Below are 57,671 nucleotides of genomic sequence, written 5' to 3' on the forward strand. Positions count from 1 at the left end.
GGATTAATCCATACATCATGCGTATCTCCGTGTCGGACATTTATTTTTTTAAAGCTTTTACCGCCATCGCTAGTTTTCCAAGCATCTACATTTAATACAATTAATCCATTTTCGTTTTTAGGATCGGTTTGTAAATTCATGTAATACCATGGTCTTTGCCAAAGATTTTTATCTTCATTAATCAATTCCCAGTGCTCGCCTGCATCGTCAGATCGATACAGTCCGCCTTTTGTGTTTTCGATCAAAGCATACAAGCGATTCGAATTTATTGGAGACACAGCGATTCCCATTTTTCCGAGGATTCCAATTGGCATTCCTGGTTTTTCGTTAAGCGATTTCCAAGTATCACCGCCATCAATAGATTTGTACATTCCAGATCCTTTTCCTCCTGATGACATAGAATGACCGTTACGATACCCTTCCCAAAGCGTTGCGTAAACAATTCTAGGATTGGTAGGATCGATACGAACACACATGGCGCCCGTTTTTTCATCTTTAGAAAGAACTAATTGCCATGTTTTTCCACCATCTTTTGATCGGTAAACACCGCGTTCCGGATTAGATTTAAAAGGATTTCCCATTGCTGCAACAAAAACGATGTTAGCATCAGAAGGGTGTACTTCAATATTAGCGATTGCATCCGCTTTATCGAGGCCAGATTTTGACCAAGTTTTTCCGCCGTTTACAGATTTATACATTCCGTCACCAAAAGAGATATTGGATCTCATATCTGCTTCGCCCATTCCTACATATACCACATTTGCATCAGATGGGGCAACTGTAATTGCACCTACAGCAGATGATTTAAAAATACTATCAGAAATAGGAAACCACTCATTTCCTCCATCAATTGTTTTCCAAACGCCACCTCCTGTTGCACCAAAATAATACGTCAAAGGGTGGTTGGCATGTCCTGCTACCGCAAGTGATCTTCCCGATCGAAAAGGTCCGATATTTCTCCATTTAAGCGCATTAAATACGCTATCTGAGACAAAATTTGAAGTTGTTTTGTTTTTTACATTCTTTTTTTGAGCATAGCCTAAGCTAGTGGAAAGTGTTATAAAAAAGACAAGAACGATACTAAAGTTAATTCTTTTAAAATAAGTTTGGTTCATAGGTTTTAATAGATTGGTTAGTGGTTATTAAATTTTAAACTTCAATAAGGATTTGCCATTTTTAGTTTTAAACACTGCATATTGGAAAAACACATACCTAGTTATTTATCAAATATAAGAATTAATTTAGTAGTAATTGTAGTTGTTAAACGGCGTTGCATGGAAGCACAGATTTGTAACCAAGTTAAAATGGTTATCAACAAATTTTCCTATTTCTATCTTTGAACTAGGTGAGGTCTTACTTTCATTGTGAATTTAAAACAAAAAAGACCTTACATTGCTGTAAAGTCTTTTTTAAAAAGGTTCTACCGATAGCTATTGAGGCTTGTTCGGGTGATTTATTCGATGATTAACTTTTTATATGTTTTCAAGTAATCTCATTGAAATTTCAGGATTCTGTATTAGGTTTTCAATATCAATTTTGCTTTGCATCTTCTTGCTTTAAATTAAAGTTGTAACCAACGTACAAGTGATTTAATAGATGCGGGTATTTTTAATTTTAATCTTTTAAAACTATTTATAGTCTTGCGGTAATTTTCGAATTTTTGTTGCTTTTTCAAAGGCAAATCCCATTTTTAAAAGGCTGTCTTCATGATACGGTCTGGCTATAAATGTAAGACCCCATGGCTCTCCCGTTGTTTTGTAGCCCATAGGAATAGTAAGGCAAGGGTAGTTGGCCGCAGCGGCATGACCGGCGTTATTATTGTTTATGGATAAGATAGCGTCGAGTTGGTATTTTACCATCGGTTTTTCAAAAAAATTGACTCCTTCTTTTTTGATTTTGGCCTTTATTTGCAGTAATTCTGCTTCAGTAGTGTTTTCGGCTAGCATTTGTTCAAAACGTCCTTGTCCGTAGGGAATTTTTAGTATCGAATCATTTTTATTGTACGCTATAATGTCAGCAATAGAGCGGATAGTAAGTTCATTTGATGCATATTTATTCAAATAATTAGGAAGATCAACTTTCATGTCGGCACTAAGTATGGTGCCAAAACCGTCGAAGTTCATTGGTTCTGGATCATATTCAACGACTATACCACCTAACTTAATTATGGTATTGATACTCTGCTTATAAATTGAATCTCCTAAAAAGTTTTTAATGGCACCAAATCGCAATCCTTGCAGCGTTCCCGACTTTAGATCATCGAGGTACTTTATGTTTTTTGGATTGTTCTTGGTTGCAGGATCATTATTGTCTTCTCCACTCATAGCCGAAAGAAGGATTCCACTATCAGTAACATTTTTTGTCATTGGCCCAGGCGTGTCTAATGTACTTGAGATTGGAATAATACCCGTTCGGCTCAATAAACCAGTAGTTGGTTTTAGACCAATAATTGAATTTTGCCACGAAGGAGAAAGAATAGAACCTGAAGTTTCAGTTCCCACTGCTGCTGCCGCATAATTGGCGGCTACCGCAGCACCACTTCCTGAGCTCGAACCACCAGTGTCAAATATTTTCCGTCCATAGGGATTAAGCGTTTGCCCTCCCACTGCACTATAGCCATTAGGACCAGTCAGGAAAAGGAAATTAGCCCATTCGCTTAAGTTTGTTTTACCTAAAACAATAGCACCTTTATCTTTTATTTGGGTAATTATAAATGCATCTGCAGCGGTATTGTTTCGTAACAAATGTGTTCCTGCGGTGGTAGGCATGCCCTTTACGTTTGTATTGTCTTTTACAAGTATTGGTATGCCGTAAATTGGATGGTCGTGATTGGATTTGTTTTTGTCTCTCTTTCGTGCTTCATTAACTGCTTCAGGGTTAATAGCTACAATTGCATTTAGCATCTTATCTTTATCATTTTCATATTTGACAATTCTGTATAAATACCACTGTGTCAGTGTTTCATAGCTAAGGCTGCCAGATTTAATATGGGATTGAATGGTGGGAATGTTTTGTTCTAAGATTAAAGGTTTTAGTCTTTGATAATCGTCCTCCGAAAAAGCACCTATCTGTTGTGTTATGTTTTCCCAAATAGTGTTTTTATCCAGAATTTTTGACTGGATCAATTTGTATTGCATTCTTGTTGATGCGTTGGTAGCATTTTTTGCTAGTTCTTCGGTTTCGTCATAAGGGGCCCATGCCGGAATAACTGTTTTTTGAGTTGGCTTACAAGCCAGTATAAAAAAGAGAGAGAGGAAAAGAATTTTCTTCATTAAATCTAAATTTAGGGTTATGTATTGGTTTTTTTTAGGTCAGTTCTAGTTCGTTTTTACACTATTTACTTAATCGAAGCAACTATAAACAAAAGGTGTTGGATGTATATTCGAAAGAAAAGATATTAAAATCCGCAAGTTCAAACAGCATTAAGTGTCTTTATTTATTCCCGAACCTATTTGTAAATAATAAGTCATGTGATCGAAATTCAAAGATATACAATTAATGTACTATTAGCGTAAAATTATAGCAAAGGCAGGATAGGATTCTTTAAAAAAAGGAGGTGGGTTTTTGGCAAGAGGCACTATTAGAATTGTAGTTTTTTTTTGATTCATGTTACCGTTTTTTAGAGTTAAACAATTGGCATGACAAGTCAGAATATAAAATGGGTACCTCGAGATTTTAGATGGGTACCGAATAGGGTGCCTTTTTTTTATAAACGAACCTAGTAACTTGGCAAAATCTAGAATTAGCTTTTATCTACTGAATCACCCTGAAGTCCCGATTTCACTACCGCTTTAAAACAAAAAAGACCTTACATTGCTGTAAAGTCTTTTTAAAAAGCTCCCCTAGATATTGTGTGATAGAACCAATTTAAGCATGGTTTAATAAAAGTTATTTGTTTTAAGCAAAGAGATTCAAAATAATTATGACTTTGTGTTTTAATAATGAAATATTCATAGTTTTACTAAAACTTATTCGAGTATGATTATTGAAGAATTATTGGAAAAATATATAAAGCAGTTTAAGATCCTTAACCGAGCGTCGCATAAAATAATGGGGAAAGCACCTCATAAACCAATTTTATTGTTGTCGGTATTACAGTTAATTAAAAAAGGAGATATTCAGACGAATAGGATATATATTACTGGTGAGCTGGTTATAGCTTTTAAGAGTAACTGGAACCGATTAGTAGAAACAAACCATACTCCAAATTTTTCTTTACCATTTTTTCATTTGAATAGTGAACCATTCTGGCGGTTAGTTTTTATAAATGGACTTACTAATGGCCACGATAAAATAAAAAGTATCGGTAGTTTTAAAAATCTAAAGAATAATGTTGCTTTTGCTGAAATAGACAGAGATTTATTTAATCTATTGTTAAATCCAGTATCAAGGACTATGATTGAGAATTTTTTATTAAATAATTATTTTCCTTCATCAAAAGATAATTATCAAGCAGTAGAGATTTTGGGTAAGTATGATATTGAGAGAATAATAGAAGAGCAAATTGTTAACGATACAAAAGAAGAATATCAGAGCTTAATGAATGAAAATCTACAGAAATTATCCGAGGATGAGATTGAAGAAGATAGATTTATTAGAGGAAGTATTTTTAAAAGAGAGGTTCCTAAAATTTATAAGTATCAATGTTGTATCTCAGGAATGCGAATAGAATCATCTAAAAATGCGCAAATGATTGACGCTTGTCATGTGGTTCCATTTTATATTTCTAATGATGATACTTTACCAAATGGTATTTCATTATCGCCAAATTTACATAGAGCTTACGATAGAGGATTAATAACAATTAACGAGGATTATATTGTTAGAATTTCACCAACAATTAAGGAAAATGATTCTCCATTTTCAATTTCACAATTTGGTGGAATTAGAATTTTTTTACCAGATGATAATAAAAATTACCCCTCGCCTGAAAACCTTATGTGGCATAAAAAAGAGGTCTTTGTGTTTTAGATATTATTATTTTTAGCCTTTTGGGTATCCGTATTTGTTCTTACTTTTCCTCTGTCTTTGAATAGCAATCAAAATCATCCAAAAACTGTAGACTCAATTCTTCTAGAGGAAAATCTGTTTTTTTAAATTTCCATTTCAGGAATGCTTCCAAATGATTTCCAACGTAAACGAATTTGTTATAGGTGTTGTCTTTGATTTCTAATCCTACGAGTTTTTTGATTTTGGCTAGATACTGTTTGTAGTAAGAAAGGACAAATTCACTTTTCTTTATTTCCTTTCCTAAATATTTGTCATGGATATCCTCAACAGAAAAAGGATTTTCCTGTAATCTTAAAATCATGTAGATGCTATTGACTTTTGATTTTATTGTGTCAAGTTGGGAATTGTATAGAATTGCAGATTTATGGGATTTTAGAATTACTTGGTTTTTGGTATCCCAATGCTCGGACTCAATATTAATGCCTGTGCTAATCTGTTTTCTGTTCCCATTTAGGGTTATTCGGCAAAATAATGGAGATTGATTCTTCTTGTTTTTTCTATTCTTTCCTTCAATAAATAGAATTTTGAAATTGTCTGTTGTCATAACTTTTTGTTTTAGTCAGACATGCAATTAGTTACAATAAAAAAAGTGTTACCTATTGAAAAAAAAGTGTTACCTAATATGTTACCTTTTTTTAGTAAAATAACCTGTCAAAGTTGTCAGAATCTAGAATTAGCTTTTATCTCCTGAATCCTCGTGAAGCCCCGCTTTCACTACCGCTTTAAAACAAAAAAGACCTTACATTGCTGTAAAGTCTTTTTAAAAAGCTCCCTCTCTTGGGCTCGAACCAAGGAGTGTGACTAGCAGTAAAATCAAGACTTCACGTTCTTTTACTTTTTTATGTTTCCGAATTGGATGCCTTTTTTATTAATTTAATGATTGCTATATTTTTTTATTTTAATCGAAAATTACATCTTCAGGAACCATTTCCGCAACGTTTAAAGTTGGTAGAATATATTTGTTGAAGATAGTTCCTTCTGTTTTTGAATGTAAAATTCCTCTCGATGTACCTACAGTTATCATTGCCATGTGAGCGACAAAACCTTTAGGGAGGATTATTTTGTCATTTACTTTTAGACTTTCCCAAGTAGTATTTTCTATCTGAAAAAAACAGCTTACCTGTGTTGTCATAAATGGCTTTTTCTTTATTTCAAAAGTAAATTTTATACTAATTGAAAACGCTTTGTCCTCTAAATTCAAACCAAATGACATGCTTGTATTTAGATTTATCTTGCCGTTTTCGACATGATTTTCTTCAAACAATGCAAACTGATCTGTTTTTATTTTAAGTAAATTAAAATTGATATTAACATTATTTTCTGCCATTATCCTGCTTTTGGGTAATTGATTGTTTGAGTAAGTTTATTGTAAACAACGTCCATTTGAGCACCTTCTTTTTGTTTAAAATTATCTGGAAAACGGAAATTTTCAAGAACGTTTTTAACTAATTCATTAGTTAGTGTTTTTTCAACTGGTTTAATTTGAGTTGAATTAGTTTTAATTTCTGTTACGGGTTTATAATCAATAATTTCCATTAATGAAATTTCTAAAGCAGTTTCAAGTTTACCAACAGTCTCAAAGGTTAAATTTTGTTTGCCCTTGATAATTTTGTTCACCTGTTGTGCCGAAACATTCATTTTTTTGGCTAGGTCTTTTTGAGATAATCCTTTTTGGTTTAATGCTTCTAGAACATTAATCGCAACTTTTGAAGATTGATCTATCCATTTTTTGTTGGCTTTATAGTAGGCCAACTTTGAAAGAAAATTAGAAGGCTTGTCGCTTACTAATTTTTCAAACTTGTCTAATCTTTCGTTTAGTTCCATATGTTAAATTTCATACACTTCAAAATCATCTTGATTTAGAATTCCTTCTTCTTTCAGATAATATTTAATGTCGTCTAATTTTTGTTTTTCTTTGAGTAAATGAGTTCTTTCGTCCATTGTCCCAACTAATTTTATTGCTCCGCCAGTAACAATAAATGTGTTTGGTCCAATTTTAATTGCATACATGCGCAACCATTTTTTTTGAATTCGTGTTTTGGCTTTGACTTGCTGAAGTTCTCTTTGCGTGTAGTCTAGGTTGCGTAAAGGTTGGAATACTATCGACAGGTTGTCACCGCCGATATTTGTTCCTGAAATTGCCAAACTTTCGAGTTGGTCAAATAAATATTCGGCTTCTTTCCGGGTGTAATTGATTGCTTGTTGTATGCTGATTGTTTTTCCATAATAACCACTATTTAAATCGTCTTGATGTAAAGTGAAAAAATCGTATAAATATTGAGGATTCAATAACCATTGTTCAATACACTTGGTTACTTCATCTTCAAGCTCACCTTTTAAGTGAATAGAAAATAATCCTTCGCGCTTATTTTCTTGGACAAATATAGGAACTATTTTCATTAAATCAACTTATAGGTTTATTTTTTAGCAAAATTATATGATTTTACAATACTATGGAAACTTAGTTATTAACATAAAGTCCTGCTATTTTCTCAATTACACCTTATATTGATAGTAAATTACTTATAAATAATGAGTTATGTGTCTTTCTCAACATAGTCTTTGCTCTTATTTCTAATATAGATAATTATCTATATCTGCTTATCCCACCTTCGCAAACCCATTCACAAAAGTTTCTACAAATCCAATAATCTTACTCAAAATCCTGTCACCTGTTTTCTTACGTTCCAATACTTTAGGTTTTTCACCTTCTATTAAGTCCAAGAGTTCATCTCTTAAAGGTTCACGTTCGGCAAAGAGGTAATTTTCTATTAGCTGTTCCGTTTTTTCTTCTGATAAGTTTTCTTCCTGTACCAGTAGTTTGAAGGCTTTTATCTGTTCTTCATTCCAGTATTTTTCAAATTGGTCTGGTAGGTCTTCTGTGTCTTCTATTGCAGGAAGATTTTCTAGTATGAAACGTTCTATCAGTTCGCGTTTGCTTCTCAGGTTTGCTTCTCCTGTCAGTAAATCAATGATTTCTTTTTGCTTCTTAGATTTCTCTTTTGGGTCGGCATTTTTCAAGCTTGCCAATAGTTTTAGAATATAAGTAACGTTGATTTCGTCACGGTGTATTAATTCCAATTCAAAATCTACGTCTTCCAGTATGGAAACTTTTTCTTTGCTATGGTCATTTTTGACTTTATCGTATAAATCGAGATACTTGCTTTTGTAATCTTCAAAAAGTTGCTCATCCATATCCAAATCTTCACCATTGAAATCTGAAAAAGTAGTCAGTACATTTTTGATACGCATTAGTTCCCGGAACGCTTTGATGAATTCTAATTCCTCCTTTTCACTTTGTAAATCATTTACGCTGTTTACTGTTGGAACAATTTTTAATAGTTCAGTGACTGCTTCACCAAATTGTTGCACGTAATCCTCGTAAGGTTGCATTATAATCACGTCTATTGCATCTTTATTAGAAAAGAGTGCGATAGCATCATCAGTTGCTTTTTTGAGGTTACGGAACACTATAATGTTTCCCTGTGATTTCTGTTCATTCAGGATTCTATTTGTTCTGGAATAGGCTTGAATCAATCCGTGATGTTTTAAGTTCTTATCCACATACATCGTATTCAGGTTTGGACTATCAAAACCAGTTAAAAACATATTGACCACTAAGAGAATATCAATCTTTTTGTTTTTTACGTTTTTAGAAATATCATTGTAGTAATTGTAAAATAAAACGCTGTCTTTAGTAGAGAATTTAGTGCCAAACATAGTATTATAATCCACAATAAACGCATCTAGCTTTTCTCTGGAATGCGAGTTTAAACCGTACTTTTCAGTTGGTTCTGCTGCTATATCTAATTCTTCAGGGATGAAACCATTAGCGTCTTTATCATCTTCATTGGTAGCATAACTGTAAATAGTTGCAATTTTTAAATTGTGTTTTCCTTCTTCTTTTTTGGTTTGAAGGATTTCATAATATTTAATCAGGGTTTCCACGCTACTCACACAAAACATGGCGGTAAACTCCCTGCTGTGGGTTTTACGATTGTGATTGTCAATGATGTAATCAGCAATTTTGTTCAAACGCAAAGGAGATTCCATTAATTCTTTAGTGTCAATGTCTTCTACTTCAATGTCTATGTTAGTCTTGCTGTCGTCTTTTTGTTTGTAACGACCCACATATTCCACGGAGAACTTTAAAACGTTCTCGTCTTTAATGGCATCTGTAATCACATATTTATGCAAACATTCGCCAAATAACTCTTTGGTGGTGCGCTTCCCTAATTCATTCTTTACCGCATTATCAGCAAAAATGGGTGTACCGGTAAAGCCAAATAATTGAATATTATTAAAAAAAGATTTTATACGAGTATGTGTTTCCCCGAACTGGGAACGATGGCATTCATCAAAAATGAATACAATGCGTTCGTCTTTCAGTTTATCCATTTTGCTCAAATACTGCTTTTTACTAATGGCGGTATTTAGTTTTTGGATGGTGGTCACAATGAGTTTAGTATCATCCGAGAACTGATTTACCAATGCTTTTGTATTGTCTGTTCCGTCGATGCTTCCTTTGCTGAAACTATTAAACTCTTTGGTAGTTTGGTAATCCAAATCTTTTCTGTCTACCACAAAAACTACTTTTTTGACTTGTGGTAAATTCATTAAAATCTGACTGGCTTTAAATGAAGTCAAGGTTTTTCCTGAACCAGTAGTATGCCAGATATAGGCATTTTTATTGGTATTCTTTACCGTTTCAACCAAAGCTTCTACAGCATAGTATTGGTAGGGACGAAGCACCATTAGTATTTTGTAGGCTTCACTCAACACAATGTATTTGCATATCATTTTAGAGATATGGCACGGATCTAAAAAGTCAGTGGTAAAACCATTCAATATATTAGTCAGGCGATTGTTGGCTACATCCGTCCAGTAGAAGGTTTGCTTGAACGACTGGTTTCTATTGTTAGCGTAGTATTTTGTGTTTACACCATTGCTGATTACAAAAATCTGAACGTACTGGAATAAGGCTGAATTGGCTCCAAAAGAATGGCGTTGGTAGCGATTGATTTGGTTGAATGCTTCTTTAAGTTCCAGTCCACGGCGTTTGAGTTCTATTTGTACCAATGGCAATCCATTGATAAGTAACGTTACATCGTATCTGTTTTTGTAAACACCATCGATGGATATTTGGTGTGTAACCTGAAATTGGTTTTGACACCAATGCTCTGTATTGATAAATTCAAAGTATAAATCTTCGCCATTATCTTTCAGGATGTGTTGTCTTTCCCGTAGTGTTTTTGCTTTTTCAAAAACAGATCCTTTGTTTAAAATATTAAGCACGCGGTCAAACTCTTTGGCAGTAAACTCTTTCTTGTTATGCTTCTCTAGTTGTGCTTTTAGATTGGTAAGCAGGTCTTTTTCGTCAACAATGGTCACTAAACCATAGCCCATATTTTGTAATTGGGCTACTAATTGTTCTTCCAGAATTTGTTCGGGTTGTTTTGCCATACTTAATTTGCTACCACAATTTTTTATCGATGCTTGTAGTAATAGCATACTGTTTGTTTTCATGACTTATTCTTCCACGAATAATAGCTGGATTTATCTTATTTTCTTTAGAAAATTTCAAAACTTTAGCGTCTGAGAAATCAGATTGGTTATTAATTATTGACCACACTGATTGGGGTATTAAATGGTCTTTGGCATATTCATCTGCTTCTTTTTCAATGTATTCCAAGTGCGAATTTTTTGAGGATAAATCAAAAAATTCTTGCTCTTTATTTCCTTTTAAATGCAAATCAATATGCCCGATTTCGTGCATAATTGTAAAAGCAAAATTGTCGATTCTGTTGTGTCTTAATGTTAATGCGATGGTAGGATTATCACCTGACCAAAAGGTATAACCATCAATAGGTGTTTGTTCTAATTTTGGAACCAAGATGAATTTAATCCCATATTGATTCAGTTTAGTTGCGACTTGGGTTACCGCATCTTTATTTTGGAAAAAAATAGTCTGAAGCTCCTGAATTAAATCTGGTAGTTTTTCAGGATTAAATGCATTAACCTCTTGTTTAGCAGCTTTATACTTTGCTACAACATTCCATGCCAAAACATTTTTTTCGCTGATTTTTAATTTGTCTGATTTTCTGAAAAGAGAAAATTTCTGTTTTGCCGATAAGCCTACTAAATCATCTACATTATTGATGTTATACACTTCTTTTATCTTGGCAATATCAGTAGTTAATTCATCAGCTAAGTAGCCTAATTTTCTAAAATAATTTACAGGGACATATTCTTTTATGATTTTCCAGATATCAATATTTACTACTTTCTGAATGTTTTTTTCTTTTATTCTAGCCAAATCCAACTCGTATTGTGATTGAAAACGCAACCAATACTCTGCTGAAATGCCTAATGTTCGTTCCAGTAGTATGGCTAAATCAGCCGTAACGGGTCTTTTCCCTTTGATGATTTCATTTAGCATTGTTTTGTGCATGCCAATCTCAACAGCAAAATCTTTTTGGATGATTTTTCGAGCATCCAATTCGTCTTTCAATACTTCGCCTGGATGTGTGGCTTCAAATGGAATAGGTTGGAGTATAGTTTTCATAATAGTTTTTACTTGTAGTGGTTGCTTAATTCGATTATGGAACAGATGGTAATAGTGTTGGGTTCTTCACCTTCTACGGATGTTCTAAATTCAATACGGTACTGGTCATTGACTCTGATTGATTCCAGACCCTTTTTTGTACCACTTAATTTTTCATAATTCAAGCTTATAAAAGGAAACAAGTCTTCTACACGATTGGCAGTTTTTAATTTGTCTATGGCTCGCTTATATTGCTTTATCACTGTGGGTTGAAATCTATATTTCTTGTTTTTAGATTTTCCTTCAGTGTAGAGTTCGGCTAAATACTCTTTGTCAAATTCGATTACCATATTTTGGTTTTTCGTGGTACAAATGTACAACAATTAGTTATTATTATTCACTAAATAAGTGAATTATTTTGTAATCACACAAACATTCCCTGTAATAATCCTTTTTTCCAAACCTCCGTATTCGTTATCTGTGCCTGACACTCATTGATTTTCTCATCAATGGTAGATAGAAAAGTAGCGATTTTGGTTTGTTCTTCTAAGCAAGGAATTAGAATATCTATTGGCGCGAATTTAGAAATCCAATGTCTTTCATGTCCTCCAATTTCATAATTCATAATTTGCATTGCTTCGTAAATGAATTTAATGTCAATACCCTCGCAAGCAACTAATATTTTCATTGCTGAAGATTTTGCTTTAAACGGAAAATCAACAAATTGTGTTGCGGTTGTAAAATCATCAAATATTATTACTGGCAAATTGTTTTCAAAGATTCCATTTGTCTCATTCGTATATCCTAAAATGAATGTCTTACCTGCGGTTAACACAGGTGTGGAAAATGAATTGTCGTATTCTGTACTTGAAACCAAATATTTAGTGGGTTGTAAATAATCTAAACATTCTCCCAACTTCTTCTCCTCCCAATCCGCAAACGCATTCCCATTATCGTCTTTAAATCGTAGTTCTTGCGAAAAGATCTTTTGCATCACGCCTTTTTTGTATTGCTCTAAAAGGCTTTTCTTTTGCTTTAAAGCTTGTAGTTTTTCATCTACTGTCGTAAGGAATGTTGCGATTTTTTGTTGTTCAGTTATGTTGGGAAATTGAAATTCAATGTTTGTTAATTTTTCTTGGTTTAAATTATCCTGAGCTGCACCTTGAGATAAATTCTGGATTTGTATTTTAAATTTATCAAACAGATTTTTAACAAACAAAACGGTAGTTTCATTTTCTTTAGGAATTAAACCTATTATGCTATCAGGAAAACAGGCTTTGATTTTAAGAATGGAGGTTTCAGCAATATTAGCAGCAATAGTAATACAAAGCGTCTCTTCTGGCCATAATTTACTTTGCTTTAGACCTGCTTCGGAATAAGTTTGGGTATAGTCGCTAAGATATAAGCCAGCATTCCTAATGTCTCCAGTTTGAAGAAAAGGATAAATTCCTCCGTATAGAAATCCTGCATTTCTAGGTCTGTGTTTTGATTTACCTCTTCCGATTTTTGCTACTTCCCCTAATTTCTTCGATTTCCATTCACCTTTAAACTCAGGAAAACGCAGAGTGGGTATGTTCTTTAGCTTTTCCATAATTAAAAAGGAGTTGCAATATTCAATTGTGCACAGAAATCAGCAAGGATTTTATCGGTATCGGCAATTTTTGTGTCCAATGCTTTTATATCATTCGCAATAGCGTCAATGTCAATGCTGTCTTCCGCTTCAAATGTATCTACATAACGTGGAATGTTCAGGTTGTAATCGTTTATGGCAATTTCTGCCAATGTAGCACGCTTGCTGTATTTATCTTCCTCGTTACGATTGCGGTAGGTTTCAATGATTTTGTCAATATGTTCCTCGCGCAATACGTTTTGGGTTTTTACCTTGTCAAAATGTTGGCTGGCATCTATAAACAAAACATCTTCTGGGTTTTCACGGCATTTTTTATACACCATAATACACGTAGGAATGCTTGTGCCATAAAAAATATTAGCAGGCAACCCAATCACGGCATCCAGATAATTGCGGTCTTCAATCAAGTATTTACGAATGTGTTGTTCTGCTCCACCACGAAACAAAGCTCCATGTGGCAAGACTAATGCCATAGTTCCGTTTTCAGCCAAATGATGAATCATGTGTTGTACAAAAGCAAAGTCAGCTTTACTGCTTGGTGCTAACTTACCGTACTGGCTAAAGCGGTCATCACTCGTAAACAAAGGATTTGCGCTCCAATTAGCAGAGAAAGGAGGGTTAGCCACAATAGCTTCAAATTGTTTGTCTAAATGTTGCGGGTGTTCCAGAGTGTCTTCCTGCTTAATGTCGAATTTACGGTAATGTACATCGTGCAAAATCATGTTCATTCGCGCCAAGTTATAGGTGGTACGGTTCATTTCCTGCCCGTAAAAGTTAGACACTTCACTTACTTCTTTAGCAACTCGTAATAACAATGAACCAGAACCACAGGTAGGATCATAAACAGATTTTAGTTTGCTTTTTCCCGTGGTTACAATCTTAGCTAATATTTTACTGACTTCTTGTGGCGTATAGAATTCACCTGCTTTTTTACCTGCTCCACTGGCAAACTGTCCAATGAGGTATTCATAGGCATCACCTAACACATCGAGTTCTGTGTTTTCGAGTTTAAAGTCAATTTGGTCTAAATGAAAAAGTACTTTTGAGATAATGTCATTTCTCGCTTCAGGAGTTTTTCCGAGTTTGGTACTGTTCAAATCCATATCCTCAAAGAGATTGTCAAAATCATCTTCACTCTCCGTACCCATCGTACTTTGTTGGATATTAATCAGAATTTTTTGGAGGTCTTCTATAATAAAACTGCTTACGCCTTCCACATCGCTATTTCCACGTTTGGCAATTTCGCTAAAGAGTTCATTGGGTTTCAGGAAGTAGCCTAATTTGTCTAATGATTCTTCTCTAATGGCTTCTATGTACTCCTTTCCTTCGGGAGTGGTATCGTCAATAGTTCTGAATTTTAATCCGTCTTGTTCCAGAATAGAATTGGCGTAAAGCTCCATTTTCTCAGCGAGATACTTAAAGAAAATAAATCCTAATATGTAATCCCTGAATTCATCTGCATTCATTTTCCCACGAAGGGTATTGGCAATATTCCAAAGTTGTTGTTCTAACTGTTTTTTCTGGTCTTCTGACATTCTATAAGGCTCTATTATTTTATCCGCTAAAGTATTGAAAAATTAATTAGGACTATTGAGGAAACCCGTATAAGAATGGGATTTTTATTGATTTCTAAGCCATACATTCCATTATCTTACTGATAGCGTCACGAATAATACTATTGATATTGAAAATTTGGTTGTAAGGATAAATTATTGAGAGGGTAGGGAAAGAATAACGGTTTTGCGACCAAGGAGTCTAGTATCGCCAAATTCATTATACAGATTTGGTTTAAAATGAAAAAAGACAGCTGTTACACTGTCTTTGAATTCAATATTTATGAGTAATTCCAGATAAAACCACCACTTTGTTCTCGTTCATTACGACAACAACGTGAAATACAGGTTTTGGATATTCCAGTTTCTCTTGATGCATCTGCAACAGAATTGTAATGGGCTAAGATTTCACCATCTAAAGTAAATTGAGTGACTTCTTTTTTCCTATTATCCGTAGCAGGTTTAAAGGTATTGTTTTGGGAATAAGACCAAAAGTGCCCTTTCCAAACGGTAGCTGTTAAACAAGCGTTGGACACCCTCCGTTTGTCATGCCCTAGTGTTAATTGAATTTCTTTTAAACCATCGAAAGAAGCTATTAAATTACCTTCTAAATCAAACTGGTAGACAAGCTTATTGAATCCCCCACCAGAATCTGAATTATAACCATTCTCTTTGCTATCATACTGTAAAATGTATTTTTTTTCTTTTTCAGCTAGCTCATTAGAAGAGTTTGCGCTGTCGATTTGAGTCCATGTGAACGCATCTGCTCCATACGTGGCGATTCCTTCTTGAAAACAACTGTCAACTTTTTTTCGAGATTTTTGTAGGTGGTCTGCTTTCCTCTCTTCAATACTTTTAGTGGTCGCACCTATGTATACCTCGTCCGTAATTGTGTTTACCACTTTGTAGATTATATTATGCTGCATTTTGAACTGAATTAGAGGTTAAAATAAAAGTATACTTCCCGCCTGAAGATTCTGTTGAAAAAGTCGCTCCTTTTTTTGCGGCATATATTTTTAACCATTTGGCAATTTGATGCGGAGTTGTTTCTTTCATCTCAGGATAAAAATGTTTGAAACCACTTTCAAATTCTCTCTTATCTATTGAAGTGTCATTTTGAACATGTGCGTCGGCGTAAGCTACAAATTTGTCATTTAATCCATCTAAGAATCTATTTTGAGATAAATTAATGTGGGGCACTTTATACAACCCATGTTGAAGGTATGACTGGCAACAACCCATCATAAAATGATAAAATTTATTCCATTCATTTTCGTTCCATTGCGAACCAAAAAATCGATTTCCAAATTCTCTTTCTGGGGTAAAGTCTTGATTATAATGGTTGTTTATTTCAAACTCAAATCTGCGTCTTTCATCAGAAGAACCGCCGGGCCCAGAAACATAGTAATTTGAAGTAATTAATAATTTTGGAGAATTGTTGAAGTCGATGTAAAATGCTTTTTCCCGTTTGCGTTCAACTTCAAGCCCAGAAGTAATCATTGGAAAGAATCCTTCAAAACTGTAGTGCTTTTTCAAATCATCAAAAACCAGAACGTCTGTTGTTAACTCAATTCGTTGATTCTTAAACCAACTACCTTCTTTTATTTCCTTTGCATCAAAAATCTCTACTTCTCTACATTGTTTCAATGCCATTGACAAAAGTGTTTTACCCGTACCTCCATGCGCTTGGTTGTTTTGCCCCATTCCCACATCGTAGAGAATAATTGCCATAGGTTCTCCTACTTCCTTGTTTCTATGTAATAAGTATCCTAAAATAGTTCTTAATGCTAATAACCTTTCTGAGTTTTGTCCTGTGATATGTTCACAGAATATCTCAAACTGACCTTTTCCTGAAGGATTCGTGAATGATTTCTGTATGATTCTCTTTTCCCAAATTGGATTTTGGAGGGTTGAATAATCATAGGAGGTAATTGCATTTTTATCTACTTCGCAATAGCAATTATTAAAATAAAATCTTGAACTCATTCTCGGGTCTCGATCATTTATGTTTTCAATCGAGGTAAGCATATCTAATTTTTTAGTTGTAATATAACCTCCAACCCCCTTAACAAACACTTCTAAAACTTCTGGTTTATTGTTTTTTATCAGGTAGTTCTTAACGTCATTTGCCATTTGTCCTTCTGTAACTTGACTTAACCTATTGTTCGTCATTTTAGCGAATACATAATTGTTTTCTCCAATTTCAACCTTAACATAACCATTAGATTCGAGGAAGTTTAATAATCCCACATGTAAAATTTTTGGAGCTCCGTTTTCTGTCCAAAACACTTTTTCGTCTTGTCCTTGTTGTTCTTCTTCTTTTTCTTCTTCTTCTTTCATTTAATTAATTTTTTAAACCTACTGTTATTTCGGTAGGCTGATGCAAAGATTGAAAGAATAAAGGCTGAAAAATATCAACGTAGTATAAGAGCAGTATAGTTTTAAGCAGATAACTATAAGTACTATGTAATATATGAAAAACAATATTTTTAAATACTTTTAAATGCGTAGTATACAAGTAGTATAAAATTTGCTAAAAAGGGTTTTTAGGCTTTGAAAACAATGTTTTTTAGATTTATTTCCGAAAGGATTTTACGATTAAAGAATCTAATTTAGTAATTGTTGCTGGAGTGATTTTGTAAGTCCTTAAGTTTTTGAAATCAACTTTTTCAATTGACCTTTTTTTAACTTTGATGAAGCAATTTACAGCAACTCGCCATTTTTCATCTCCGTTATCTTCAAAACCATAATCAGGAGTATTGATTATTTTTATAAAATATTTGAGTTCACTTGTGCTACCGGTCCAACGAATTAATTTTTTAATGGTTTCGTTTTTAAAAACAAGTTCGAAATCATTGAGTGTTGTTTCTTTTTCAATTAAATCATTCTCCATTAAAACTTTGTAGAGAAGCTGTATTTTAGTAAAACTATTATTATCTCTACCGGTAATGTATTTGAATGAATTGTTCTTAGTGGTCTTGTTTAGGTGCGTTGAATATTCAATAGATAATTCTTCAATTGCCAATTTTAATTCTGTATAGTAATCCTTGAATTCAGAATCCTTACTGAAGTTGTTAGATATTAGTTTAAGTACTGATATCAGCGATTCACAGTAATAATTTTTTTCTATCTTAGATAGGATTTCAAACTCATTGTGGATTGTTTTTATTTTCGCTTTGAACTTTTGCAATTTAAAACTTTCAAAAGTTACTAAAACTTCATTATCAACCACTTCTTCATCTATTACAACAGGAGCATTGTAAGTGAACTGATCAAATTTATCGTTAGCAGTACAAATCTCAAATTCATTTATTTTACTAAATAAGTCACGAAATCCTTTTTCTAACCAATCAGTTTTTTTAAATTCCTTAAGATCCTCGATTAGTTTATTAAGTTGCATAGTGCTTGTAGCATTAAAGTTTTAGTCCTACAATATTAATTGTTTTTTAATGAGATAAAAAATGGAGAGACAGAATCTCTCCGTTTTCAATTTGTACAAAAAGCTTTTTCAGTGGTTTTTTGATAAAGGAGAAACCGTCTCAAAAGATTGGGTATTCAAAATTCAGCATAACTCCTTGTTTTATAATAGCTACTCTGTAAATTCTTCAATAAGGATTTCAAAAGAGTGGTAATGGTAAGCATTGCCGTTTATTATAAAAATTGTTTTTAATTCTGTTGTCACTTTAACCTGACTAACCCAAACTAATTGCCCTTTCCTTAGCAGTCCTACATTGGATAATACCTCGACCTTGAAAGGGCAAAAAAGTAATTTAAGCACATTGTAGTAAGTAATTACATAAAGCTCTTTAGGCGAGCTGTATTGTAGCACATCTGCTAATTCATGGTCTTCCATAATTTCTTCTTTCTCTACCTCCCGTAAAGTGTTCCTTACCTAACAAAAGAGCTATGATTAATAATGTAGGAACCAATTGGGAATGTTGTCTTGGATAGATTTACCTAGGTCATTGATTAGTTCGTATGCGTTGACATTACGTTCTAGGTTATTATCGATGTAAGAGGATTTGTTTGCTTCCGTAAATAAGTTGTACAGATTCCAGAAACTTATCGAACCATCGGGACTTCTTGAGAAGTTTGGACACTGGTAATAGTCTTTCACAATGTTGTTTATCTGACTGTCATTCAATGAAATTGGGAAGATTGACTTCTGTGTGTGCTTGTCTAAGTGCGTAAACATTCTGAATTTTCCAATTAAGTGTGCAAATTGCGTTTCAGACAACTTGTGTTCAATCATTCGCTCCATCATTCTTAGATGATTATCTCTCTTGTAATTAGAGAAAAGTTCAATCATTTTGTCTTCTAGTTCATAAATGGAAGATATCCTTATTTCATTGGAAAAGCCATCAGTACTGATGCACAGGTTGGTACACACCTTATTTTTGAAACCAATAAAGACTTTAAATTTCTCCATTGATTTTTTGGAATAAAGGTTCTCCTGATTATAGGCTCGCACTCCGCCAATGCTCAATGTAAGCTCATTTCCGTTAACAATTTGCTTTGTCGAGGGTAAATCTATAATGAAGGCGCATCGTTCGTAATAAATGGTTTTTTCGTGTTCTTCAAGGTCTTTGGCAGGTTTCCCAATTGCTGAAGGAATTCTTCCTTTTACAACGTGGCTAACTCTAATATCAGGTGTTTTCTGAAGTACCCCAGGCAGTAATTTTTGAATTATTTGTTGGCATTTATCTACAAACTGGAAATGACTGATTGTTGACTCGTTATCCTTTGAGAATACAGGAATGATGCAATCTTTTTCCAAATGGTCTAAGCTCACTATTTCAGTATTGGCTTCAATAAAACTACTTGATGGTTTGTTTATTATCTCGTTCTCATCTACTAGATGCTCGTTGATGCTACTATTAAGTACTAATTCCATGGTTCTCTTCAATTAATGGTTTTACAATTTCTTTTTCGTCGACTAGGTGACTAGCGATGTTTTCTATCTGGTTTTTTCTATTCATAATGGCATTGTGAATCTGCTTTTGAAGCGAAGGATATTTTGAATACACATGCTTCAATCCCTCAAGATTCTCACAAGCATTGATTTCAGACATCGCTATTTCAACTGAAATCCCCAGATTACACCATTCAATAAGTTTCTTTCCGGTGGATGAATTAATTACGAATTCAGGTTTCCCAGAAAATAAACCAGTTCTATCTTTAGAAGCGGTAACAAGATGATTGTCATTTATAAGCTCAAAATTGACTGTCAGCTCATATTCGAAGCCGTCTCTTGTTATTTCCTTCGTACCTAGCTTCATTACTTTAGTCTTACCGTTGCCGTCTTTATCAAGACTGTAATCCGTTTTGCGTCGTACAGTAGTAATTACGTGGCAGTTTGAATTAAGAATTTTATCGATAAAGGCTTGATGACGCGGAGTTATTTTAGCCCAATCTTGGAATCTTCCTCCAAGTTGTTCATGTAGTTCCAAGCATCCACCTTTGCCAGACCATTCGTGTGTAATGCTGTCAATTATAACTACTTCGATTTCTTCTTTTTCACAAACCTCAATGGCTTGAATATAACGCTCTGGAGCGTATGGCTCATTCAACGACAATACGTTAAAATCTCCTAAATGAGAGTAGAGACTGGCACTGTTGTTTTCTGTATCGATTATGGCTATTTTAGTCCAATCGTTAGTGATTCCGTAAGCTAATAGTAAGGCTGAATAAGATTTACCAAAGCCACTTGCTCCGCTTAAACCCAGTCTTAATTTCACTTGGTTTCTTTGTGCTTTTTGTAATTTCATACTGATGTTATTTGATGTTGTTATTGGTCGTTATTCGACATAATAAATTATTGTTATAAAAAAAAAGGAACTCCTTTTGAGAGTTCCTTAATTAATTTATTGCGATAGTGTTTTTAGTACACCAGTTCATTCTTTAGCACATTGTTTTCAATGATGCTTTCTTCTTCTGAAAGGTATTCGTATCGGTGCGACATTTTGATGATTTCGCCCGTTTCCCGAATGGTAAATTCATAAGGGTCTACTGTTACCTTTTTTATAGTTCCGGGCATTTGAGTTCCTAGTAGTGCCTTACAGGTTGGTTCGTTAAACGTACACGGTACTTTAGTTGTTCGCGCTGTAAAGTAAGTCTTTCCAGTTTCTTTACTTTTAACAGATTCAATTCCTCCTTGTACTTCAAGAGCAAAGAAGCTTTCTCCATTCTCTCTTTGATATTTTTTGTAATCTACAATTGTAACCATAGTTTTTATAATTTTAAGATTAAACATTGACGGGCATATCCCAAATTATAAAATGAGTAGGGGGTGAAGTGTGGTTTAGTAAGTGTGTGACTTAAAAAAAAATTAAATTTTTAAAAATTGCTATTATAAATACTATCTTTTTTTAACTTTTCCTTTTCAAGTTCCATGCGTTCAATATTTCGTCTCGTTGCCTCTTTTTTTTGTCTCACGTTCTCTCTTTTATCTGCGAGTTTACCGTCTTTGATTCTTTTTTGTTGATCTGAAAGTTCTTGGTAATGAATCGTTGTTTGAATGAACTCATTAGAATGGTCACAAAGTACATTACAAGGGACACTAACTTGACCTGAATGAACTAACTTGTAAAGATTATTAGATTCAGTCAATTCAATTACTATTCCGTCTTTTATCCAAGTTGCTCCATGATCCTTTACACTATTAAACTGTTCTTCTTTATCTTCATATTCACAAATTGGGCTTCCATATCTTCCTTGTAGAATTTTGTAATAGACTTCATAATAATACTTAGGATTGTACAAATTGGAATTTTTATTGAATTCCAATACATATTGAAGGTGCATTATTTTTAATTGATTGTTTTCTACTACATGAGTAATTTTAAACTTACAGCCTTTTTCTAAATTTAGGTAAAGGTTGTCTTTGTAGATTTTCATTATCCCCTCTTTAATGTTTTTTTTTGTAACGCTATCAAATTCAGCTTCTGTCATATTTAAATGATAATTCATAAAAAGTATTTGATTCTTCTTTGGGGTAGATTTGCTCTTTAAAGTTATTTCAGTAATTTCATCATAATAATCTACAAAGGAGGCTAGGGTTTTTTTTTCATTTTCATTTTGTTTGCAGCATGTTAGAGTTATTATCAGGAAAAATAAGATTGTGTTTTTCATTTTGATGTGGTTTAAAATTTTAAAAGGGCATTACGCCTAAACAGATTAGCTTGTTGTTTTCTTTGACTTCGATTGAAAGCGGAGGGTGTTTGTGGGCAGTGTCATAAAAGTTGTAATTATGGACTTCTTTATCTGTGCCCCATGTTTGCGGTTCTATTTTCAATGTAAGTTCTCCTTCTGAACTTTCATGAGCATGATTAAGCATTCCTTTAAAAAATTGATAAAAATCCTTTTTATTAGGCGCTTCTGTCTCTACCTCCGCTGACATTAGAAAAGGTAAAAATGATTCTGGATCGTTATTGATGCATGATAAAATCAATTGAGCCTTAATTTTTTCCATTGAGATCGTCTTATTTTCTGGTTTTTGATTAAAACCTTAATTCATTCTGAAGATGTAATTGTTTTCCGGTACTAAATATAAATATAGCTGTCACAATACCCACTTTTAGTGATTTGTTAGCAAAGTAATTGGTTTTCAAATCATTCCATTACGGGCTTCCTCATTCTTTAAAATAAACCGCAATTCTTTTAGATTAGTGTATTACATCACTCATGGATTTTATATCAATCCACAAATCTAATTTAATTTTCGACTTATAAGTCGATAGGTGAAGAGATTTTTGATTTAACCGTTTGTTTTCTTTGCTCAATGCAGAAGCATCTAGAACAGATAGAACTTGAATTAGTCAAAAGGATATACAAAGAGTTCCTTGTAAAATTCAATGGCAATAAATCTGAGTTTGCCAGAGCTGCACTATGTTCAGAAACTACCGTAAGAAGAGTATTTAGAAATGAACAAAGAATGACTGTTGATTTACTATTGAGATTCTGTTTTGCTTTGGGTATAGATGTAAATGAAATTTTTGAAGGAATAAATATTTTAAATGAAAAATGAGCCTAAAACGCATTAAATACGTTAGACTCATTTTATACTATTTCAATTTATCTTTTAGATTAGCCATTGCCTCACTAACTTCCTTCTGCACTACCTTCCCGTAACTTTCCTGTGTAATAACCATGTTAGAATGACCAAGTAGTTCTGATACAATTTCCATTGGAACATCATTGTACAGTAAAACTGTAGAAGCAAATGTTTTTCTTGCAATGTGGTGCGTCAATCTTTTTTCAATTCCAGTTATAGCTGAAATTTCCTTGAGATACGAATTGAATTTTTGATTGCTTATTGATGGGAATATGCGGTTACTATCAGTTGAGTATTTCTCAATAATTTCTTGAGCCTTTGGTAGAATTGGAATTGAGATTTGACGCTGTGTTTTCTCTCTCTTCATCTGAATCCAGTTAATGTTATCAAACCCTATTTGGATGTTCTGCTTCTCAAGATTTGCCATTTCATTATAGGCTAGTCCTGTGTAGCAACAAAAAATAAATAAGTCTTGAATGGTGCTTAATCTCTTTTGTTGTAATACTGCTTCTTCAAGGGTTTTGAGTTCCTTTGTAGTAAGGAAGATAACGGTTTTACGGACTGTTTTGGACTTGTGAAGTATAAACGGATCTCTATCTAAATAACCTTCTGAAATGGCTTGTTTTATTGGGGTTCTAAGCCTTTGAATGGTTTTGTTGATAGTAATTTGTTCTTGTTTCTTCTCTGTCTTTAAATAGTAATCAAAATCATCTAAAAACTGTAGACTCAATTCTTCTAAAGGAAAATCTGTTTTTTTAAATTTCCATTTCAGGAATGCTTCCAGATGATTTCCAACGTAAACGAATTTGTTATAGGTGTTGTCTTTGATTTCTAATCCTACGAGTTTTTTGATTTTGGCTAGATACTGTTTATAGTAGGAAAGGACAAATTCCTTCTTTTTGATTTCAACACCTATGTATTTATTATAGATGTTATCAAGAGTACAATTTTCATCTTGAAGTTGGAATATCAAGGCAATGTTATTTATCTTGATTTGAATTTGCTCAATTTGAGCATTAATGATTTTGGAGTTAGAATCGCGTGAGTTGACTTTTTGAAGTTTATTTTCCCAGTTAAGTGGATTTACAAAAAGTCCAGTAGTGAATTGTTTGCGTTCCTTATTGAGGGTGATTCTACAATTAAGAGGGCATAATCCCTTTTGATTGATTTTGGTCGGACTGATTACAAATAGAATTGTAGTTTTTTCTTGGTGCATGTTTCCAATTGATTTTGAGTTAAACAATTGGCATAACAATTCGGAATTTTAAAATGGGAACCTCGAGATTTTAGATGGGAACCTCTATGGGAACCTTTTTTCCTAAAAAAACTTGGCAAACTTGTCAAATAACAAAATCTCCATTTTTAATAAACCACCATGAAGTCTCGCTTTCACTACCGCTTTAAAACAAAAAAGACCTTACATTGCTGTAAAGTCTTTTTAAAAAGCTCCCTCTCTTGGGCTCGAACCAAGGACCCTCTGATTAACAGTCAGATGCTCTAACCAACTGAGCTAAGAAGGAAACTGTATATTTTTATTCTGGTAAAAAATGAACGTTTTTGTGTGCTTATTAATGAAGTTTATTTCACTTGTAAAGCGGTGCAAATATAGGGCTTAATTTGATTTCTGCAAGCAAAAATAAAATTTTTTTTAATTTTTTTTACTTCCCTACAATTGCCTTGTAAATGTCGTTTCCGTTAGCAAATAATAACAGTGTTATAAGTAATACGAAACCAACCATTTGCGCATTCTCTAGGAATTTGTCACTTGGTTTTTTACCACTGATGATTTCATATAATAAAAACATAACGTGACCTCCATCAAGTGCCGGAATAGGCAATAAGTTCATTACACCTAGCATTATGGATAACAATGCAGTGATATTCCAGAACACTTGCCAGCTCCAGGTATTAGGAAAGATGTTAAAAATAGCAGCAAACCCCCCAACTTCTTTATAGGCTTCAGTTTTAGGATTAAATATCGTTATAAGCTGATTCCCATAATCAACTAATCCATTAAAACCAATATTAATCCCAATTGGAATTGATTCTGCAAAACTATATTTCTCACGATTAACTTTATAAAGATTCAATTTTTCAATATTAGAATAAGGTAATCTTGAAGCGTAAGCTATTCCTAATTTTGATTTGTTATTAAATATTACTGTTGTCTGAATGATTTTACCATCTCGTTTTAAAGTTACGGGAACCGTTTTCCCACTAAAGTTTTTAAATTGTGATATTGCTTGATCAGCATATTTTATAGGGCTGCCATTAAAGTGGGTTATAATATCTGCAGATTTTATAGTTTTAAAATTAGGAGAACTCTTTTCAATCTCACTAACGATAAATGGAATCCTCATTTCTACTAATGTACGTTTAACGCCAGAATTACTTATTTGATTGATAATATTTATAGGAAACTCAATTATTTTAGTTTCATTATTTCTTTCAACTGTAACTTCTTTAGCTAAGAATAAATTTTTAGAGATATCATCATAACGTTCCATTTTCTTTCCATTTATAGAGAGTATTTTATCGCCTGTTTGTATTCCTGCTTTTTCAATAGCTGGATTTGTTACCCAAATTCCATCTTTCAAATCCGCATTTGCTATGAAAATATCGCCATAAGCAAATGCCATTCCGATATATATAATGAAAGCCAAAATAAAATTTACGGTAACGCCTCCCAACATAATAATCAAACGTTGCCAAGCCGGTTTAGAGCGAAATTCCCAGGGTTGCGGAGGCAAGGCCATTTGTTCCTTGTCCATGCTTTCATCAATCATTCCGGAAATTTTCACATAACCGCCAAGAGGCAACCACCCGATACCGTATTCAGTTTCGCCAATTTTCTTTTTGATAAGGGAATATTTAACATCAAAAAATAAGTAGAATTTTTCGACTCTGGTTTTAAACAGTTTAGCAGGAATGAAATGTCCTAATTCGTGAAGTATAATCAGTAATGATAAGCTCAATAAAAATTGAGAAAGCTTGATAACTATGTCCATTTATTTGTCATTGCGAGGAACGAAGCAATCTAATCCTCTTATTAATTTAATTTTACAACTCACAAAAGTAAGGTTTTCTATTTGTTTAATTCGCAATAATTGTTCCATACCGTTTTAAATGTTTGTTAATTAATGAAAATTCAGTCCCTCGTTTCGCTGCTGTCCCGTAACTTTACTTTTTTTAAAAGGAAATTCCCTTTGTCTTTATTTTAATTACATACTTAAATTACTACTATGTCATCTCAATTATTTTCTCCACTCCAAATAAAAAGCATTACGCTTAAAAATAGAATTGCAATTTCTCCTATGTGCCAATATTCTGCTCATGATGGCTTTGCTAATGATTGGCATCTTGTGCATCTGGGAAGTCGCGCCAGCGGAGGCGCAGGATTAATCATTCAGGAAGCGACTTCGGTTTCTCCAGAAGGCAGGATTTCTCCGGGCGATTTGGGACTTTGGAAAGACGAACAAATCGAAAAAATGCAGCAAATTAATCAATTTATCATCAGTCAGAATTCAATTCCCGGAATCCAATTGGCACATGCCGGAAGAAAAGCCAGCGCCGCATCACCATGGAACGGAGGTAGAAAAGTAGCTAAAATACAAGACGGTTGGGGTCCAGTAGCGCCAAGTGCTGTAGCCTATCATGACAATGAAGCAATACCAATTGCATTAGACCAAACAGGAATTCAAAAAGTAGTTTCCGACTTTAAATCAGCCACAAAAAGAGCGCTTCAAGCAGGTTTTCAAGTGATGGAAATCCATGCCGCACACGGGTATTTGTTGCATCAGTTTCTTTCGCCTTTGTCTAATTTTAGAACCGATGAATACGGTGGAAGTTTCGAAAACCGAATCCGATTGACACTCGAAGTCGTTGTAGCAGTTCAAGCTGAGTGGCCGGAAAACTTGCCTTTATTCGTTAGAATCTCAGCAACAGACTGGGCAGAAGGCGGGTGGGATTCTGAGGAATCTGTACAACTTTCGAAAATACTAAAAGAAAAAGGAGTGGACTTGATTGATGTTTCTTCGGGAGGATTAGTTTCGCACCAACAAATTCCGTTGGGACCAAATTACCAAGTCCCTTTTGCAGAAAGCATAAAAAAAGAAACCGGAATCCGGACTGGCGCCGTAGGTTTAATCACTAATGCCGCCCAAGCCGAGGAGATTGTTGCTTCAGGTAAAGCGGATTTAGTGTTATTTGCCAGAGAGTCCCTGAGAAATCCAAATTTAGGATTGACATTTGCCCATGACTTAAAGGCGGAGATCGAATGGCCAAAACAATACGAAAGAGCAAAAAAGTAAAATTTTGAAACATATAAGTAATGACTAAAATTTAATGTCGTATTTTAATAAAGCACTAAATTTCTTTGCCACAGATTTCACAGATTAGCACAGATTAATTCGTTATGTAATTTTAAAAATCTTTTTAATCCTTACAATCTGTGGCAAAAAATCTTTTTAATAATTGCGACAATATATCTTTCTTGCTACTTAAGTCATATAAGTAACAGCCACTGTATAATGTCGTGTTTTAAAATTAGACAAAATGACGCAACAGATTGATTTTAAACTACTGTTTGCAATAGTGTTCCTTTTGACTTTATGACGTTTAAACTTTCGACTTACTTGAGTTTTGTTTTTAAAAAGTATAAATCAATGTTATATAAAATAATACCATGCAAAAAATAAAAACAGCTTTGCTTTCCTACGGAATGTCCGGAAAAGTATTTCATGCTCCTTTTTTAGAATTTCATCCCGGATTTGAGCTGCTTGGTTCTTGGGAACGAAGTAAAAAATTGATTCATCAAGATTATCCTTCGGTGAAAAGTTATGCCACGATGGAAGAGCTATTAGAGGATGATCTTGATCTGGTGGTAGTCAATACCCCTGTAGAGACACATTACGAATATGCTAAAAAAGTGCTGTTGGCCGGGAAACACGCCATTGTCGAGAAAGCATTTACCACAACGGTTGCCCAAGCGCAGGAATTAGCTGCTATCGCTAAAGAAAATGGATTGAAACTGGCCGTTTTTCAAAACAGACGATGGGACAGTGATTTCAAGACCGTCCAGAAAATCATTTCAGAGAAAGTTTTGGGAGATCTTATAGAAGCCGAAATCCATTTTGATCGGTACAATCCGCTTTTGAGTCCAAAACAACACAAAGAAACCGCCAATTCCGGTGCTGGAATTCTCAAGGATTTAGGGCCACATTTAATCGATCAGGCCTTGTGCTTATTTGGATTGCCACAATCTGTTTTTGCTGACATCCGCATCACACGGGAACATTCTTTGGTTGATGATTATATCGATATTTTACTGTATTATTCTAACTTTCGTGTCCGATTAAAAGCGGGTTTTTTTGTCCGGGAAGCGATTCCCGCTTATATTATTCATGGAAAAAAAGGGTCATTCCTGAAACCGCGTGGCGATGTACAGGAAGACGAATTAAAATTAGGAATGAAACCCAATCTGGATGTTTGGGGAACGGAATCAGTTGAAAAAAGAGGGTTGTTACACACGGAAATAAAAGGCAAAACGGTTCAGGAAATCACACCCACGCTTCAAGGGAATTATTATGACTTTTTTGACGGCGTATATCATTCGATTACAAATGAATCTATAGAACCGGTTACGGCACAAGAGGGTGTTCAGGTTATGCGAATTATTGAATCGGCAATCCAAAGCAGTGCGCAGAAAAAAGTAATTGACCTATAAAATCTACCGCGAATTCGCTAATTTTTTTAAACTTTTGTGAAAATTAGTGAATTCGCGGGAATTACTTTTTATGAACAATAACGTTGTAGCTTGCATCAAATGTGTGGCTCTGACACAACCAATCGTTGCTTTTTGTAATTTTGGCACAATAAAATTCTAAAACAAATCACTTTGATAGATTTAAACTTTTTAGGAAGGTCAAAAACGAAAGCTAAATTCAAGAAAACATATAAAGATGCTAAGATTTCGTATCTGAAAAGAATTCGTTGGGCAGTTTCTATGTTCTATTTTGGTATGGGTTTGTGTTTTGCTACTTGGGCCAGCCGAATTCCGGATATTAAAACAGCATTGCACCTAAGCGAAGGGGATTTAGGGAGTATTTTATTTGCTTTGCCACTAGGACAACTGGTGGTGATGCCTTTTTCCGGTAAATTGGTCACTCGTTTTGGCAGTCATCGGATCTTGATTTTTTCCTTGCTTTTTTATGTTTTTAGCTTGACAAACTTGGGCTTGGCTGTTGCGGCTTGGCAATTGTCATTGGGATTATTCGTGTTTGGAATTTTTGGAAACTTGTCTAACATAGCCGTGAATACACAGGGTGTTTACACAGAAGTACTTTTCAAAAAAACAATTATGTCCTCTTTTCATGGGATGTGGAGTTTTGCCGGATTTACAGGTGCTTTAGTAGGATTGGGTATGCTGGCATTTGAGTTGACTCCGTATGTTCATTTTTTGATTGTTGCCGGAATAGTACTATTGATGATGGCATTTAATTATAATTTTTTGGTCAAAGCCAAAGAAACGATCCAAGTCGAGAAGAAAAAAATGTTTTCAAAACCAGATAGCGGTTTAATTTGGCTTGGTGTCATTGGCTTTTGTTGCATGGCCAGTGAAGGTGTTATGTTTGACTGGAGCGGCGTTTATTTCAAAGATGTTATCAAAGCACCCGGACCATTAGTGATTTTAGGATACACTTCTTTTATGATTATGATGGCAGGTGGGCGTTTTTTAGGGGATGGACTGATCCGTAAATTTGGAAGAAAAAGAGTCTTACAAATAAGTGGTATCATGATTTCGGCAGGACTTTTTACAGCAGTACTTTTTCCTTTTATTATTCCCGCAACCCTCGCTTTTATGTTTGTAGGACTAGGTGTTTCTACTATTGTGCCTACTGTATATAGTGTTGCCGGGAAAACACCAAACGTTTCTCCCAGCGTAGCCCTAACCACAGTTTCCAGCGTAAGCTTTCTTGGATTTTTGATGGGTCCGCCTATTATAGGGTACATCGCTGAGTTGTCCAGTCTGCGATTTTCATTCGCATTTATAGGTATTTTTGGATTTTTGATAGCACTGATGGTATCCCGAATTAAAGCTATAGACTAATTGAATTTTTGATTCTAAAAACAAGTTGTCCTCGTGTTTTTAGAATCAGATCCCCAAAAGACCTCTGTTGGAGTAAATTAAACCGAAAGACTGGTGGTCAGACATACTTTTATAATTTAAAATATTTTCAGATTTGTATTTTATGCTTTCTTCAACCTGAGCTTCCCATCCAAAGGTATCATTCGGAAAATCGTTTTGGAGTTTTTCGTAGGAACCAATAAAAGCAGTCGTTAGTTCCTTGTGATTTGATGCAGTGTGTGGCTTTTCGCCAAAATAAATAATTTTCTTCAGTACAGAAAATACTTTTTTATTAATGCTGTCTGCTACAATTGGGAGTTCTTTAGCTATTAGGATTTTTAAGCTTATTGTAGGACATGGCTTTTTGCAGTGTAATGTAGTTGTTGTTACAAAATTCTGGTATTCAAAAACTAATTCATTAGAGCACCGTGTGATAGAAAAAAGGATAAGTGAAAATAAGACAATGTATTTCATCCTGTAATAGATAATTAAATACTATGGTACCTACTTGAGGCTTGGTAAGAATGAATTAAACGGTAAATTTGTAAAACAATCGAGCATTTTAAAATTAGAAGATATGAAATTTAATACTAAAGTGATTCACGGTGGACAACACCATGACCCAAGCACAGGAGCCGTTATGCCACCGGTATATCAAACATCTACATTTGCACAAACAAGTCCCGGACAACCCATAAATCCGGATTATGAATATAGCAGAGCTGCAAATCCTACCAGAACCGCACTGGAAAATGCATTAGCAAGTATAGAAAACGGAACCCGAGCATTGGCTTTTTCTTCAGGGTTAGCGGCTACAGATTGTGTTTTGCGTTCTTTCAAAGCAGGGGATGAAATTATAGCAATGGATGATTTATATGGAGGAACCTATCGCATGTTTACCCGTATTTACAAAGATTCCGGAATAAAATTTCATTTTGTGGATATGAATGACATAGAGAAATTCAAGTCATTGATAACTGAAAACACAAAATTAGTTTGGGTAGAAACGCCAACAAATCCTTTGATGAAATTAGTAGATATTCAGGAAATTGCTAAAATCACCAAAGAAAAGAAAATACTTTTCGCAGTTGATAATACTTTTGCAACGCCTTATTTACAAAAACCATTAGACTTAGGTGCTGATATTGTCATGCATTCGGCGACGAAATATCTTGGCGGTCATTCTGATGTAATTGCGGGAGCTTTAATTGTAAAAGAGGAGGCGCTTGGGGAACAATTGCATTTTCAACAATTTGCAACTGGAGCTACATTAGGGCCAATGGATAGTTTTTTAGTGCTTAGAGGAATAAAAACGTTGCATTTGCGTGTCGAAAGACATTGTCAGAATGGAGAGAAAGTAGCGAATTTTTTAGACAATCATATAAAAGTAAAGACGGTGTATTATCCAGGATTGCCAAGCCATCCGTTTCATGCAATTGCAAAAAAGCAAATGAGCGGTTATGGAGGAATGGTCTCGTTTACCTTTGTTTCTGGTAAAAAAGAAGATGCTATTGCTTTTCTAGAAAAAATTAACGTATTTACCCTTGCAGAATCCCTTGGAGGTGTAGAGTCATTAGCAAATCATCCGGCTTTGATGACTCACGCATCAATTCCGGAAGACAAACGGGCAGCAGTTGGTATCACAGATGATTTAGTCCGGTTAAGCGTAGGAATCGAAGATATCGAAGATTTACTGGAAGATTTGAAACAAGCCTTAGCGTAAGATTTTTTCAAAATAAAAACAAACCCCCAATTCTAATTTAGAGTTGGGGGTTTGTTGTGTAAAAGTATTGCCATTATTATTATTATTACAAATAATAAATATACCCTACATTAAACCAGACCAGCCAGTCGTTTGCTTTGTTTTCTTTATAAATTTCCGGATTAGGATTTAAACCATCTACCCAGTTGGAAAAATAATACTGCATTCTTAAGTCGACCATTAAATCCGATAATGGAGATAATTTATAGCGGGTTCCCACGCTGGATACCACGGACCAGACAGATCCGCTTTCAGAAGAAAACCCATACGGACGACCATCAGTTGGGGTTAGATATTTAGGAAATGTAGTTAACGGAGTTCCTAAAGGGCCTAGTGAGGACGAAGCTTTTGCATTGTAATAACTAAACTGACCTCCCAGGCTTATAAAAGGTCCTAAGCTTCCTGTTCGGGAACTGAAATCACGAATACTCCAGGGAAAATATTCCAGTTGCATTCCAATGTTAGTAACAGCAGTGCTTCCTGTCATTGCGCGCAATTGATCTGCTTCCAGTGAGGGTTTCTCTGGAGCGACCCATTCGCCAAAGTGTTTTAAGTGGGTTTTATTATACGATAGCTCACTTCTTAATTTGAAGTGGTTGTTAAAATACGTTTCCGGGGTATAACAATTACAGTCGGCTTTATAAGAAAAATTCAAATAATGAATAATCCCTATTCCTATACCTGTATTTCCTGAGTTTGTTGAAAGGTCATTTCGTTCCCCATAATCAGATTGAAAAGCAACAGGCCCAACAACCACTCCTATTTCATGCGAAAAACCACCGAATTGTGCATTAGAATGAGGTAAAAACCCAAAAAAAAAAGGGTAAGCAGGGTTATTTGTTTGATCATTAGGGGGATAAATTTTCTAATCCTGACAAATATATAAAAACATCATTCACTAATAAAAATAAAATTATAAATAAGTTTACAAATTCTTGTTTTACTTACGAAAGTCATAGTGATTTTAGATTAAATGGTATATCTTATACACAATTGATTGCAAATGGGTAATAAAAAAATAATTCTATTGATAAAGTGGAAAAACTAAGTCTGAATATTTTTATAAAATGTATCTTTGTATAGTTTAACGAAATCGTTTTCTTAATCAATTATTTATAATCTATGTTACTAAAAGTAAATGAATTTATGGCTCAAGTTGAAGCCAAAAATCCAAATGAACCTGAATTTATTCAAGCTGTTAGGGAATTCGCTGAAACTGTAATCCCATTTATTGCAGAACAGAAAAAATACGACGGAAAAAATTTGCTTCTCAGAATAGCTGAACCAGAACGGTCGATTATATTTCGTGTTCCGTGGGTTGACGATAGTGGTGAAATACAGGTTAACAGAGGTTTTAGAATTCAAATGAATTCAGCAATCGGACCATACAAAGGGGGAATACGCTTCCACCATACGGTAAATTTATCAGTGCTTAAGTTTTTAGCATTTGAACAAGTATTCAAAAATAGTCTGACCACTTTGCCAATGGGCGGAGGAAAAGGAGGATCGGATTTTGATCCACAAGGAAAATCAGATGGGGAAGTGATGCGTTTCTGTCAGTCTTTCATGACGGAATTGTGCAGACACATCGGGCCACAATTAGACGTTCCTGCAGGAGATATTGGTGTTGGAGCCAGGGAAATTGGGTATCTATTTGGTCAATACAAAAGAATAAAAAACGAATTTACTGGAGTGTTAACCGGTAAAGGACTGGCTTACGGAGGTTCTTTGATCAGACCGGAAGCAACAGGGTATGGAGTGGTTTATTTTGCGGAACAAATGCTTAAAACCATAGGCCAAACTATCAATGGAAAAACAGTTTCCATTTCTGGATTTGGGAATGTGGCTTGGGGAGTCGCTTTGAAAGTAAATGACCTTGGCGGAAAATTAGTTACTATTTCAGGTCCGGATGGGTATATTTATGATGAGGAAGGTATTTTCGGAGAAAAAATTGACTTTATGCTAGAGATGAGGGCAAGAGGCGATAACAGATGCGAATCGTATTTAGAAAAATATCCAAATGCCGCTTTCCACAGAGGTAAAAGTGTGTGGGAAGTAAAAACAGATATTGCCATTCCTTGCGCAACTCAAAATGAGTTGAACGAGGAAGATGCAAAAAACTTAATTGCAAATGGAGTTATTTGTGTAACCGAAGCAGCAAACATGCCATGTACGTTAGAAGCTATCAAAGAATTCTTAAACGCAAAAGTCCTTTTTGCACCAGGTAAAGCGGCAAATGCAGGTGGTGTTGCAGCCTCTGGATTAGAGATGACACAAAATTCTATTCGTTTAAACTGGACCAGTGAAGAAGTAGATAGCAGACTAAAAGAGATTATGGTAGGAATCCACAATCAATGTAAAAGATATGGTACGGACGAAGAAGGATATGTGAACTATGTAAAAGGAGCAAACATTGCTGGATTTGTAAAAGTAGCAGATGCTATGCTGGCACAAGGGGTCGTGTAAATCAGCTTTAATTATTGTATAAAATGCCTTTTGTCTTTATTCTGGACAGAAGGCATTTTTTGTGTGTAACAAAATGCTAAGACTTTCGTTTGTTCTATATTTGTAATTCAATAGTCATACAGATAATGAACAAGAGCGTTTTATTTTTTTTGCTGCTACTTTTTGTGCAAATGGGTTTTGCTCAAAACGATTTGTCGTGGCAGGGTTATTTCTCCTATAATGAAATAAAAGATGTCTCCGTATCTGCAACAGCCGTTTTTGCTGCTTCTGAAAATGCGTTGTTTTCTAAAAACACAACCAGTAATATAATCAAAACCACCAATACAGTAGACGGACTCTCCGGACAAACCATCTCGTCGGTATTTCATAGTACAGCCTCCAATAAAACAATTGTAGGATATGAAAACGGACTGCTAATCGTGATTAATGAAGTTGATGGAAGCATGCTCAATGTAGTCGATATTATCAACAAACAACTTCCTTCGGATATAAAGAAAATCAATCATTTCATGGAATTTGAAGGGATAGCTTATCTCTCGTGTGATTTTGGTATTGTCCAATTTAATTTGGCCACCATGCAATTTGGGGATACTTATTTTATTGGGAATGCCGGTGCCGAAATCAGTGTGAGCCAAACCGCATTGTACAATGGTTTTATTTATGCTGCCACAAATAATGGAATAAAAAGAGCTGCTGTTTCTAATAAGAATTTAGTCGATTTTAACCAATGGACCACAATAGCCTCTGGAATCTGGTCTGGCATAACAACAGTAGGTTCAAATCTGTATGCTGTGGACGCTTCGGGATACATTCATAAATTTAATTTGGTTACGGATTCGTTTGCGGGATCTGTCCGGCTTTCTCAACCTGCATTGGATATGAGAACATCGGATGGTTATTTAGTAGTTACAACTTTAAGCAGGATTTATATTTATAACAGCCAAATGGCATTGGTACATCAAATAAATACCAATCAACTGCCGGAACCCAATATTAGTTTTACGTGTGCTACTATAATAGGCGACACTGTTTTTATTGGAACAAAAGAAAATGGATTGACTACAACTACGCTTTCTTTGGGGGTAACTTTTGAAAACATAACACCCATTGGTCCGTCAAGAAACAATATATTTTCGCTTCAGGTGGCGCCCAGCTCGCTTTGGGTGGTTTACGGAGATTATACGTCCGATTATAATCCGTATCCGTTAGACAGTTATGGGATTAGTAAATTTAGCGCTACAGGGTGGTTGAATATTCCGTATGAAGCAGTTTTAGGAGCGCAATCAATGACCAGAATTATAGTTAATCCAAGCAATGAAAACGAAGTATATGCCAGTTCTTTTTTCTCAGGACTGTTGAAAATAGAAAATGACGTACCAAAAATTTTGTACAATCAAACCAATAGCGCCTTAGAGTCATTAACCTTTGCAGGGCCTAATTATAAAGACATTAGGATCAATGGAACCGCATTTGACAAAACAGGAAATCTTTGGGTTACCAACAGCCGAATAAAAAATGGATTGAAAGTCTTGAGGCCTTCGGGTCAATGGCAAAGTTATGCGATGGATGCTATTTTGGACTCGCCAAATGACAACAATTTTGGAACAATTGCAATAGATAGAAATGGAACCAAATGGCTTTCTACGAATGGTGATGGTGTGATTGGTTTTAACGAAAGTAACACTAGATTTAAAAAAATAACAACAGGCGCTGATTTGGGTAATTTACCAGTTTCGGATGTTCGAACTATTGCAATAGATACCAGAAACCAGCTCTGGATCGGTACTACAAAAGGGTTGCGAATTTTGTCAAATGTAAGTAGTTTTCAATCGGATGACCAGATGACGACCAATCCCATAATTATTACAGACGATAATCTGGCCCAAGAATTGTTATACGAGCAATTTATTACGGATATTGCTGTTGATGGTGCCAATAATAAATGGATAGGAACGGCTGATTCCGGTTTGTTTTTAGTCTCGCCAAACGGTCAGGAAACCAAATATCATTTTACAATAAGCAACTCGCCGTTGCCCAGCAATGTGATCAATGACATTGAGATCAATAGCGCTACGGGCGAAGTTTTTATTGCTACTGCAAAAGGGCTGATTTCTTTCAAAGGAATTGCAACTGCTGCTAATGATGATTTAAGTAACGCGTATGTGTATCCAAATCCGGTACGACCGGAATACCAAGGAACCGTTAAAATTGCCGGATTACTGGATAAAGCCAACATTAAAATCACTGATATTGGAGGAAATCTGGTTTATGAAATCACTTCCGAGGGTGGAACAATAGAATGGGATACCACCGCCTTTGGGAAATATAAAGTGGCCTCAGGGGTGTACATGATATTTATTTCGGCGCAAGACGGAGTGGAAACTAAAGTTAAAAAAGTAATGATAATCAGGTAATTTAGAAGAATGAATTTTTCAATCTTTAAATTTTTCAATCTTTAAATTAAAATTGTGCTCGTAAAAACCAAAGCCATTGTTCTTTCATCTTTAAAATTTCAAGAAAAAAGCTTAATTGTGAAATGCTTTACGCTGTCACATGGCTTGAAATCGTACTTCGTTCGGGATGCTTTTTCGAGTCGAAAATCAAATCAAAAAATCGCTTATTTTCAACCTTTGACGATACTCGAAATTGAAGCCGTTCATAAAAACAAAGGTACTTTAGAAAATTTCAAGGAAATAAAAATCGGGACTCCTTTTCATTCGATACATTCGGATATTTATAAAAGCACGATTGTAATGTTCATTTCCGAAATGCTACACCATTCCATTCACGAAGAAGAGGCAAATGAACATCTGTTTACCTTTCTGGAAACCGCTTTGCATTGGCTCGACAATCACGATGAAATTGCTAATTTTCATTTGATTTTATTATTGGAAACCACAAAATATCTGGGTTTTTATCCGGATATTTCTGATATGGACATGCCTTTTTTCGAAATGAACGAAGGTGTCTTTACGCCTTTCAATGCCATCAGTTCGCTCACGGAACATGAAAGCAATTTGTTCAAAAAACTAATCGATTTGAAATTCGATACCGATCAAAAAACATTCCATGTCATCGAACGGCAAATCGTTTTAAGAATACTGATCGATTACTACAGTTTTCACTTGGACGGCTTCAAAAAACCAAAATCGCTGGATGTTTTAAAAGAAGTTTTTTCTTAAACTTAAAATTTTTGAGAAAATATAGTTTTGTGTTTAAAAGTAAAGTATATTTGTCTTTTAATCAAGTTTGTTGTTCTTTATGGAAAGCAGACTTTAACTAATTAACTTTATGGAATTAAAAGTAAAACAAGGTGGGGAAATCGAAAAAATTGAAAAAATCACCGGCTACCAACTTCCTAATAAATTTAAAATTGTTGGTTTAGTATTATTTGTTGTTTCAGTCCTTTCAATTATTACATCGCTTAAGCTGTATTTGGTGGGAGTAAAACACTATGATTTATTTGAGCGAATAGCTTTGACTAATATGGTTTTAGGATTACTTATCATTTCAATTTCGCGAGAGAAAATAGAAGATGAGTTAATTGCGAAAATTCGTTTGCAATCTTATAATTATGCAGTTATAGGAACAGTGTTGTTGTATCTAATATTGCCATTTATTCATTATGCTATTACTTTTAGTTTCTCATCTACGCCAAAAATAGAAGGTAGTAAGGATATTCCTCTTTTAGCAGTTATGCTCGCAATGCAGATTATTACCTTTAAAAAGCTAAAAAGAGCATATAATGAAGAATAGATTAAAAGTAGAACGCGCCATTTTAAATTTAACTCAAGAGGAATTAGCGGAGAAAATAGGAGTTTCAAGGCAAACTATAAATTCAATTGAAACCAATCGCTTTGTGCCATCAACAGTTCTTGCGCTAAAATTATCAAGGTTGTTTGGAAAATCAGTTAATGATTTTTTCGAACTGGATGATGATGACAAATAAGCGTTAAATACTTCAATTTGATAAGAAATTGTATTTAATACAAATTCTTTCAAAACAAATTCACTTTAGAAAATTGCAAAGCCATAAAAGTTTCAAGAAAACCAAAATCGCTGGATGTTTTAAAAGAAGTTTTTACCTAGAAATTCGGGCGTGACCCTACGTAAAAACTTCGGGTCGGGCTGTTCGTTCCAATCTTTTATTTCGTAAACTTCATAAAAGGATTTCCTCTTCCATCCCTCACGCAAAAACTCGTAACTCATAACTCATAATTCATAACTATTCCTTACTTTCGCACCTCGATTTAGAAAAGGATAAAATGAGCACAAAATTTACTGAATACAAAGGACTTGACTTACCAACTGTAGCGTCAGAGGTACTTGATTTTTGGAAGAAGGAAAACATATTCGAGAAAAGTGTAACCACTCGTGAAGGAAACACCCCATTCGTGTTTTTTGAAGGGCCGCCTTCGGCAAATGGATTACCGGGAATTCACCACGTAATGGCACGCGCCATTAAAGATATTTTTTGCAGATATAAAACTCAAAAAGGGTTCCAGGTAAAGCGTAAAGCCGGCTGGGATACGCATGGCTTGCCGGTGGAATTAGGAACCGAAAAAGAATTGGGAATCACCAAAGAAGATATTGGAAAAACCATTTCCATCGAAGAATACAACGAAGCGTGCAAAAAAACCGTAATGCGTTATACAGATGTATGGAACGATTTGACCGAAAAAATGGGCTATTGGGTTGATATGGAAGATCCGTATGTGACCTATAAATCTAAATATATGGAAACGGTTTGGTGGATTTTGAAACAAATCTACAACAAGGATTTGATGTACAAAGGCTACACCATTCAGCCTTATTCCCCAAAAGCAGGGACAGGATTGTCATCTCATGAAGTCAACCAACCAGGAAGTTATCGTGATGTAACGGATACGACTGTTGTGGCACAATTTAAAGTCCTTTCCCCAACCCTCTCCAAAGGAGAGGGAGCTGAAACTGAAAATTCGGTATCAAAGGCTTTCGGACTCGACTCCCTCCCCAAAGGGGAGGGCTGGGCTGGGGATTTTTATTTCCTCGCTTGGACGACAACGCCTTGGACATTGCCAAGTAATACCGCTTTGACTGTAGGTCTAAAAATTGAATATGCTTTAGTAAAAACATTCAATCAATATACATTTCGTCCGGCAACATTGATTTTGGCTAAAAAATTAGTTGCAAAACAATTCGGGAAAGGGTTCTTTGAAAGTACAGAACCTGCTGATTTTGAAAATTTCAAAGAAGGCGACAAGAAAATTCCGTTTCAGGTTTTAGCAGAATGCAAAGGAGCTGATTTAGTTGATATTCGGTACGAACAACTAATGCCATTGGTGCTTCCGTATCAAAATGCTGAAAATGCTTTTAGAGTAATTTCAGGAGATTTTGTAACTACCGAAGATGGAACAGGAATTGTACATACCTCACCTACTTTTGGTGCTGATGATGCAAGAGTAGCAAAAGAAGCTACGCCAGAAATCCCGCCGATGTTGGTGCTGGATGAAAATGGAACTCCGGTTCCATTAGTAGATTTACAAGGAAAATTCACCTCACATGTGGGCGAATATGCCGGTAAATATGTGAAAAATGAATATTACAACGACGGTGAAGCGCCAGAGCGTTCAGTAGATGTTGAAATTGCCATTCGATTAAAAGAAGAAAACAAAGCCTTCAAAGTAGAGAAATATGTCCACAGTTATCCGCATTGCTGGAGAACCGATAAGCCGATTTTATATTATCCATTGGATTCCTGGTTCATAAAAATCACGGAGGTTAGAGACAGAATGTTCGAACTGAACGAAACGATTAACTGGAAGCCAAAATCGACTGGAGAAGGACGTTTTGGAAACTGGATAAAAAATGCCAATGACTGGAATTTATCGCGATCCAGATTCTGGGGAATTCCATTGCCAATTTGGAGAACTGAAGATAAACAAGAGGAAATCTTAATTGGTTCTGTTGAAGAATTATACAACGAAATTGAAAAATCTATCGCTGCAGGTTTTCAAAAAGAAAATCCTTTTAAAGGTTTTGAAATTGGAAATATGGCTGAATCCAATTACGATTTAGTTGATTTGCATAAAAATGTAGTCGACGAAATCACCTTGGTTTCTGCTTCTGGAAAGGCAATGACACGTGAAGCTGATTTGATTGATGTTTGGTTCGATTCTGGTTCCATGCCTTATGCGCAATGGCATTACCCTTTTGAAAACAAAGATAAAATAGACGCAAATAAGGATTTTCCTGCTGATTTCATTGCTGAAGGAGTGGATCAAACGCGTGGTTGGTTTTATACTTTACATGCCATTGGGACATTAGTTTTTGATAAAGTTGCCTATAAAAATGTAGTTTCTAACGGATTGGTTTTAGACAAAAACGGACAAAAAATGTCTAAACGTTTGGGCAATGCCGCAGATCCATTTGAAACATTAAAAGAATACGGTCCAGATGCGACGCGTTGGTACATGATTTCGAATGCAAATCCTTGGGACAATTTGAAATTTGATTTAGAAGGAATTGCGGAAGTTCGTAGAAAATTCTTTGGAACCTTGTACAACACGTATTCGTTCTTTAGTTTGTATGCCAATATTGATGGTTTCAAATATGAAGAAGCAGAGATTCCATTAAACGAAAGACCGGAAATTGACCAATGGATTATCTCTGAATTGAATACCTTGATAAAAGATGTAGATACCTATTATGCAGATTATGAGCCAACTAAAGCGGCTCGCGCAATCTCTGAATTTGTTCAGGAAAATTTGAGTAACTGGTACGTTCGTTTGTGCAGAAGACGCTTCTGGAAAGGGGAATACGCACAGGACAAAATCGCGGCATATCAAACTTTATATACGTGTTTGTTAACCATAAGTAAACTTGGTGCGCCAATCGCTCCGTTTTTTATGGACAAACTTTACAGAGACTTAACTGTAGCAACACAGTCGGAAAAATATGACAGCGTACATTTGGCCGAGTTTCCAATTTCGGTTGAAAACTATGTTAATAAAATGTTGGAGAGCAAAATGCAGAAAGCACAAACCATTTCATCATTGGTTTTATCACTCCGAAAAAAGGAAATGATCAAGGTGCGTCAGCCGTTGCAAAAGGTAATGATTCCGGTGCTTGACGACAATCAAAGAGCCGAAATTGAAGCTGTTTCTGACCTGATAAAAGCAGAGGTAAACGTGAAGGAAATCGTACTTTTGGATGATGCTTCCGGTGTTTTGGTGAAACAAATCAAGCCTAATTTTAAGGCACTTGGACCCCGTTTTGGAAAGGATATGGGGTTGATTTCTAGGGAAATACAAGGGTTTTCTGCGGCACAGATCAGTCAATTGGATAAGGATGGAAGCCTAAGTATTGTTATTGCAGGAAATACCGTAATTTTAACACAAGAAGATGTCGAAATTACCTCACAGGATATTGAAGGCTGGTTGGTAGCAAACGCTAACGGAATAACGGTTGCGCTGGACATTACAATTTCACCAGCATTAAAACAAGAGGGAATTGCCAGAGAATTAGTAAACAGAATTCAGAATATTCGTAAAGATTCCGGATTTGAAGTTACGGATAAAATTAAAGTGCAACTGAAGAGAAACGGACTTTTAGAGCAGGCAATTTTAGAAAATGAAGCCTATATAAAATCAGAAACACTGACCAGTGAATTGGTATTTGTAGATGAAATAACAAACGGTACGGAAATAACATTTGATGAAATAAAAACAATGATATTAATTTCAAAATAATATAAGATGACAGATGAAATCACAAGATATTCTGATACTGATTTAGCAGAATTCAAAGAGATAATCCTTGGGAAAATTAAAAAAGCACAGGCTGATTTAGATCTGATAAAAAGTGCGTACATGAATGATTTAAATAACGGAACTGACGATACTTCTCCAACTTTTAAAGCCTTTGAAGAAGGAAGCGAAACGATGTCTAAAGAAGCAAACTCTCAACTGGCAATTCGTCAGGAAAAGTTTATTCGGGATTTGAAAAATGCCCTTTTCCGTGTCGAAAATAAAACGTATGGAGTGTGTAAAGTCTCAGGCAAATTAATCGGGAAAGAAAGATTGAAAATTGTCCCTCACGCTACAATGAGTATTGAAGCAAAGAACCTGCAACGATAAACTACTAGTTAAACAATATTTAACGCTCCATTGGGAGCGTTTTTTTTGATTAAATTGCTATTTTTGCGCCATTAAAATTTATAAAATGTCATTACGAAAAGCCTATCTCCTTATTTTTATTTTACTGCTTGTTGATCAAGTCACTAAAATCTACATCAAAACTAATTTTATCTTAGGGGAAGAAGTCGAAGTATTCAAATGGTTCAAAATCCTTTTCATTGAAAATGATGGAATGGCATGGGGAACAGTAATTCCGGGGGTTTACGGAAAATTATTTTTAACCCTTTTTAGATTGGTCGCTGTAGGCGGAATTGGGTACTGGCTATGGGATTCTATAGAAAGAAAAAATAGTTCTAACTATCTAATTGTTGCCATCTCATTGATTTTGGCAGGTGCTTTTGGGAACATCATCGATTCTGTTTTTTACGGAATTATTTTTGATGATAGTCAGCAAGAAGTGGCTACTTTATTCTCGGATCAACCGTATGGAACCTGGTTTCACGGAAAAGTGGTAGATATGTTTTATTTTCCTTTTTGGCACGGAAATTTACCTAGTTGGTTGCCTGTTTGGGGAGGAAAAGAATTTACTTTTTTCAATGCAATTTTCAATATTGCAGATATGGCGATTTCCACAGGAGTTGGAATCTTGATTTTTTTCAACAAAAAAGCTTTTCATCACGAATAGGTTCGACGTTTTTTATAACATACAAAAAGACCTGTTCCTGATTTGAGCAAGTCTTTTTTGTTTGTATTAATTTTTATTGTGTCCGGGGGCATATTGTTTAGCGCTTTTCCCTCCATATATTTTTTTTGCTTGACCTGGAGGTAGTTTTTTAGCTTTATAGGATGATCTGCTGGTTCCAGTGTGAATACTGCAGCTTGAAAAGGAAACTGCAAAAAGGATGACCATAACGCTTACGGCAAATCTTGAATTTTTGAATGTTCTCATAAGTTAAGTGGATTGTATCAGTTACAAAAGTACGGATTAAAATTTATAAACTTGATTCGGAGTCACACAGTAATCCAGTTGTATATCGCCTTCAAAAATATCGGTAATCAATTCTTCGGGTTCGAAGAAAGAAAGTCCAATTTTGATTGCATCCGGTTTGCACTCTGATAAAAATTTGTCATAAAATCCTTTGCCGTAACCCACCCGATGTCCTTTTTTGTCGAAAGCCAAAAGCGGAACAAAAATCACATCGATTTTAGTAGAAGGAACTTCAATACCATCTACCGGTTCGGGAATGTTATATTCATTTTTTTTGATTCGGGTATTATCAGTCAAAAGAAAATGCGTCATCTTTCGGGTGGCAAAATCAGCTTTGGAAACAATAATCTCTTTGTCTTTTCCGGATAATATGTGAAGAATAAATTCAGTATTAATCTCTTTTTGTTCTGTTATAGGTAGGAAAATATGAAAGTAGGTTTGCTCCCAAAGAGGAAGTGTCAGTATTTTATTGGCTATAGCCAGACTCTTTTCCTCGATTTCATTTTCTGAAAGGGAATTTCGTAAGGCTTTGTATTTTTTTCGTAACGCAGTTTTGTCCATTTTAATAATTTTATTCTCCTTCTTCTCCAAAAGCATTCGACAAATGATAAATGGCATCGCCTTCATACACAATCGGGGAATGATTGGCATTTATGATATAACCGTCGTTTGGCGCTTTTACTTTTCGCTCAAACTTTCCGAACGGATCAGTTATGGTGGCAAGAATAGTTCCTTTTTTTACAAATTTCCCAATAGTGTCGTAATCATGTAATAATCCGGAGCATTTGGCTCGTATCCAGCCTGATTTTTCAATATAAATGGTGTCGGATTTCTGATGAACTACAGTATGTTTTGGGTCCAGCATATCAAGGTGCGAAAGCAGACGTTTCGCTCCATTTATACCTTCATCGGCGATAGCGTTATTGATATCTAATGACTTTCCGCCTTCAAAAAGCAACATTTTGACATCCATTCTTTCACTGGAACTCCTAAAGGATCCCATTATGTTTCTGGAATATAAGGTGAAAGGCGCATTAAAGACATCGGCCAGAATTTTTAATTCCTGATTGTTATGCGTTATTCTAATTTGTGGTGCGTTAAAACGGCTGGCTCCACCGGCATGAAAATCGACGGCATATTCAATCAGAGGCATGATTTCAGCTAAAATATGAAACGCAAATCGGCTGGCCAATGAACCCGTTTTGCTTCCCGGAAACACGCGGTTTAAATCCCGACCGTCTGGAAATTCTCTCGATTTATTTACAAATCCATAAACGTTTATGATTGGAATACAAATGATTGTACCTTTTTTTGGCTTGTTGATTTTTTTGTGAATGAGCTGTCGTACGATTTCGACGCCATTGATTTCGTCGCCATGAATTCCTGCCGAGAAAAGCACTATGGGACCTTCAAACTTTGAGCGTCTTACCATAATGGGGATGTTCAGTTTTGTTGTGGTGTGTAGTCTGGCAATTTCGACATTGATCGTTTTGCTTTCGCCAGGAATAATGCTTTCGCCAAAAAGAACGATAGGTGTGGTATTGATTTTCATCATAAGTTCTTGAAAGGATAAAAATAAGGATAATAACGAATTAGAAACTAAAATTCTGATAAAAATTTTGCCAGAACGATTTCAAGAGTATTGATTTGTATTTCGGGATTTTTGAGATTAACTTTGTTATATGAATTCAACAACTTTAGCATTACAAATTCTAAGTAGCGACAAATTTTCCTAACCTTCGTTCACTTTCATTTGTATAGTAAAACTTAAAAACTGCGCAAAGATCCAGAGTCCTTTGCGCAGTTTTTTTAGGGTTTACTTTGTTGAGCTAGTATTTATTTACCAAGTAGAATTAGGATCATAATAATACGAATCTATTTCCCATTTTCCTATTTTATTTTTCTTCATTAAAGCAGTAAATCTGTCCATTGTTTTCCATCCAAGATTAGCATTAAAAGTTATAAATGCATTTTTATCATTAATTATTAATGGAGTTGACAAGTTAAGAATTAAGGTTTCAGAATACTTTTTGTAATTATTTTCTTTAATACTTTTTGTTAACTCACTCGATTCTATAATTGAAACATTAATCGAAGTAAAATCCGAAACTTTCCAATTATGTGCTATAGTATTAACTAAAGTATCCTTTATATTTTTTATTTGTACTTCGTTAAGAATCCAATCTTTATTTGTAGAATTTTTTATAGGTAAATACCTATCTTTATAACAATATTCATAGATGATTAATGAAGACAATCTGCTAATTCTTTCTTTAATAATACAAATTGGATAATTTTTATAAGATTTGTAACGATCTTTTTTAAGTTCTACCTCTAAAAAATCGTTAATAATATCACCTTCTATTTTTGTAATATCACTTTCCTTTACAATTGGATTTATTGTTTCAGAGAGATCTCTGTTGTTTTTTTTAACTGAACAGGATAACGCTAAAAAAACTATACTGATTACCAATACTTTTTTCATGACTTTATTAATTACAAGGTTGACCCATCGGGTTTTGTTGATTTGTAGTGCCTAGACCCTGAGGGTTGCCAGTTTGTTCACAAGCATATCTATTTATTATTCTTTCTCTATTAGGGTTTCCAACGGGTAATAAAGTGTCAAAAATCGAAGTTCCATATAATCCCCCCCAAGCTAAATCGTCATAAACTTGTTGAGGGAACCCCGGTTGGAATTCTTGTAATGCGGCAGCTATTGCATTTACATAACTATTGGCTATTTCTTCATGGTGTAAATCAGGTCCTATTGGAAATTGGTTTACTACTGCGGCGTTAAACAAAATAGGAAGTTCGTTAAAAGAATTGGTTGCTCCCATATTGTAATCATCAACCAAACTGAAAAAGTAAGCATGTGCCATTTCGTGTAATAATAAAGCAGCAATAAATAATTTCGATTTCCCATTATAATCGGGGTTTACATACATTGTATAATTATATTTGGTTCCAAGTGTTGTTCTGCCTGTATTGGCGGGTGTTGTTACCTGTTGTAGTTGCCCATTAACCATTACACTATTATGTTCCGTCTTTATAGTCGTATTGTAAATAGAGTTGTCAGCACCAAGTTTGGCAAATACATTTGCAAAATCACAATTAGTAGTGTTTTTTATTTTTTGAAATACGTCTTTACTACAAGGATCGAGTAAAGCGTCATCAATATTTTTTTCAATTAAAAAAGGAGTAATAGAATTGAAAACTGTTGGATTATCGAACTTTCTAATTCGCATTTCTTGTGCAAAATCAGCGCTTTCTTGCGACCAATTTTGATCAATTTGATATTGTATGGTTTCGTTAAAGAAATTCATATTTTCTTTATTGTAAATCACACTATAAATCACACGGTACGCAAATTCTCTGCTTTCTACAGAAACATTGTACTGCTCTAAATATTTAACTAGTAAAGGATTAGCAACCACAACGGCATATTCTTCTTCTGTTAATTGATAAAGAAAAGACAAAACCTCATTATTAAAACTCAAACTATTTCCACTACCACTGGTTGCGCTTTGACCCGCAAAAGCGTCTGGAGCAGAGATGTAATTTATAGCGGGAGCACTATTGCAAGTTGTTGTTATTAAAAATTCGTAATAACCATCATTAATAAGATTATCGCCGCATTTTACACCTGGTGCATGATTTCCGCCGTTTGTACAATTATGTACAATAGTTGTTACATTTGTCGTGCAGCTATTACTTTTAGCAGTGTTTTTGGATGTTTTTCGACCATTTTGAGCAACCCCGTTTGTAAATTGAGTTTGTACAATTACAGTATGGTAAATATCGAAAATTTGAAATGTACCTGTAAAAGTTTTCTCGTCAAAAACAGCAATAGGATTGGTGGGAGTAAATTTTGCTATACCTGCTTTTTCAACGGTTTCTTTCTTGGTAATTATTAAAAATGAAAAAAATGGTTTTTCTTTTGAATAATTGTTTAGTAGTAGGGAGTATGTCGTGTAATCGTCTTTTTTAATAATTTTTATAAAGTTGGTATTATTTTCTTTTGTTTTCTGCTGTTTTTCTGCTGTAAATTCTGGTCTCGCATTGTTTTTTGCAAAAATCTGGATTTGAACAGTATTAATTTCAGAGACTACTTCTTGTAAAGGGATCTTTTGTGAAGTTATTTTAAATTGCGTTGCAATTGCTTCATCATACAATTCTTCGGTACAACTTGTAAACATACTAATCACAAGTAATAGTATGGGTAATAGTATTTTTGGTTTCGCTGTTTTGCTGTTTTGCTGTTTTGCTGTTTTGCTGTTTTGCTGTTTTGCTGTTTTGCTGTTTTGCTGTTTTGCTGTTTCATAAATTAGTAAGGTTTAAATTAATAATTTATAAAGTTAAGATAATAAAGAATAGATACTATACCCACTTTTAATGATTTTTCAGGATTGGCTTGATTTTCAATTAGTAAGTAACGGTTTGTCACTACTGATGGTATAATTTAAAGCATTTGATAGGTAACTTAATAAAACGATTTAGGTCTAACGGTCTAAACGTAATGAAAAATAAATGGAACATTCAAGAAATGAAATAAAGTGCTATTTTAAAAATCAGATTTGTATTTCGGGATTTTTGAGATTAACTTTGTTACATGAATCCAACAACTTTAGCCTTACAAATCCAAACCTTACCTGATAATCCAGGCGTATACCAATATTACGACAAGGAAGGGAAAATTTTGTATGTAGGCAAAGCCAAAAATTTAAAAAAAAGAGTTTCTTCGTATTTCAATAAAATTCATGACACGGCCAAAACCAATGTGCTCGTTAAGAAGATCGTGACCATAAGACACATTGTGGTTCCTACGGAAACCGATGCCCTTTTACTAGAAAATAACCTAATAAAAACCTTGCAGCCGCGCTACAATGTGTTATTGCGGGATGATAAAAGTTATCCGTGGTTGTGCATCAAGAAAGAACCTTTTTCGCGCATATTTGCGACTCGGAGAATGGTCAAAGACGGGTCGGAATATTTTGGGCCGTATACTAGTTTCAAGACCGTAAGTACTATTTTAGAACTGATCAAAGAGTTGTATCCGCTTAGAACTTGCAATTATGATTTGAGTAAAAGCAATATCGAAAGTGGAAAATTCAAGGTGTGTCTTGAGTATCATATTGGTAATTGTATGGGGCCTTGCGAAGGATTAGAAACTTTAGAAAATTATCAAAAGCAAGTGGATGCGATTCGCGAAATCCTGAAAGGGAATTTCAAGGAAAGCATGAAGGATTTCAAGCGGGTGATGACCAATCTGGCCGCCGACATGCATTTTGAAGAAGCACAAAAAATAAAAGAGAAAATCGAAGTGTTGGAGAATTACCAGTCGCGTTCCACGATTGTAAATCCAAAAATTACGAATATTGATGTCTTTTCGATTGTATCGGATGAAAGTGCGGCGTACGTAAATTTTCTACAAATTTCGCACGGTTCGATTATTCGTTCACACATGATGGAAATCAAAAAGAAACTTGACGAAACCGATGAAGAATTACTGGAATTAGCAATTATTGAACTGCGGGAACGTTTTCAATTGCTGTCGCGTGAAATAATCGTACCGTTTCCCGTTGATTTAGGGGAGAATATAAAAGTAATTGTTCCGCAATTGGGAGATAAAAAGCAAATTTTGGATTTATCCATTCGCAACGCTAAGTTTTACCGAATTGAACAACTCAAACAACTGCAAATTGTAGATCCAGACCGTCATACAAAAAGGATTATGGCACAAATGCAAAAAGATTTGCGATTGCCTGTAGAGCCAAGACATATTGAATGTTTTGACAACTCGAATATTCAAGGAACAAATCCTGTAGCGGCTTGTGTGGTTTTTAAAGATGGAAAACCCAGCAAAAAAGACTACCGCCATTTTAATATAAAAACAGTCGAAGGACCGGATGATTTTGCTTCAATGACCGAAGTGGTTTATAGAAGGTACAAACGATTGCTGGACGAAAAGGAACCGTTACCGAATTTAATAATTATTGACGGTGGAAAAGGGCAATTGTCATCAGCGCTGAAGAGTCTTGACGAATTGGGTCTTCGCGGAAAAATAGCCATAATTGGCATTGCCAAAAGGCTCGAAGAACTTTTTTATCCGGGTGATTCTATTCCGTTATATTTAGATAAAAAATCAGAAACCCTTAAAGTAATCCAGCAATTACGCAACGAAGCGCACCGTTTTGGGATAACGCATCACCGGGATAAAAGGAGTAAAGCAGCACTGAATTCTTCGATAGAATCCATTCCCGGTATTGGCGAAAAAACGATGCTGACCTTGATCCAACACTTCAAAAGTGTTAAAAGATTGAAATTAGCAACAGAAAAAGAAATTTCGGACGTTATAGGTGTGTCTAAAGCCAAAAAAATTACCGAATTTTACAAGGCAACAAATCAATGATTAATCTAGAGTATCTAAACTTGGACAAATAATACCCAATCGCGTCCAGTTTTAGTACTGCCAAATTGCTGCTTATGAAGAAAATTGCACTAATATTTCTTGTTTTTACTAGTTTGATGGTGTTTTCGCAGGAGCAAAAAAGACCCAAAGTAGGATTGGTTTTAAGCGGTGGTGGTGCAAAAGGATTTGCTCATATAGGAGTCCTTAAGGTGTTAGAAGAAGCGGGTGTCAAGATTGATTACATAGGCGGAACCAGTATGGGTGCAGTTATTGGAGGGTTGTATGCTTCAGGTTACAATGCAAACCAGATCGATTCTATTTTTCAAGCGACCGATTTCAATGAATTAATAAATGATTTTATCCCCAGGTCTTCCAAGAATTTTTATGAAAAAAGAAACGACGAATTGTATGCTTTGGTTTTACCGTTTGACAAATTCAAAATAGGAATTCCAGAAGCCTTGTCTAAAGGGATCTACAATTATAATTTATTGAGCAGAATTACCAGAAACGTAAGACACATTAAGGATTTTAACCAGCTTCCAATTCCTTTTTTATGTATTGGAACTAATATTGAAACGGGAGAGCAAGTCTTATTGAACAAAGGGAATCTGGCACAGGCCATGATAGCCAGTTCCGCATTTCCCTCCTTATTTTCTCCGGTGGAAATTGATGGAAAAATCCTGGTAGATGGCGGCGTTGTTAATAATTATCCCATTGAAGAGGTGCGAAAATTAGGTGCGGATATCATTATAGGAGTTGATGTTCAAAATGATTTATTAGACCGAACAGAACTCAAGGATGCTACTAAAATTTTAGTTCAAATCACCAATCTTCAATCTATAGAGCGAATGAAAAAAAATGTAACGGATACTGATATTTATATTAGACCAGACGTTACACAATATGGTGTGATCTCATTTGACAAGGGAAAGGAAATAATAAGAAAAGGGGAAGAGGCAACATTTGGGATTTATGAGCAACTCAAACAACTTGTTGATGCGTCCAATCCCTACACGAAGCCCAGGTTAAAACTACTGTCAGACAGCCTTCAAATAAGAGCAATAAACAGCAATGAATTAAAGAATTACACGAAAGAGTATGTCATAGGCAAGCTAAGATTTAAGCCCGGAGTAAAAACGTGCTATGATGATTTATTAAAAGGCATTAATAATATCAATGCAACCAAAAATTTTAGCTCTATCTCATATTCATTGGAACCTAATAAAGGGGGTGTAGACCTGAACATAAATTTAGAAGAGAATTCAACAAAAACCTACTTAAAATTTGGCCTGCATTATGATAATTTATTCAAAAGTGGCGTTTTGGTAAATTTGACCCGTAAAAAAACACTTTTTAAAAATGATATAGCCTCTCTGGATATTGTTTTAGGAGATAATATTAGATACAATTTAGATTATTATATCGAAAATAGATTTAATTTGAGTTTTGGTTTTAAATCTTATTACAACCAATTTAACAGGAATGTAGCCAAAGAAATAAGCAGTACAACGTTTAATAATCCGGATATAAATTCGATTAATGTAGATTTTACGGACTTGACAAATCAAGCGTATTTCCAGTCTTTATTTGTTCAAAAATTTCTGATAGGAGGCGGAGTCGAGCTCAAATATTTAAAAATAAAATCAGAAACACTCGCCAATGTAGATCCAATAATTGACAACAGTAATTACTTCAGTCTTTTTGGCTACATGAAATTTGATTCTTTTGATAATAAATATTTTCCTAAAAAAGGATGGTATTTTACTGGTGATATTCAAACCTATTTGCTTTCGTCCAATTACACGGGCGATTTTCAACCGTTTTCTATTGCTAAAGCAGATTTTGGTGTAGCCGCAACTTTATTTAAGAACGCTACAGTAAAATTCCAAACCGATGCCGGGTTTTCTTTTGGTCAGGAAAGCGTTGCTTTTTTTAATTTTATTTTAGGAGGATATGGATATAATCCGCTTAATAATTTCAAATATTTATATGGATACGATTATTTAAGTGTGGCCGCTAATAGTTATATAAAATCAACAGGAACGATAGATTATGAGTTTTATAAAAAAAACCACATCAATTTTTCGGCAAATTTTGCTAATATTGGAGATCGGATTTTTGAGACCGTGGATTGGGTTTCAATTCCAAAATATTCTGGCTATGCCGTAGGATATGGTTTAGAAACAGTCATTGGACCTATAGAAATAAAATATTCCTGGTCCCCGGAACAGCCTAAAGGATTTACATGGTTCAGTATTGGGTTTTTGTTTTAATTGTAATTTATTTGAATTTTAATTCCGATATTTGTTATTATGAAAACAATTTGGAACGGTTTGTTAGGATATCTGCAATTCCTCATTAAGAGGAATCCGGAATAGATTGTATTTTTTTTGATTTAATTAAATAAGTTTATTTCGATAAAACGATAAACTTTTAAACTTTAACTTTTAAGCAAAAAAATCATGCCTTTATACCATAAATTGGGGAAATTTCCCCAAAAAAGACATACTCAATTTGAAAAGCCTACAGGTGGTTTGTATTACGAACAGCTTTTTGGAACGGAAGGTTTTCATGGCCATTCCTCATTACTATATCACGTTCACAGACCAACACAGGTAAAGGAAATTTTAAAATCCTATTCAGTAGAACCAAAAATTGCCATTGGAAAAAACATCAAATCATTACTTTTAAAAGGTTTTGAGTTAAAGCCGGAGAACGATTTTCTGGACAGTCGTAAAGCCATGTTGATCAATAAAGATTGTATCATAGGATTAGCCGCACCCAGACAATCATTACGCAGTTATTTCTATAAAAATGCCGATGCCGATGAAATGATTTTCATTCATAAAGGGAAAGGAAAATTGCGCACCATGATGGGAAATATTTCTTTCGAATATGGAGATTACTTGATTATTCCACGTGGAATGATTTACCAAATTGATTTTGAAACTTCGGAAAATAGATTGTTTTACGTCGAATCATTTGCTCCTTTTTACACGCCAAAACGCTATAAAAATGAATCAGGTCAACATCTAGAACATTCTCCATTTTGCGAGCGCGACTTTATTTTGCCAACAGAATTAGAAACGCACGATGAAAAAGGTGATTTTCTAATAAAAATCAAGAAAGAAGGAATGATGCATGAATTCGTTTATGCCACACATCCCTTTGATGTAGTAGGTTGGGACGGTTATAATTTTCCATACGGATTTAGTATTCATAATTTCGAACCTATAACAGGTCGGGTACACCAGCCACCACCAGTGCATCAGACTTTTGAAACTTCAACTTTTGTTGTTTGTTCGTTCTGTCCGCGATTGTACGATTACCATCCAAAATCCATTCCTGCGCCTTACAATCACAGTAATATAGATAGTGATGAGGTTTTGTATTATGTAGATGGGGATTTCATGAGTCGCAACAATATAGAGCAAGGTCACATTACACTACATCCAAAAGGGATTCCTCACGGACCGGCGCCAGGTGCTATGGAACGCAGCATTGGTCATACAGAAACCCACGAATTAGCGGTTATGGTTGATACCTTTCGTCCCTTAATGGTCACCGAAGAAGCGATGGGATTGGACGACGGTCAATATTACAAATCTTGGGTCGAGTAATTAGAAGCTATTTCCTGCTGTACGCTTTATCTTTTCCTGGCTAAAGAAGCCAGAAAAAGGTAATTGCGAGAGCAATTCGACCATCAGGGCTAGGGCTTTAGAGTAAACAACAACATAATTTTAAATTAATACATCCGTGTACATCTGTTTTATCCGCGTCAACCGCGTTCCAAAACTAGAGATGCCGAATCAAAAAATAAATCACAATGAGCAAAGAAGTAAAATCAGTAGAATACGGACTCGAAAAAATATTTGAAGGAGCACAAGATTTCCTTCCGTTATTAGGAACCGATTATGTAGAATTCTACGTAGGAAATGCAAAACAATCCGCACATTATTATAAAACGGCTTTTGGGTATCAGTCTTTGGCGTATGCAGGATTAGAAACCGGAGTGCGAGACAGAACGTCGTATGTGTTAAAACAAGATAAAATCCGCATTGTATTAACTACGCCATTAACACAAGATTCTCCAATACACGAACATTTAAGAAAACATGGAGACGGCGTGAAAGTTGCAGCGCTATGGGTAGAAGATGCCACCAGTGCGTACGAAGAAACCATGAAACGTGGTGCGCGCTCTTTTATGGAGCCTACGGTAGAGAAAGACGAATTTGGAGAAGTAGTACGTTCCGGAATTTACACTTACGGAGAAACGGTACATATTTTTGTAGAGCGCAAAAACTATAATGGTGTTTTCCTTCCTGGTTATAAGGAATGGAAATCCGAGTATAATCCGGAACCAACAGGATTAAAATACATTGACCACATGGTAGGAAATGTGGGTTGGAATGAAATGAATACTTGGGTTAAGTTTTATGAAGACGTGATGGGATTTGTAAATTTCCTTTCTTTTGATGACAAACAAATCAATACGGAATATTCAGCATTGATGAGTAAGGTAATGTCAAACGGAAACGGAAGAATCAAATTTCCAATCAACGAACCTGCTGAAGGAAAGAAAAAGTCACAGATTGAGGAATATCTGGACTTTTATGGTGGACCTGGAATTCAGCATATCGCAATAGCAACGGATGATATTATCAAAACCGTATCGCAATTGAAAGCCAGAGGAATTGAATTTTTGTCCGCTCCTCCACATACCTATTATGAAGCCATTCCGGAGCGATTGGGAGATCACATGAAAATGATGAAAGAAGATTTAAACGAAATCGAGAAACTAGCCATCATGGTAGATGCCGATGAAGAAGGGTATTTGTTGCAAATTTTCACAAAACCGGTGCAAGACAGGCCAACCTTATTTTTTGAAATTATACAAAGAATGGGAGCCAAAGGTTTTGGAGCGGGGAACTTTAAAGCGCTATTTGAATCAATTGAGCGAGAACAGGAATTGCGAGGAACGTTGTAAAAAAGCATTATTTTTACATATTGTGAAAAAATAACTAATAAACAACATGTTTTTTTGTAAATGTTGTGTTAAACTTTTTTTTTAACAAAAAAAAGTGGATTTGTTAACTACCTTTGCACTCGCAAAAAGGGAAGGGGTGGTTTCCTTCCTGATTTCATATAAATTTCATAGTTTATAGTTTTTTGGTTAGTTAATAGCATAAAAACTCAGTCATTATTTGACTGAGTTTTTTTGTTTTGATATATTTGGAACAAAATTTGCTAATAGAGTCAATAAACAGACAAATTAAGTGATGAAAAAACTATTCTTATTCTTTGTGTTGATTATAACAGTAAGCTTTGATTCTCCTCAGGAAGATGCTTACGGAGTGGGTGAGTGGTTCAAATTCAGGATACACTATGGAATAGTCAATGCCGGTTATGCCACGCTGGAAGTAAAAGAGGCCATTTTAAACAACAAAAAAACGTTTCATGTTGTTGGTAAAGGATACACCACGGGGATGTCTCGTTTTTTCTTTAAAGTAGATGATTTATACGAAAGCTACATTGATAAGGAAACAGGAAATCCGTACCAGTTTGTTCGAAAAATTGATGAAGGCGGCTATACTAAAAATCAAGAAGGGTTTTTTGACCAATCTACAAACAGAGTTGTTGTAAAAGATTATAAACATAAAACCGAAAAAACACTTTACATTCCAAAAAATACTCAGGATATTCTATCGGCCTTTTATTATTTAAGAAACTATCCTAGTATCGATAAATTAAAAATTGGAGAATCAGTGGCAATCGATATGTTTTTTGATGATGAAACTACTAAATTCAAGCTAAAGTTTATTGGACGAGAAAATATTACCACTAAATTTGGCGTTGTTTCAGCTATGATTTTTAGACCTTTGGTACAATCAGGACGCGTTTTCAAAGAGAAAGAAAGTCTTACTGTCTGGATTTCGGACGATGACAATAAAGTACCGCTGAGGATAAAAGCCAGTCTGGCAGTAGGGTCAATCAAGGCAGATATTGAGGGATACAGAGGATTGAAAAATCCTTTTAAAACAAAAAAATAATGAGTACTAAAGACAATTCAGAAGCTATTTTAAAAGAAATTGAGCTTAAATATGAAGCGATAAATCAAAAAACAGAAACACAGCTCGAAGGATTATTATGGTCTAAGCCAATCACCTATTGGGATTATATTCAGACAGATGCCCTGTTGAATCTTCAAATTCAGAGAACGACGCTTCCGGACGAAATGGTTTTTATCATGTATCACCAGGTTAATGAATTGATATTTAAAATGATTCTCTGGGAGATGCGGCAAATTTCCTATTGTGAAAGCATTAATACAGTATTTTTCACGGAACGATTAATGCGAATCAGCCGTTATTTTGACATGTTAACCACCTCTTTTGATATTATGGGAAATGGAATGGAAGTGGAGCAATACATGAAATTTAGAAATACACTAACTCCGGCCAGCGGCTTTCAAAGTGCGCAATACCGCTTGATAGAATTTTCATCAACAGACCTAATAAATCTGATTGATTACCGTTATAGAGATACCATTGACCGGAATACAACGTATGAGTTTGCACTGGAACATTTGTATTGGCAAGCAGCCGGAAAAGAGTATCACAGCGGTAAAAAATCATTTTTACTGGAGGAGTTTGAAAAAAAATATAAGAAGGAATTCTTAGCCCACATGGAGGAATACAACACCATTAATATTTGGCAAAAATTCAAACAATTACCGGAATCAGATCAAAAAAATCCAGAACTAATTCAAGCCATGCGTCATTATGACCATACGGTAAATATTACTTGGGTAATGCAACACCTTAATACAGCAAAAAAATATATTGATCAAAGTGGAAAAGGCGATGGAGAAGCTACTGGCGGGAGTGACTGGAAAAAATACATGCATCCAAAATATCAAAGAAGAATTTTCTTCCCGGAATTATGGAGTAGCCACGAATTAGAAAATTGGGGAGTAGAAATGTAGATTGAATAAAAAAAAACAAGATTTGAAACAAATATTTATAATTATAATAGCACTTTTTTCTTTAGTATCATGTAATAAAATGAAGGAAGTTGTGCCGGAAAAAGTAGTGAAACTTGTTCCTAAAAAGAGTGAGTTTGGGTTTGTTCTTGCTGATTTTAATATCGTTAATGATACTATAGAAAGGGGAGATACTTTTGGAACTATTATTCAAAATCAGAATATTGGGGAACGAAAAGTATATGATATTATTGCTAAAGTGAGAGATTCGTTTGATGTAAGAAGTATTAGAATCAACAGGCCTTTTACGTTGTTGAGGTCCAAGGATAAAAAACATAATTTACAGGCTTTTATTTATCAACCCGATGCGCTGAGTTATTACGTGATTGATATGCGGGACACAGCGGTAGTTGTTTATAAAAAAACCAAACCAATTACAATTAGGCGACGCACCATTGGTGGAGTTTTGAAAGAATCATTGTCGGAAACTTTAGACAATGCTAAGATTGAAGGGGCTCTAGCGAATAAAATAGCTAAAATTTACGCCTATTCAATTGATTTCATGAAACTCAAAAAAGGAGATCGTTTTGCGATAACGTTTACAGAGCGCTTTATAAATGATTCCGTTTATGACGGAGTCGAAGAACTAGAAGCTTCTTTTTTTGAATACGGAGGAAAAATTATTTACGCGTTTCCTTTTGCGCAGAACCCCAATTCAGATAAAATTCAATATTATAATGAAGAAGGGAAAACACTAAAAAATTTCTTTCTTAAGTCTCCAATAAAATTCAGTAGAATTTCGTCAAGATTTTCAAACAGTAGATTTCATCCGGTTCAGCACAGATGGAAAGCACATAAAGGAACGGATTATGCGGCGCCTCATGGCACACCTATAACCACTACGGCAAGCGGCGTTGTGGAGCAAAGTGGTTTTACTGCCGGAAACGGGAATTTTGTAAAAGTTAAACATAACGGGACCTACTCGACACAATATTTGCACATGTCAAAAATACTCGTGAGACGCGGACAAC

Annotated in this window: 50 protein-coding genes and 1 tRNA gene (2 of these 51 cut by a window edge); 21 read left to right on the forward strand and 30 right to left on the reverse strand. The window is 34.9% G+C overall.

Annotation, left to right across the window (positions count from 1 at the left end; translation table 11 throughout):
* Together EKM03_RS01330 and EKM03_RS01335 are read right to left on the reverse strand one after the other, a co-directional pair.
* Positions 1–1,115: the 5' end (the start) of a glycosyl hydrolase gene (locus tag EKM03_RS01330; protein WP_126739741.1), read on the reverse strand. It extends 2,107 nt beyond the left edge of the window; only the first 1,115 of its 3,222 coding nucleotides appear in the window; the start codon lies at positions 1,113–1,115; its stop codon lies beyond the left edge, outside the window.
* A 513-nt stretch (positions 1,116–1,628) separates the two neighbouring features.
* The gene (locus tag EKM03_RS01335; protein WP_126563574.1) at positions 1,629–3,272 is read right to left on the reverse strand and encodes an amidase family protein; all 1,644 of its coding nucleotides are present in this window, start codon (positions 3,270–3,272) and stop codon (positions 1,629–1,631) included.
* 706 nt (positions 3,273–3,978) lie between these two features.
* Between EKM03_RS01335 and EKM03_RS01340 the strand changes: the two genes are divergently transcribed.
* A complete protein-coding gene (locus EKM03_RS01340; RefSeq protein ID WP_231507402.1) occupies positions 3,979–4,971 on the forward strand; it encodes an HNH endonuclease in 993 nt (330 codons plus the stop codon).
* Between the two features lie 40 nt (positions 4,972–5,011).
* Here EKM03_RS01340 and EKM03_RS01345 read toward each other — a convergent pair whose 3' ends face one another.
* From EKM03_RS01345 to EKM03_RS01430, 18 genes are all read right to left on the reverse strand, one after another.
* Complete coding sequence (locus tag EKM03_RS01345; RefSeq protein WP_126739742.1) at positions 5,012–5,554, reverse strand: Arm DNA-binding domain-containing protein; 543 nt, start codon at positions 5,552–5,554, stop codon at positions 5,012–5,014.
* A gap of 354 nt (positions 5,555–5,908) precedes the next feature.
* Complete coding sequence (locus EKM03_RS01350) at positions 5,909–6,337, reverse strand: hypothetical protein (protein WP_126739743.1); 429 nt, start codon at positions 6,335–6,337, stop codon at positions 5,909–5,911.
* Positions 6,337–6,834: a helix-turn-helix transcriptional regulator gene (locus EKM03_RS01355; protein WP_126739744.1), complete on the reverse strand. Its 498-nt coding sequence runs from the start codon at positions 6,832–6,834 to the stop codon at positions 6,337–6,339. Before EKM03_RS01355 ends, EKM03_RS01350 begins: the two co-directional genes overlap by 1 nt.
* 3 nt (positions 6,835–6,837) lie before the next feature.
* Positions 6,838–7,410, reverse strand: coding sequence for a hypothetical protein (locus tag EKM03_RS01360; RefSeq protein WP_126739745.1), 573 nt, complete (start codon positions 7,408–7,410; stop codon positions 6,838–6,840).
* A 201-nt stretch (positions 7,411–7,611) separates the two neighbouring features.
* Complete coding sequence (locus EKM03_RS01365; protein ID WP_126739797.1) at positions 7,612–10,473, reverse strand: type I restriction endonuclease subunit R; 2,862 nt, start codon at positions 10,471–10,473, stop codon at positions 7,612–7,614.
* 10 nt (positions 10,474–10,483) lie between these two features.
* Positions 10,484–11,575 carry a HigA family addiction module antitoxin gene (locus EKM03_RS01370; protein ID WP_126739746.1) on the reverse strand — a complete coding sequence of 364 codons (1,092 nt, stop codon included), beginning with the start codon at positions 11,573–11,575 and terminating at the stop codon, positions 10,484–10,486.
* Between the two features lie 8 nt (positions 11,576–11,583).
* Entirely contained in the window at positions 11,584–11,904 is a 321-nt protein-coding gene (locus tag EKM03_RS01375; protein ID WP_073209474.1) for a type II toxin-antitoxin system RelE/ParE family toxin, read from the reverse strand.
* A gap of 74 nt (positions 11,905–11,978) precedes the next feature.
* Positions 11,979–13,145, reverse strand: coding sequence for a restriction endonuclease subunit S (locus tag EKM03_RS01380; protein WP_126739747.1), 1,167 nt, complete (start codon positions 13,143–13,145; stop codon positions 11,979–11,981).
* A 2-nt stretch (positions 13,146–13,147) separates the two neighbouring features.
* Entirely contained in the window at positions 13,148–14,719 is a 1,572-nt protein-coding gene (locus EKM03_RS01385; protein ID WP_126739748.1) for a type I restriction-modification system subunit M, read from the reverse strand.
* Positions 14,720–15,018: 299 nt separating this feature from the next.
* Positions 15,019–15,663, reverse strand: a complete 645-nt coding sequence (locus EKM03_RS01390) for an NUMOD1 domain-containing DNA-binding protein (protein ID WP_126739749.1) — start codon at positions 15,661–15,663, stop codon at positions 15,019–15,021.
* Positions 15,653–17,077, reverse strand: a complete 1,425-nt coding sequence (locus EKM03_RS01395) for a primase-helicase family protein (protein WP_126739750.1) — start codon at positions 17,075–17,077, stop codon at positions 15,653–15,655. Before EKM03_RS01395 ends, EKM03_RS01390 begins: the two co-directional genes overlap by 11 nt.
* A 235-nt stretch (positions 17,078–17,312) precedes the next feature.
* Positions 17,313–18,137: a hypothetical protein gene (locus EKM03_RS01400; protein ID WP_126739751.1), complete on the reverse strand. Its 825-nt coding sequence runs from the start codon at positions 18,135–18,137 to the stop codon at positions 17,313–17,315.
* Between the two features lie 189 nt (positions 18,138–18,326).
* Complete coding sequence (locus EKM03_RS01405) at positions 18,327–18,590, reverse strand: hypothetical protein (RefSeq protein ID WP_199741546.1); 264 nt, start codon at positions 18,588–18,590, stop codon at positions 18,327–18,329.
* 57 nt (positions 18,591–18,647) lie between these two features.
* Positions 18,648–19,631: a DUF3871 family protein gene (locus EKM03_RS01410; RefSeq protein WP_126739752.1), complete on the reverse strand. Its 984-nt coding sequence runs from the start codon at positions 19,629–19,631 to the stop codon at positions 18,648–18,650.
* Positions 19,615–20,475, reverse strand: a complete 861-nt coding sequence (locus tag EKM03_RS01415; RefSeq protein ID WP_233584042.1) for an AAA family ATPase — start codon at positions 20,473–20,475, stop codon at positions 19,615–19,617. The genes EKM03_RS01410 and EKM03_RS01415 overlap by 17 nt, the downstream gene beginning before the upstream one ends.
* Before the next feature lie 143 nt (positions 20,476–20,618).
* Positions 20,619–20,963 (reverse strand): hypothetical protein, encoded by a 345-nt coding sequence (locus EKM03_RS01420; protein ID WP_233584043.1) that lies wholly within the window; start codon positions 20,961–20,963, stop codon positions 20,619–20,621.
* A gap of 110 nt (positions 20,964–21,073) precedes the next feature.
* Positions 21,074–21,868 (reverse strand): hypothetical protein, encoded by a 795-nt coding sequence (locus tag EKM03_RS01425; RefSeq protein ID WP_126739754.1) that lies wholly within the window; start codon positions 21,866–21,868, stop codon positions 21,074–21,076.
* 19 nt (positions 21,869–21,887) lie between these two features.
* Positions 21,888–22,208, reverse strand: a complete 321-nt coding sequence (locus tag EKM03_RS01430; protein WP_126739755.1) for a hypothetical protein — start codon at positions 22,206–22,208, stop codon at positions 21,888–21,890.
* A 309-nt stretch (positions 22,209–22,517) separates the two neighbouring features.
* On the opposite strand from EKM03_RS01430, the gene EKM03_RS01435 reads away from it, so the two are divergent.
* The gene (locus EKM03_RS01435; protein ID WP_126739756.1) at positions 22,518–22,763 is read left to right on the forward strand and encodes a helix-turn-helix transcriptional regulator; all 246 of its coding nucleotides are present in this window, start codon (positions 22,518–22,520) and stop codon (positions 22,761–22,763) included.
* A 37-nt stretch (positions 22,764–22,800) separates the two neighbouring features.
* Here the strand turns inward: EKM03_RS01435 and EKM03_RS01440 are convergent, their stop codons facing one another.
* The 3 genes from EKM03_RS01440 to rseP form a co-directional block, all read right to left on the reverse strand.
* The gene (locus EKM03_RS01440) at positions 22,801–24,006 is read right to left on the reverse strand and encodes a site-specific integrase (RefSeq protein ID WP_126739757.1); all 1,206 of its coding nucleotides are present in this window, start codon (positions 24,004–24,006) and stop codon (positions 22,801–22,803) included.
* 230 nt (positions 24,007–24,236) lie between these two features.
* A tRNA-Asn gene (locus EKM03_RS01445) sits at positions 24,237–24,310 on the reverse strand.
* Positions 24,311–24,448: 138 nt separating this feature from the next.
* Complete coding sequence (rseP, locus tag EKM03_RS01450; RefSeq protein ID WP_126457651.1) at positions 24,449–25,798, reverse strand: RIP metalloprotease RseP; 1,350 nt, start codon at positions 25,796–25,798, stop codon at positions 24,449–24,451.
* A gap of 234 nt (positions 25,799–26,032) precedes the next feature.
* Between rseP and EKM03_RS01455 the strand changes: the two genes are divergently transcribed.
* The 3 genes from EKM03_RS01455 (at position 26,033) to EKM03_RS01465 (ending at position 29,898) form a co-directional block, all read left to right on the forward strand.
* On the forward strand, positions 26,033–27,100 hold the full coding sequence (locus EKM03_RS01455) for an NADH:flavin oxidoreductase/NADH oxidase (RefSeq protein WP_126739758.1): 1,068 nt from the start codon (positions 26,033–26,035) through the stop codon (positions 27,098–27,100).
* Between the two features lie 374 nt (positions 27,101–27,474).
* Positions 27,475–28,515, forward strand: a complete 1,041-nt coding sequence (locus tag EKM03_RS01460) for a Gfo/Idh/MocA family oxidoreductase (protein WP_126554052.1) — start codon at positions 27,475–27,477, stop codon at positions 28,513–28,515.
* A 171-nt stretch (positions 28,516–28,686) separates the two neighbouring features.
* Complete coding sequence (locus tag EKM03_RS01465; RefSeq protein ID WP_126452111.1) at positions 28,687–29,898, forward strand: MFS transporter; 1,212 nt, start codon at positions 28,687–28,689, stop codon at positions 29,896–29,898.
* Positions 29,899–29,943: 45 nt separating this feature from the next.
* Here EKM03_RS01465 and EKM03_RS01470 read toward each other — a convergent pair whose 3' ends face one another.
* Complete coding sequence (locus EKM03_RS01470; RefSeq protein WP_126567760.1) at positions 29,944–30,390, reverse strand: hypothetical protein; 447 nt, start codon at positions 30,388–30,390, stop codon at positions 29,944–29,946.
* A gap of 103 nt (positions 30,391–30,493) precedes the next feature.
* Here EKM03_RS01470 and EKM03_RS01475 point away from each other — a divergent pair, with 103 nt between their 5' ends.
* A complete protein-coding gene (locus EKM03_RS01475; RefSeq protein ID WP_126576702.1) occupies positions 30,494–31,639 on the forward strand; it encodes a cystathionine gamma-synthase in 1,146 nt (381 codons plus the stop codon).
* Positions 31,640–31,724: 85 nt separating this feature from the next.
* Here EKM03_RS01475 and EKM03_RS01480 read toward each other — a convergent pair whose 3' ends face one another.
* On the reverse strand, positions 31,725–32,435 hold the full coding sequence (locus tag EKM03_RS01480; RefSeq protein WP_231507403.1) for a glutamate dehydrogenase: 711 nt from the start codon (positions 32,433–32,435) through the stop codon (positions 31,725–31,727).
* 365 nt (positions 32,436–32,800) lie between these two features.
* Between EKM03_RS01480 and gdhA the strand changes: the two genes are divergently transcribed.
* The 8 genes from gdhA to EKM03_RS01520 all read left to right on the forward strand — a co-directional run bounded on the left by gdhA (position 32,801) and on the right by EKM03_RS01520 (position 42,946).
* Positions 32,801–34,144, forward strand: coding sequence for an NADP-specific glutamate dehydrogenase (gdhA, locus tag EKM03_RS01485; RefSeq protein ID WP_126457645.1), 1,344 nt, complete (start codon positions 32,801–32,803; stop codon positions 34,142–34,144).
* A 125-nt stretch (positions 34,145–34,269) separates the two neighbouring features.
* Positions 34,270–36,558: a T9SS type A sorting domain-containing protein gene (locus EKM03_RS01490; RefSeq protein ID WP_126739759.1), complete on the forward strand. Its 2,289-nt coding sequence runs from the start codon at positions 34,270–34,272 to the stop codon at positions 36,556–36,558.
* Between the two features lie 54 nt (positions 36,559–36,612).
* Complete coding sequence (recO, locus tag EKM03_RS01495; protein WP_126576705.1) at positions 36,613–37,326, forward strand: DNA repair protein RecO; 714 nt, start codon at positions 36,613–36,615, stop codon at positions 37,324–37,326.
* A gap of 109 nt (positions 37,327–37,435) precedes the next feature.
* Positions 37,436–37,900 (forward strand): hypothetical protein, encoded by a 465-nt coding sequence (locus EKM03_RS01500; RefSeq protein ID WP_126567753.1) that lies wholly within the window; start codon positions 37,436–37,438, stop codon positions 37,898–37,900.
* Positions 37,890–38,093, forward strand: coding sequence for a helix-turn-helix transcriptional regulator (locus tag EKM03_RS01505; protein ID WP_126457642.1), 204 nt, complete (start codon positions 37,890–37,892; stop codon positions 38,091–38,093). Before EKM03_RS01500 ends, EKM03_RS01505 begins: the two co-directional genes overlap by 11 nt.
* 316 nt (positions 38,094–38,409) lie before the next feature.
* The gene (ileS, locus tag EKM03_RS01510) at positions 38,410–41,874 is read left to right on the forward strand and encodes an isoleucine--tRNA ligase (protein ID WP_126739760.1); all 3,465 of its coding nucleotides are present in this window, start codon (positions 38,410–38,412) and stop codon (positions 41,872–41,874) included.
* 6 nt (positions 41,875–41,880) lie between these two features.
* On the forward strand, positions 41,881–42,261 hold the full coding sequence (locus EKM03_RS01515; RefSeq protein WP_126561423.1) for a TraR/DksA C4-type zinc finger protein: 381 nt from the start codon (positions 41,881–41,883) through the stop codon (positions 42,259–42,261).
* Positions 42,262–42,346: 85 nt separating this feature from the next.
* Positions 42,347–42,946, forward strand: coding sequence for a lipoprotein signal peptidase (locus EKM03_RS01520; protein WP_126739761.1), 600 nt, complete (start codon positions 42,347–42,349; stop codon positions 42,944–42,946).
* A 66-nt stretch (positions 42,947–43,012) separates the two neighbouring features.
* On the opposite strand, the gene EKM03_RS01525 is transcribed toward EKM03_RS01520, so the two are convergent.
* The 5 genes from EKM03_RS01525 to EKM03_RS01545 form a co-directional block, all read right to left on the reverse strand.
* Complete coding sequence (locus tag EKM03_RS01525) at positions 43,013–43,210, reverse strand: hypothetical protein (RefSeq protein ID WP_126457638.1); 198 nt, start codon at positions 43,208–43,210, stop codon at positions 43,013–43,015.
* A gap of 36 nt (positions 43,211–43,246) precedes the next feature.
* On the reverse strand, positions 43,247–43,810 hold the full coding sequence (locus tag EKM03_RS01530) for a 5-formyltetrahydrofolate cyclo-ligase (protein ID WP_126739762.1): 564 nt from the start codon (positions 43,808–43,810) through the stop codon (positions 43,247–43,249).
* Between the two features lie 10 nt (positions 43,811–43,820).
* Positions 43,821–44,801 (reverse strand): succinylglutamate desuccinylase/aspartoacylase family protein, encoded by a 981-nt coding sequence (locus EKM03_RS01535; protein ID WP_126739799.1) that lies wholly within the window; start codon positions 44,799–44,801, stop codon positions 43,821–43,823.
* Positions 44,802–45,089: 288 nt separating this feature from the next.
* Positions 45,090–45,734 (reverse strand): hypothetical protein, encoded by a 645-nt coding sequence (locus tag EKM03_RS01540; protein ID WP_126739763.1) that lies wholly within the window; start codon positions 45,732–45,734, stop codon positions 45,090–45,092.
* 7 nt (positions 45,735–45,741) lie between these two features.
* A complete protein-coding gene (locus tag EKM03_RS01545; RefSeq protein WP_126561427.1) occupies positions 45,742–47,445 on the reverse strand; it encodes a hypothetical protein in 1,704 nt (567 codons plus the stop codon).
* Positions 47,446–47,858: 413 nt separating this feature from the next.
* Here EKM03_RS01545 and uvrC point away from each other — a divergent pair, with 413 nt between their 5' ends.
* The 7 genes from uvrC to EKM03_RS01580 form a co-directional block, all read left to right on the forward strand.
* The gene (gene uvrC / locus EKM03_RS01550; protein WP_126739764.1) at positions 47,859–49,658 is read left to right on the forward strand and encodes an excinuclease ABC subunit UvrC; all 1,800 of its coding nucleotides are present in this window, start codon (positions 47,859–47,861) and stop codon (positions 49,656–49,658) included.
* Between the two features lie 74 nt (positions 49,659–49,732).
* A complete protein-coding gene (locus EKM03_RS01555) occupies positions 49,733–51,931 on the forward strand; it encodes a patatin-like phospholipase family protein (protein WP_126739765.1) in 2,199 nt (732 codons plus the stop codon).
* Positions 51,932–52,120: 189 nt separating this feature from the next.
* Positions 52,121–53,278, forward strand: coding sequence for a homogentisate 1,2-dioxygenase (locus tag EKM03_RS01560; RefSeq protein ID WP_126739766.1), 1,158 nt, complete (start codon positions 52,121–52,123; stop codon positions 53,276–53,278).
* Between the two features lie 206 nt (positions 53,279–53,484).
* The gene (gene hppD / locus EKM03_RS01565) at positions 53,485–54,645 is read left to right on the forward strand and encodes a 4-hydroxyphenylpyruvate dioxygenase (protein ID WP_126457633.1); all 1,161 of its coding nucleotides are present in this window, start codon (positions 53,485–53,487) and stop codon (positions 54,643–54,645) included.
* Positions 54,646–54,937: 292 nt separating this feature from the next.
* A complete protein-coding gene (locus EKM03_RS01570) occupies positions 54,938–55,708 on the forward strand; it encodes a DUF3108 domain-containing protein (protein ID WP_126457632.1) in 771 nt (256 codons plus the stop codon).
* The gene (locus EKM03_RS01575; protein ID WP_126554032.1) at positions 55,708–56,643 is read left to right on the forward strand and encodes a tryptophan 2,3-dioxygenase family protein; all 936 of its coding nucleotides are present in this window, start codon (positions 55,708–55,710) and stop codon (positions 56,641–56,643) included. Before EKM03_RS01570 ends, EKM03_RS01575 begins: the two co-directional genes overlap by 1 nt.
* Positions 56,644–56,665: 22 nt before the next feature.
* Positions 56,666–57,671, forward strand: the 5' portion of a protein-coding gene (locus EKM03_RS01580; protein ID WP_126457630.1) for a peptidoglycan DD-metalloendopeptidase family protein. 215 nt of this gene lie beyond the right edge of the window; only the first 1,006 of its 1,221 coding nucleotides appear in the window; it begins with the start codon at positions 56,666–56,668; the stop codon falls past the right edge of the window.

This window comes from Flavobacterium sp. GSP6 (genome assembly GCF_003984855.1).
GTDB lineage: Bacteria > Bacteroidota > Bacteroidia > Flavobacteriales > Flavobacteriaceae > Flavobacterium.

Coding starts and splice junctions, on each gene's coding strand:
- EKM03_RS01335 (WP_126563574.1), bottom strand. CDS start 3,272: ATGAAGAAAATTCTTTTCCTCTCTCTCTTTTTTATACTGGCTTGTAAG.
- EKM03_RS01340 (WP_231507402.1), top strand. CDS start 3,979: ATGATTATTGAAGAATTATTGGAAAAATATATAAAGCAGTTTAAGATC.
- EKM03_RS01345 (WP_126739742.1), bottom strand. CDS start 5,554: ATGACAACAGACAATTTCAAAATTCTATTTATTGAAGGAAAGAATAGA.
- EKM03_RS01350 (WP_126739743.1), bottom strand. CDS start 6,337: ATGGCAGAAAATAATGTTAATATCAATTTTAATTTACTTAAAATAAAA.
- EKM03_RS01355 (WP_126739744.1), bottom strand. CDS start 6,834: ATGGAACTAAACGAAAGATTAGACAAGTTTGAAAAATTAGTAAGCGAC.
- EKM03_RS01360 (WP_126739745.1), bottom strand. CDS start 7,410: ATGAAAATAGTTCCTATATTTGTCCAAGAAAATAAGCGCGAAGGATTA.
- EKM03_RS01365 (WP_126739797.1), bottom strand. CDS start 10,473: ATGGCAAAACAACCCGAACAAATTCTGGAAGAACAATTAGTAGCCCAA.
- EKM03_RS01370 (WP_126739746.1), bottom strand. CDS start 11,575: ATGAAAACTATACTCCAACCTATTCCATTTGAAGCCACACATCCAGGC.
- EKM03_RS01375 (WP_073209474.1), bottom strand. CDS start 11,904: ATGGTAATCGAATTTGACAAAGAGTATTTAGCCGAACTCTACACTGAA.
- EKM03_RS01380 (WP_126739747.1), bottom strand. CDS start 13,145: ATGGAAAAGCTAAAGAACATACCCACTCTGCGTTTTCCTGAGTTTAAA.
- EKM03_RS01385 (WP_126739748.1), bottom strand. CDS start 14,719: ATGTCAGAAGACCAGAAAAAACAGTTAGAACAACAACTTTGGAATATT.
- EKM03_RS01390 (WP_126739749.1), bottom strand. CDS start 15,663: ATGCAGCATAATATAATCTACAAAGTGGTAAACACAATTACGGACGAG.
- EKM03_RS01395 (WP_126739750.1), bottom strand. CDS start 17,077: ATGAAAGAAGAAGAAGAAAAAGAAGAAGAACAACAAGGACAAGACGAA.
- EKM03_RS01400 (WP_126739751.1), bottom strand. CDS start 18,137: ATGCAACTTAATAAACTAATCGAGGATCTTAAGGAATTTAAAAAAACT.
- EKM03_RS01405 (WP_199741546.1), bottom strand. CDS start 18,590: ATGGAAGACCATGAATTAGCAGATGTGCTACAATACAGCTCGCCTAAA.
- EKM03_RS01410 (WP_126739752.1), bottom strand. CDS start 19,631: ATGGAATTAGTACTTAATAGTAGCATCAACGAGCATCTAGTAGATGAG.
- EKM03_RS01420 (WP_233584043.1), bottom strand. CDS start 20,963: ATGGTTACAATTGTAGATTACAAAAAATATCAAAGAGAGAATGGAGAA.
- EKM03_RS01425 (WP_126739754.1), bottom strand. CDS start 21,868: ATGAAAAACACAATCTTATTTTTCCTGATAATAACTCTAACATGCTGC.
- EKM03_RS01430 (WP_126739755.1), bottom strand. CDS start 22,208: ATGGAAAAAATTAAGGCTCAATTGATTTTATCATGCATCAATAACGAT.
- EKM03_RS01435 (WP_126739756.1), top strand. CDS start 22,518: ATGCAGAAGCATCTAGAACAGATAGAACTTGAATTAGTCAAAAGGATA.
- EKM03_RS01440 (WP_126739757.1), bottom strand. CDS start 24,006: ATGCACCAAGAAAAAACTACAATTCTATTTGTAATCAGTCCGACCAAA.
- rseP (WP_126457651.1), bottom strand. CDS start 25,798: ATGGACATAGTTATCAAGCTTTCTCAATTTTTATTGAGCTTATCATTA.
- EKM03_RS01455 (WP_126739758.1), top strand. CDS start 26,033: ATGTCATCTCAATTATTTTCTCCACTCCAAATAAAAAGCATTACGCTT.
- EKM03_RS01460 (WP_126554052.1), top strand. CDS start 27,475: ATGCAAAAAATAAAAACAGCTTTGCTTTCCTACGGAATGTCCGGAAAA.
- EKM03_RS01470 (WP_126567760.1), bottom strand. CDS start 30,390: ATGAAATACATTGTCTTATTTTCACTTATCCTTTTTTCTATCACACGG.
- EKM03_RS01475 (WP_126576702.1), top strand. CDS start 30,494: ATGAAATTTAATACTAAAGTGATTCACGGTGGACAACACCATGACCCA.
- gdhA (WP_126457645.1), top strand. CDS start 32,801: ATGTTACTAAAAGTAAATGAATTTATGGCTCAAGTTGAAGCCAAAAAT.
- EKM03_RS01490 (WP_126739759.1), top strand. CDS start 34,270: ATGAACAAGAGCGTTTTATTTTTTTTGCTGCTACTTTTTGTGCAAATG.
- EKM03_RS01500 (WP_126567753.1), top strand. CDS start 37,436: ATGGAATTAAAAGTAAAACAAGGTGGGGAAATCGAAAAAATTGAAAAA.
- EKM03_RS01505 (WP_126457642.1), top strand. CDS start 37,890: ATGAAGAATAGATTAAAAGTAGAACGCGCCATTTTAAATTTAACTCAA.
- ileS (WP_126739760.1), top strand. CDS start 38,410: ATGAGCACAAAATTTACTGAATACAAAGGACTTGACTTACCAACTGTA.
- EKM03_RS01515 (WP_126561423.1), top strand. CDS start 41,881: ATGACAGATGAAATCACAAGATATTCTGATACTGATTTAGCAGAATTC.
- EKM03_RS01520 (WP_126739761.1), top strand. CDS start 42,347: ATGTCATTACGAAAAGCCTATCTCCTTATTTTTATTTTACTGCTTGTT.
- EKM03_RS01525 (WP_126457638.1), bottom strand. CDS start 43,210: ATGAGAACATTCAAAAATTCAAGATTTGCCGTAAGCGTTATGGTCATC.
- EKM03_RS01530 (WP_126739762.1), bottom strand. CDS start 43,810: ATGGACAAAACTGCGTTACGAAAAAAATACAAAGCCTTACGAAATTCC.
- EKM03_RS01535 (WP_126739799.1), bottom strand. CDS start 44,801: ATGAAAATCAATACCACACCTATCGTTCTTTTTGGCGAAAGCATTATT.
- EKM03_RS01540 (WP_126739763.1), bottom strand. CDS start 45,734: ATGAAAAAAGTATTGGTAATCAGTATAGTTTTTTTAGCGTTATCCTGT.
- EKM03_RS01545 (WP_126561427.1), bottom strand. CDS start 47,445: ATGTTTACAAGTTGTACCGAAGAATTGTATGATGAAGCAATTGCAACG.
- uvrC (WP_126739764.1), top strand. CDS start 47,859: ATGAATCCAACAACTTTAGCCTTACAAATCCAAACCTTACCTGATAAT.
- EKM03_RS01555 (WP_126739765.1), top strand. CDS start 49,733: ATGAAGAAAATTGCACTAATATTTCTTGTTTTTACTAGTTTGATGGTG.
- EKM03_RS01560 (WP_126739766.1), top strand. CDS start 52,121: ATGCCTTTATACCATAAATTGGGGAAATTTCCCCAAAAAAGACATACT.
- hppD (WP_126457633.1), top strand. CDS start 53,485: ATGAGCAAAGAAGTAAAATCAGTAGAATACGGACTCGAAAAAATATTT.
- EKM03_RS01570 (WP_126457632.1), top strand. CDS start 54,938: ATGAAAAAACTATTCTTATTCTTTGTGTTGATTATAACAGTAAGCTTT.
- EKM03_RS01575 (WP_126554032.1), top strand. CDS start 55,708: ATGAGTACTAAAGACAATTCAGAAGCTATTTTAAAAGAAATTGAGCTT.